This window comes from Paenibacillus foliorum, assembly GCF_013141765.1.
In the GTDB taxonomy this organism is placed as follows: domain Bacteria; phylum Bacillota; class Bacilli; order Paenibacillales; family NBRC-103111; genus Paenibacillus_S; species Paenibacillus_S foliorum.
The window spans coordinates 1-57,671 of sequence record NZ_WHOD01000099.1 but is presented as its reverse complement, the minus strand read 5'-3'; the positions used below and the strand labels follow the sequence as shown (position 1 = coordinate 57,671).

Annotated in this window: 47 protein-coding genes (1 of these 47 running past the window's edge); 45 read left to right on the top strand and 2 right to left on the bottom strand. The window is 45.2% G+C overall.

The annotated features are described in order from the left end of the window. On the bottom strand, positions 1-654 hold the 5' end (the start) of the coding sequence (locus tag GC093_RS25770; protein WP_171654785.1) for a sensor histidine kinase. It extends 864 nt beyond the left edge of the window; only the first 654 of its 1,518 coding nucleotides appear in the window; it begins with the start codon at positions 652-654; the stop codon falls past the left edge of the window. Positions 655-801: 147 nt separating this feature from the next. Between GC093_RS25770 and GC093_RS25765 the strand changes: the two genes are divergently transcribed. After that, positions 802-1,386, top strand: a complete 585-nt coding sequence (locus GC093_RS25765) for a DNA-3-methyladenine glycosylase I (protein ID WP_171654783.1) — start codon at positions 802-804, stop codon at positions 1,384-1,386. Between the two features lie 116 nt (positions 1,387-1,502). Here GC093_RS25765 and GC093_RS36995 read toward each other — a convergent pair whose 3' ends face one another. Beyond that, the gene (locus tag GC093_RS36995; RefSeq protein ID WP_376768681.1) at positions 1,503-1,673 is read right to left on the bottom strand and encodes a YheC/YheD family protein; all 171 of its coding nucleotides are present in this window, start codon (positions 1,671-1,673) and stop codon (positions 1,503-1,505) included. Between the two features lie 150 nt (positions 1,674-1,823). Here GC093_RS36995 and GC093_RS25760 point away from each other — a divergent pair, with 150 nt between their 5' ends. From GC093_RS25760 to GC093_RS25545, 44 genes are all read left to right on the top strand, one after another. Then, positions 1,824-2,987 (top strand): glycosyltransferase family 4 protein, encoded by a 1,164-nt coding sequence (locus GC093_RS25760; protein ID WP_171654782.1) that lies wholly within the window; start codon positions 1,824-1,826, stop codon positions 2,985-2,987. Positions 2,988-3,165: 178 nt separating this feature from the next. Then, complete coding sequence (locus GC093_RS25755) at positions 3,166-3,819, top strand: chromate transporter (protein ID WP_171654781.1); 654 nt, start codon at positions 3,166-3,168, stop codon at positions 3,817-3,819. Beyond that, positions 3,801-4,382 (top strand): chromate transporter, encoded by a 582-nt coding sequence (locus GC093_RS25750; RefSeq protein ID WP_171654780.1) that lies wholly within the window; start codon positions 3,801-3,803, stop codon positions 4,380-4,382. The genes GC093_RS25755 and GC093_RS25750 overlap by 19 nt, the downstream gene beginning before the upstream one ends. Positions 4,383-4,633: 251 nt before the next feature. Then, the gene (locus GC093_RS25745; protein WP_171654779.1) at positions 4,634-9,490 is read left to right on the top strand and encodes a WIAG-tail domain; all 4,857 of its coding nucleotides are present in this window, start codon (positions 4,634-4,636) and stop codon (positions 9,488-9,490) included. 276 nt (positions 9,491-9,766) lie between these two features. Then, complete coding sequence (locus GC093_RS25740; RefSeq protein WP_246315309.1) at positions 9,767-10,204, top strand: MarR family winged helix-turn-helix transcriptional regulator; 438 nt, start codon at positions 9,767-9,769, stop codon at positions 10,202-10,204. Then, positions 10,201-10,857: an HlyD family efflux transporter periplasmic adaptor subunit gene (locus tag GC093_RS25735; RefSeq protein WP_171654778.1), complete on the top strand. Its 657-nt coding sequence runs from the start codon at positions 10,201-10,203 to the stop codon at positions 10,855-10,857. Before GC093_RS25740 ends, GC093_RS25735 begins: the two co-directional genes overlap by 4 nt. A gap of 12 nt (positions 10,858-10,869) precedes the next feature. Further along, a complete protein-coding gene (locus tag GC093_RS25730) occupies positions 10,870-12,189 on the top strand; it encodes an efflux RND transporter periplasmic adaptor subunit (protein ID WP_171654777.1) in 1,320 nt (439 codons plus the stop codon). A gap of 11 nt (positions 12,190-12,200) precedes the next feature. Beyond that, positions 12,201-13,865 (top strand): DHA2 family efflux MFS transporter permease subunit, encoded by a 1,665-nt coding sequence (locus GC093_RS25725; RefSeq protein ID WP_171654775.1) that lies wholly within the window; start codon positions 12,201-12,203, stop codon positions 13,863-13,865. 46 nt (positions 13,866-13,911) lie between these two features. Beyond that, complete coding sequence (locus GC093_RS25720) at positions 13,912-16,290, top strand: S-layer homology domain-containing protein (protein ID WP_171654774.1); 2,379 nt, start codon at positions 13,912-13,914, stop codon at positions 16,288-16,290. 123 nt (positions 16,291-16,413) lie between these two features. Beyond that, positions 16,414-16,887, top strand: a complete 474-nt coding sequence (locus GC093_RS25715; RefSeq protein WP_171654773.1) for a MarR family winged helix-turn-helix transcriptional regulator — start codon at positions 16,414-16,416, stop codon at positions 16,885-16,887. A 144-nt stretch (positions 16,888-17,031) separates the two neighbouring features. Further along, positions 17,032-18,024, top strand: a complete 993-nt coding sequence (locus tag GC093_RS25710) for an ROK family protein (RefSeq protein ID WP_171654772.1) — start codon at positions 17,032-17,034, stop codon at positions 18,022-18,024. A gap of 381 nt (positions 18,025-18,405) precedes the next feature. Beyond that, on the top strand, positions 18,406-19,128 hold the full coding sequence (locus GC093_RS25705; RefSeq protein ID WP_171654771.1) for a response regulator transcription factor: 723 nt from the start codon (positions 18,406-18,408) through the stop codon (positions 19,126-19,128). Positions 19,129-19,179: 51 nt separating this feature from the next. Next, the gene (locus tag GC093_RS25700; RefSeq protein WP_171654770.1) at positions 19,180-22,650 is read left to right on the top strand and encodes a response regulator; all 3,471 of its coding nucleotides are present in this window, start codon (positions 19,180-19,182) and stop codon (positions 22,648-22,650) included. Between the two features lie 358 nt (positions 22,651-23,008). Further along, complete coding sequence (locus tag GC093_RS25695; RefSeq protein WP_171654769.1) at positions 23,009-23,731, top strand: sugar phosphate nucleotidyltransferase; 723 nt, start codon at positions 23,009-23,011, stop codon at positions 23,729-23,731. Next, positions 23,728-24,759, top strand: coding sequence for a dTDP-glucose 4,6-dehydratase (gene rfbB / locus GC093_RS25690; protein ID WP_171654768.1), 1,032 nt, complete (start codon positions 23,728-23,730; stop codon positions 24,757-24,759). Before GC093_RS25695 ends, rfbB begins: the two co-directional genes overlap by 4 nt. Further along, entirely contained in the window at positions 24,756-25,679 is a 924-nt protein-coding gene (gene rfbD, locus GC093_RS25685) for a dTDP-4-dehydrorhamnose reductase (RefSeq protein WP_171654767.1), read from the top strand. The genes rfbB and rfbD overlap by 4 nt, the downstream gene beginning before the upstream one ends. After that, positions 25,666-26,127 (top strand): dTDP-4-dehydrorhamnose 3,5-epimerase family protein, encoded by a 462-nt coding sequence (locus GC093_RS25680; RefSeq protein WP_171654766.1) that lies wholly within the window; start codon positions 25,666-25,668, stop codon positions 26,125-26,127. The genes rfbD and GC093_RS25680 overlap by 14 nt, the downstream gene beginning before the upstream one ends. Before the next feature lie 33 nt (positions 26,128-26,160). Continuing rightward, on the top strand, positions 26,161-27,267 hold the full coding sequence (locus GC093_RS25675) for a CgeB family protein (RefSeq protein ID WP_171654765.1): 1,107 nt from the start codon (positions 26,161-26,163) through the stop codon (positions 27,265-27,267). 49 nt (positions 27,268-27,316) lie between these two features. Further along, a complete protein-coding gene (locus GC093_RS25670) occupies positions 27,317-28,447 on the top strand; it encodes a CgeB family protein (protein ID WP_171654764.1) in 1,131 nt (376 codons plus the stop codon). 148 nt (positions 28,448-28,595) lie between these two features. Then, positions 28,596-28,886, top strand: a complete 291-nt coding sequence (locus GC093_RS25665; RefSeq protein WP_216624809.1) for a hypothetical protein — start codon at positions 28,596-28,598, stop codon at positions 28,884-28,886. Positions 28,887-29,054: 168 nt separating this feature from the next. Further along, positions 29,055-29,657 (top strand): class I SAM-dependent methyltransferase, encoded by a 603-nt coding sequence (locus GC093_RS25660; protein ID WP_171654763.1) that lies wholly within the window; start codon positions 29,055-29,057, stop codon positions 29,655-29,657. Positions 29,658-29,816: 159 nt separating this feature from the next. Continuing rightward, a complete protein-coding gene (locus GC093_RS25655; protein WP_376768680.1) occupies positions 29,817-30,500 on the top strand; it encodes a response regulator transcription factor in 684 nt (227 codons plus the stop codon). Next, a complete protein-coding gene (locus GC093_RS25650) occupies positions 30,493-31,935 on the top strand; it encodes a HAMP domain-containing sensor histidine kinase (RefSeq protein ID WP_216624808.1) in 1,443 nt (480 codons plus the stop codon). Before GC093_RS25655 ends, GC093_RS25650 begins: the two co-directional genes overlap by 8 nt. Positions 31,936-32,199: 264 nt before the next feature. Continuing rightward, the gene (locus GC093_RS25645) at positions 32,200-34,059 is read left to right on the top strand and encodes a glycosyltransferase (RefSeq protein WP_171654762.1); all 1,860 of its coding nucleotides are present in this window, start codon (positions 32,200-32,202) and stop codon (positions 34,057-34,059) included. 357 nt (positions 34,060-34,416) lie between these two features. Then, positions 34,417-36,150, top strand: coding sequence for a proline--tRNA ligase (locus GC093_RS25640; RefSeq protein WP_171654761.1), 1,734 nt, complete (start codon positions 34,417-34,419; stop codon positions 36,148-36,150). A gap of 145 nt (positions 36,151-36,295) precedes the next feature. After that, positions 36,296-37,072 (top strand): glycosyltransferase family 2 protein, encoded by a 777-nt coding sequence (locus GC093_RS25635; RefSeq protein WP_171654760.1) that lies wholly within the window; start codon positions 36,296-36,298, stop codon positions 37,070-37,072. A 6-nt stretch (positions 37,073-37,078) separates the two neighbouring features. Further along, a complete protein-coding gene (locus GC093_RS36140) occupies positions 37,079-38,263 on the top strand; it encodes a glycosyltransferase family 2 protein (RefSeq protein WP_246315307.1) in 1,185 nt (394 codons plus the stop codon). Then, positions 38,263-38,991, top strand: a complete 729-nt coding sequence (locus tag GC093_RS25625; RefSeq protein ID WP_171654759.1) for a glycosyltransferase family 2 protein — start codon at positions 38,263-38,265, stop codon at positions 38,989-38,991. The genes GC093_RS36140 and GC093_RS25625 overlap by 1 nt, the downstream gene beginning before the upstream one ends. Before the next feature lie 276 nt (positions 38,992-39,267). Then, positions 39,268-39,558 carry a nucleoside-diphosphate sugar epimerase gene (locus GC093_RS25620; RefSeq protein WP_171654758.1) on the top strand — a complete coding sequence of 97 codons (291 nt, stop codon included), beginning with the start codon at positions 39,268-39,270 and terminating at the stop codon, positions 39,556-39,558. Positions 39,559-39,591: 33 nt separating this feature from the next. Next, positions 39,592-39,954, top strand: coding sequence for an alpha-helical endospore appendage domain-containing protein (locus tag GC093_RS25615; RefSeq protein ID WP_171654757.1), 363 nt, complete (start codon positions 39,592-39,594; stop codon positions 39,952-39,954). Then, positions 39,951-40,232, top strand: a complete 282-nt coding sequence (locus GC093_RS25610; protein WP_171654756.1) for a hypothetical protein — start codon at positions 39,951-39,953, stop codon at positions 40,230-40,232. Before GC093_RS25615 ends, GC093_RS25610 begins: the two co-directional genes overlap by 4 nt. A gap of 156 nt (positions 40,233-40,388) precedes the next feature. Further along, positions 40,389-40,853, top strand: a complete 465-nt coding sequence (locus tag GC093_RS25605) for a ferritin-like domain-containing protein (RefSeq protein ID WP_171654755.1) — start codon at positions 40,389-40,391, stop codon at positions 40,851-40,853. 251 nt (positions 40,854-41,104) lie between these two features. Next, positions 41,105-42,319: an S-layer homology domain-containing protein gene (locus tag GC093_RS25600; protein WP_171654754.1), complete on the top strand. Its 1,215-nt coding sequence runs from the start codon at positions 41,105-41,107 to the stop codon at positions 42,317-42,319. Positions 42,320-42,370: 51 nt separating this feature from the next. Next, positions 42,371-48,721, top strand: a complete 6,351-nt coding sequence (locus GC093_RS25595) for a CARDB domain-containing protein (RefSeq protein WP_246315312.1) — start codon at positions 42,371-42,373, stop codon at positions 48,719-48,721. Between the two features lie 160 nt (positions 48,722-48,881). After that, entirely contained in the window at positions 48,882-49,982 is a 1,101-nt protein-coding gene (locus tag GC093_RS25590; protein WP_171654752.1) for a hypothetical protein, read from the top strand. Next, complete coding sequence (locus tag GC093_RS36990) at positions 49,907-50,269, top strand: adenylate/guanylate cyclase domain-containing protein (RefSeq protein ID WP_171654793.1); 363 nt, start codon at positions 49,907-49,909, stop codon at positions 50,267-50,269. The genes GC093_RS25590 and GC093_RS36990 overlap by 76 nt, the downstream gene beginning before the upstream one ends. A 16-nt stretch (positions 50,270-50,285) precedes the next feature. Continuing rightward, positions 50,286-51,110: a sensor histidine kinase gene (locus GC093_RS25580; protein WP_171654751.1), complete on the top strand. Its 825-nt coding sequence runs from the start codon at positions 50,286-50,288 to the stop codon at positions 51,108-51,110. Then, positions 51,107-51,772, top strand: a complete 666-nt coding sequence (locus tag GC093_RS25575; RefSeq protein ID WP_171654792.1) for a response regulator — start codon at positions 51,107-51,109, stop codon at positions 51,770-51,772. Before GC093_RS25580 ends, GC093_RS25575 begins: the two co-directional genes overlap by 4 nt. Positions 51,773-51,865: 93 nt before the next feature. Continuing rightward, positions 51,866-52,534 carry a YcnI family copper-binding membrane protein gene (locus tag GC093_RS25570; protein ID WP_171654750.1) on the top strand — a complete coding sequence of 223 codons (669 nt, stop codon included), beginning with the start codon at positions 51,866-51,868 and terminating at the stop codon, positions 52,532-52,534. A 147-nt stretch (positions 52,535-52,681) separates the two neighbouring features. Further along, positions 52,682-53,455, top strand: coding sequence for a CAP domain-containing protein (locus GC093_RS25565; RefSeq protein WP_171654749.1), 774 nt, complete (start codon positions 52,682-52,684; stop codon positions 53,453-53,455). Positions 53,456-53,658: 203 nt separating this feature from the next. Next, positions 53,659-54,129, top strand: a complete 471-nt coding sequence (gene mscL / locus GC093_RS25560; RefSeq protein ID WP_171654791.1) for a large conductance mechanosensitive channel protein MscL — start codon at positions 53,659-53,661, stop codon at positions 54,127-54,129. A 34-nt stretch (positions 54,130-54,163) separates the two neighbouring features. Continuing rightward, complete coding sequence (locus tag GC093_RS25555; RefSeq protein ID WP_171654748.1) at positions 54,164-55,048, top strand: AraC family transcriptional regulator; 885 nt, start codon at positions 54,164-54,166, stop codon at positions 55,046-55,048. 195 nt (positions 55,049-55,243) lie between these two features. Then, positions 55,244-56,272: a zinc-dependent alcohol dehydrogenase gene (locus GC093_RS25550; protein WP_171654747.1), complete on the top strand. Its 1,029-nt coding sequence runs from the start codon at positions 55,244-55,246 to the stop codon at positions 56,270-56,272. Positions 56,273-56,328: 56 nt separating this feature from the next. Continuing rightward, complete coding sequence (locus GC093_RS25545) at positions 56,329-57,453, top strand: alginate lyase family protein (protein WP_246315305.1); 1,125 nt, start codon at positions 56,329-56,331, stop codon at positions 57,451-57,453. The last annotated feature ends 218 nt before the right edge of the window (positions 57,454-57,671 follow it).

Sequence of the window (57,671 nt, the reverse complement as noted above, 5' to 3'; positions counted from 1 at the left end):
AAGAACATAGTATGTACGAACATCAAACACTTGCAGCGGCCCCATAAAGCCTAAATAAAAATAAAACAGTACGAGGGCAAGCACACCAAGCAAGGTATACTTTACTTGGCTTTTGAACCAGTGGATGGTGATCCGCTTATAACGCCAAACCATAAAAAAAAGGGCTGCCAAAGTAGAAATAACCAACCATCCTCTGGTAATCCAGCCGATGATGTAGGTTTGATCCCGGTCCAAAACACTAAGCGCCCATTTGTAAATAACCGGATCATAGAACAAAATATTAAGTAAAGGTAGAATGGAGTTAAATGCATATATTTTCCATATTTTCAGGAAAGGCCGATAATAAAATAAGGTTACAGACAGTCCAATGAGACTGAATATAAATAAAGATCTGCCTATTGTAATCATCCGGCTGATAGCTTCGATTGTAATAGGTGAGTGCAGGAGCAGGTTGCGGATTGAATCGTTAAAAAATAATACAATATTAACCTTGTAATAAAAGCCTCCGTATTTAGCTATAAACAAAACAAGACCGGACATGCTGATGAACCAGCCCAGCAGTACCAGAGCCATCCAATAGGCGGAAGGATTTCTTGCTTTAGTAATAAAAAGAGTGATGGAAGCAGCCATTAATACGAGTAAAAGGATTGTCATTCGATGTGTCTCCTGAAAGAAAGGGATATGAAAAGAAGTGTAAGCGTTAACTTAATTATAGATGAAAAACGCTAGTACTGCGACAAATTATGTCATTGTTCTATGATATACTGCAATTATTAAACTAGAGGTGTGAGGACGGTTATTATGGAACAGAAACGATGCGGTTGGGTCAATAAAGATCCGCTTTATATCAATTATCATGATCATGAATGGGGCGTCCCTGTTCATAGTGAGCATAAGCTATTCGAGCTGTTGGTGTTGGAAGGGGCACAGGCGGGCTTAAGCTGGTATACGGTTTTACAGAAGCGTGAAAATTACAGACAAGCCTTTGACGGATTTGATCCGCAAATAGTAGCGGCTTATGACGAGGCTAAAGTGGCGGAACTGTTGGGGAACCCCGGCATTATCCGCAACCGATTAAAGGTGCGGGCTGCGATTACGAACGCACAGGCCTTTCTGAAGGTTCAGGAGGAGTTCGGCAGTTTTGACGCATACATCTGGAGGTTTATCGGTGGGATGCCGCTCTGCAACAGCTGGCGGTCATTGGGTGAGGTTCCGGCAAGTACCCCGGAATCTGATGCAATGAGTAAGGATTTAAAGAAGCGAGGCTTCAAATTCGTCGGCTCAACGATCTGCTATGCTTATATGCAGGCTACGGGTATGGTCAATGACCATACGATAGAATGCATGCTATACGAAGGAGCCGAAGCGGGGGAGAGGACTCTGTAGTGAGTCCTCGGCTCAAGAGCCCGGAGCTGCTTCATTACTCTCCAGCGCTACATACAGCGATAAATCACAAATACCTCGAAATACCTCTTCTTTCTGCAAATGTGGATATTCCTTATTCAATACATGTTCCAGTCGATGAACAGAGCCCCTTGAGCGATGTTAGTTAATAAGGTTTTCTTAGATGCTATTTTGGCTACAATTCCTGTTAATTGCCATTCCCCGGAGGCGTCCCTCTGCACGGAAATGCGAAGGTCGAAAGGCCTGCCCTCATAAGTGGCCAGTGGCAGCCTTTGTTGATTCCCGTGATGCCTGTCTATGAAATGGAGGCAGGCCTAAGCTAATTGAGGAGGTGGAGCCCATCAAAGGGTTCCAGCCAACAAAAGGAATGAATACATTAGCACAAGCAGTAATTCATTCCAAATGAAGGAGGCAGCAGCATGAAATTACCCTTTGTAGCGATTGTTACACCGGGATCATTCGTTATTCCTTCGGGAACGAGCAGCTCCGTTGAATTGGTTGTAGAGCATGTAGCACCGCATTTAACTAGCGAGGTAAGGCCTGTTGTTTTTGGAAGAACTGGAGGCAGAAACAGACCAGTATTGGAAACGCGTAAAGGAGTACGTTATATCAGGCTTCCCGCACCATCTCCACAAGCCTATATCCGCAATGTAAGTCGTAAACTTATACAATACAAACGTGATCTTAAGCTCATTCAAGTGGAAAATCGGCCACGGTTCGTACGCTATTTAAGACGAACTAACCCCAGAGCAAAAATTTGGCTTGTTCTTCATTCCATTACTTTTATTTCAAAGAGGCATATCAAAAGAGCTGAGCTTAGAGTTTGTCTGGCAGCTGCGGATCGGATCATAGTCAACAGCCATTTCTTAAAAGAGCAGGTAATCCGCATGGTTCCACAGGTTAAAGAGAAGGTTAGGGTCAATCATCTTGGGGTGGATCCAGAGAAGTTTATTTCTCGCTGGTCAGATAAGGGAGCCACGCTTCGTCAAAAATCACTTAAGCTTCGTGGCTATGAGGGCAAAAAAATTGTTCTGTATGTCGGTCGCCTGATTGGAATTAAAGGAGTACATCATCTGCTTAAAGCAATGCCCCATATCATCACCCAAGTACCTGATGCGGTACTTCTAGTTGTGGGAAGTGCATTTTATGGATCGGATCGTGTTACTCCATATGTAAAGCAACTGCACCGATTGGGGAGAAAAATGCGCGAGAATGTTCGTTTTATTCCTTATGTTCCGCATTCTGAAATTCCAGAATGGTTCCGGTTGGCTGATGTGCTCGTAGTACCTTCTCATATAAACGAAGCTTTCGGACTGGTTAATGTAGAAGCGATGGCTACTGGTGTTCCAGTTGTTGCAACGAGAGCTGGGGGAATGAAGGAAATCATTGAGCACGGAAATACAGGCTATTTAATTGATGCGCCATGTTTACAGGAAGAATTGGCACCATGGATTAGTACGTTATTGACTCAGCCTGGACAGGTTGAAAGGATGGGCGCAGAAAGTGAGCTTAGGGTGCAAGAGCATTTTACTTGGGCTAAGACGGCGGAACGATTTTTAAGTTTATACCAAACTGAATCATAATTGTGACGATGAAATAAAGTATTTCATTATTCATAGTATTCCGCTGTATATAGGCTTATATCTCACTTATAATCGATCCTTTTTGGAGAAATCAAAAAGATTTATATCATAGTTTATTCCAAAAAGGAATAAAGTCGGTTATAATGGACATAGAGCAACAAGACAGGGGATGCTGAAAATGAACATTACGGAAAAACAAACAACTTTACTCTGGCATATCTTTTGGTCCTTTTGCAAAATTAGTCCTGTCTCGTTTGGCGGAGGCTATGCAATGATACCTGCAATTGAAAAAGAAATTGTGGAAAACCGCCAATGGATGGATGAGGATGAAATGAGTGATTTATTGTCCATTGCAGGCTCATCACCTGGAGGTATTGGTGTCAATGCGTCCACACTTACAGGGTATAAGCTAGCGGGATTGAGAGGCGCTATAGCAGCTGTTCTAGGAATTTCATTGCCTAATTTTATCATTATGCTCGCATTGACTATAGGATATTCTGCAGTTCAAAACCTGCCTAAGGTGACAGCTGCTTTTGAAGGGATTCATGCGGCAGTAGTAGCATTCATAGCAATTGCTGGTTGGAAGATGTGGAGATCAGCTGTATATGATAAAAGCACATTGTTTATTTTATTAGGGTCATTATCTGCCTTGCTGTTCTCCAATCTGCATCCTGCCTTGCTGCTACTAATCGCTACATCGCTTGGTATTGTGATTTACAAATGGCAGCAGAAGCTGGGGACTATTGTATCCAAAGACATTAAGCATGAAAAGCAAACCTCCGGAAATAACCCGATTCTAGCAGGACAGTACATTTGGGGAGACGGAATTTAGTTTCGCTTATGGAAGGGGAGGGCGCTGTGTTTCTTATGTTGTTTTGGACTTTTTTCAAGGTTGGACTTATTTCATTTGGCGGCGGTTATGCGATATTAAGCATCATTGAGCGAGAGGTTCTATTGCAGCAATGGATGACTTCAGTTGATTATACACAGGCTGTAGCATTGGCTGGTATGTCACCAGGACCTATTGCTACTAATATTGCGATATTAGTTGGCTACAAAACCTCAGGTATCACTGGAGCGGTGGTTGCTGTATCAGGGATGATATTACCGTCTGTGATTGTAGTCATTATTGTCGCTGGTTTCTTATTTAAAGCAGGCAGGGAGCGATGGGTGCAGGTAGCGCTTTACGGGTTAAAGCCTATGGTGACTGCATTAATCTTATACGCTGCAATTCGAATGGCTATGAATGGACAACCATTGCTGGGGATTAACATCCATACATTGGCTAGCCTTGCGATTTTTGTTTTTGCTGTGATTGGAATTATGAAATATCGATTGCACCCGTTAATCATATTGTCTGTTTCAGCATTGATGGGAATTGCTTTTTTTGTATAAGGATGCAATAACTTATTGAAGATTAAAAGGATGAGGGCCTCTGCGGAGGCCCTTTTTTTTGTTGTAATAGGCAATCAAACGAAGTGAATTTGTAAATTAAAAGAGATTGATTTGTTCTTTTAGCGCCTATTTTGACGGTTACTGATAACTTCCTTCTGGGTGAATGCATATGTTACAAATGACTACTTAGGGCTCCTTTAAGCTCTGAAAAATGTTTATGGGTTAAATTCCATTATGGGAGGAATAGCAGGATGAGGAAGCAAAGCAGCCGAAGCTCCACTAAGGGTGGTCCGTTGCGCGGCAAACGGACCGGCGCTTATATTAATGAATTGAAATGGTTGGATGATATTCAAGCTAAAGAGAATGCGCGAAAATCGCAAATTATTAACAGTGATGCGACCATCAGCAAGCTGGAGCAGCCGGAAAAGGAGGATACCTCTTTAAATACCGTGCAGTTGCGTCCTTTGTTATTCCAGCCAGTGATTCAGGAGCGTAAATCTAATTCTGAAGCCATGGCTATTATTTACACGGACGATATTGCAGATGCATCGGTTACAAATGAAAAAATAGCTCATCATACTATAGAAGGCAGCAAATTAAAGCGCGGAAGTATCAGTATGGATGAATTGAGCGATTATGCTGTGACATCCGCCAAGCTAGGAGACCGCAGTGTTACTCAGCAGAAGCTAGGACTGCAATCGGTGACAGAAGAACATATTGCTGCTTTTGCCATCACAGGGGATAAAATTCAGGAGCGGACTATTAGTGGAGGTAAGCTTCAGGATAACAGTATTACTTCAGAGAAGATGGCGGATAAAACCATTGATGCTATGAAAATTGCTGAGAAATCGATTCATACGAAGCATTTAGCAGAGGAAGTAATTACAGGCGAGCTGATTCAAAATCAGTCTATTACATCGGAGAAGATAAAAAGCGGTACGATTCAAACAATACATTTGGCTAACTATTCCGTTAATACAGCTAAGCTGGCTGATTCGTCAGTAACTGCGGAGAAGCTGCGCGACCGATCGGTAACGGCGGATAAAATCGCGGATGGCGAGATCAGCACTCAGAAGCTGGGCAATCACGCAGTTACGGATGAGAAGCTGGCCCCTTGGAGTGTCGGGCCGGTGCATTTAAAGTCGAAGGTGATTTTGCATGAGCATTTAACGGATGGGATCGTACGCAGTGAAAATATTGCAGGTAAGCAAATTACATCCGGGCATTTGGCGGGAGAAGCGGTTTCTGCAGAGCATATAAAGGATGGCTCTGTAACCTTAGAGAAGCTGGCAAAGCATTCAGTGAATGGTACTCATATGCAGGAAGGCATTATAGAAAAGAAGCATATCCAACAGCATAATGTGGAAACACGCCATTTGGCCGAAGGAGCTGTAACTGCAAGTAAGCTTGCGGCGCAAAGTGTGAACACTCAACAGTTAGGAGAAGCATCTGTAACCTCTACTAAGCTCGCTGATCTATCAGTCACTTCAACGAAGATCGTGAAAAAAGCGGTAACCGCAGAGCACTTGTCCGCCGCCTCCATATCCAGCAGTCACATAAGTGAAAAAGCGATCCTCTCAGCTCATCTAAATCCGCTTATTGTAGGAAAAGAGCATCTGCAGGAGCAGTCGGTCGTTACAGCTAAGCTGCAGGACCGTGCGGTAACTTCTGAGAAGCTGGCATTAGGTCTGATTCAGCAACAGCATATTCAAGATGGGGCTGTTTTGTCAGGCAGCCTTGGTAATCAAAGTGTGACCACTTCGAAGCTGGCCAGCGAATCGGTATCTACCGACAAAATGACAAATCTGGCAATCACTTCAGCGAAGCTTGCACAGGCGAGTGTAACAAGTGACAAGCTCGCACGCAGGGCAGTGCTTGCTGAACACCTGACTGAAGGGGCAGTCCACGCTGCACATTTAGCAAAGGCTTCGGTACAGAGCAGTCATTTGGCTTTGGAAGCGGTAAGCAGTGAAACGATTGCAAGTGGTGCAGTGACATCAGAAAAGCTGGCCGATGGAGCTGTAAAAACTGCACAGATAGCTGCAGCTGCAGTTCAGTCTAAGCAGCTCGCTGTAGGTGCGGTTGAAGCGGCACATTTAGCTGCGGGTGCCATAGGCACGGTAAATTTGGTGGAGCGAGCAGTAACGGGCGCAAAGCTGGCGGCGAGAGCGGTAGAGGCTGAGCATATTGCGCAAGGTGCAGTACGTGGTGAGCAGGTGGCTGCACAAGCAATAGGAACAGCGCAGTTGGCTGATCAGTCGGTGACGGGAGCGAAGTTGGCCGAAGGCTCCGTAGAAGCAGGGCATATCGCACCAGGTGCGGTGCGAATCGAGCAGATGGCAGCACAAGCAATAGGAACAGCGCAGCTTGTTGAACAATCCGTAACAGGAGCGAAGCTGGCTCTAGGTGCGGTAGAAGCAGAGCACATCGCACCAGGAGCGGTGCGCAGCGAGCAGGTAGCGGCAGAGGCAATTGGCTCTGCGCAGCTGGCTGAGCAGGCAGTGACTGGAGCGAAGCTTGCCGCTGGTACTGTAGAGTCAGAGCACATTGCTATAGGAGCGGTACGAAGTGAGCAGGTGGCGGCGGAGGCGATAAGCACTTGGCATCTTGCGGAGCAAACGGTGACGGGAGCAAAGCTGGCTGTAGGAACGATTGAGGCATGGCACATCGCACCAGGTGCGGTGCGGAGTAAACAGCTGGCGGCAGAAGCGATAGGAACAACACAGCTTGCGGATCAGTCGGTGACAGGAGCGAAGCTAGCGACAGAAGCGGTGGAGGCCGGGCACATTGCACCTGGCGCTGTGCGAAGTAAGCAGATAGCAGAGGAAGCGATAGGCACGGAGCAGCTAGCACAGCAATCGGTAACCGGAGCGAAGCTTGCAGCAGGAGCGGTGGGTACAATTCACATTGCGGAAGGAGCCGTACAAGGCGAGCAGGTGGCGGCGGAGGCAATAGGAACAGCTCAGTTAGCGGAGCAGGCGGTGACAGGAGCGAAGCTGGCCGCAGGAGCAGTGGAAGCAGAGCATATAGCCGAAGGTGTTGTGCAAGGTGAGCATATCGTGGCGGAAGCAATAGGAACAGTCCAGCTTGCTGAGAAAGCTGTGACGGGAGCAAAGCTCGCAGTAGGAGCGGTGAGGGCTTTCCACATCGCCGAAGGTGCGGTGCGAAGCGATCATATAGCTGCAGAGGCAGTAGACACGGAACAATTGGCGGAGCATTCCGTGACCGGAGCGAAGCTGGCCATAGGAGCGGTGGAGGCGGTGCATATCGCACCAAGCGCGGTGCGAAGCAAGCAGGTGGCTGCGGAAGCGATAGGTACTGCACAATTGGCGAAGCAGGCGGTGACCGGAGCGAAGTTGGCCATAGGCGCCGTAGAAGCGGAGCATATTGCTGAAGGCGCTGTGCGAGGCGAGCAGGTAGCCGCGGAAGCAATTGGCACGGAGCAGTTGGCGGAGCAGGCGGTGACGGGAGCTAAGCTAGCGATAGGCGCCGTGGAAGCGGAGCACATCGCTGAAGGTGCGGTGCGAGGCGAGCAGGTAGCCGCGGAAGCGATAGGCACAGAGCAGCTGGCGGAGCAGGCGGTGACGGGAGCAAAGCTAGCGGTAGGCGCCGTGGAAGCGGAGCACATCGCTGAAGGTGCGGTGCGAAGCGAGCATGTAGCTTCGGAAGCGATAGGTACGGAGCAGTTGGCAGAGCAGGCAGTGACGGGAGAGAAGCTGGCCGAAGGAGCGGTGGAAGCCGAGCACATCGCAGCAGGAGCGGTGCAAAGCAAGCAGGTGGCTGCGGAAGCGATAGGTACGGAGCAGCTGGCGGAGCAGGCGGTGACGGGAGAGAAGCTGGCCGTAGGCGCGGTGGATGCGGAGCACATCGCTGAAGGCGCGGTGCGAAGGGAGCAGGTGGCCGAGGAAGCGATAGGAACCGAGCAGTTGGCAGAGCAGGCGGTAACGGGAGAGAAGCTGGCTGTAGGAGCCGTAGAGACTTCGCACATTGCCGAAGGTGCGGTGGGAAGCGAGCAGGTGGCTGCGGAAGCGATAGGAACCGAGCAGCTGGCAGAGCAGGCAGTAACGGGAGGGAAGCTGGCCGTAGGAGCCGTAGAGGCTTCGCACATTGCTGAAGGTGCGGTGGGAAGCGAGCAGGTGGCTGCGGAAGCGATAGGAACCGAGCAGCTGGCAGAGCAAGCAGTGACCGGAGAGAAGCTGGCCGTAGGAGCCGTAGAGGCTTCGCACATTGCCGAAGGGTCAGTGCGAAGCTTGCATGTCGCAACTGAAGCGATAGGAACCGAGCAGTTGGCGGAGCAAGCGGTGACGGCAGAGAAGCTGGCCAAAGGTGCTATAGAGGCAGTGAACATCGCACCGGGAGCAGTGCGAAGCAAACATGTGGCTGCGGAAGCAATAGCTACAGCGCACCTGGCAGAGCAAGCGGTAACGGGAGAGAAGCTGGCTGCGGGCGCGGTAGAGGCGGAACACATCGCTATAGGTTCGGTGAACGGCGAGCATTTGAGCAGTGATTCCATCGATGGTCTGCATGTGAAGCAGGAATCCATCTCAGGTTATCACCTTCTGCCGGGGAGCATATCGCTGCTGCATCTGGATTCCTGTCTGCAAGCTCAGCTACAAACGGCCTCAGCACCAGCACCAGCTTCAGTGCCTAATCCTGAGCTAAATGAAGATACAGATGAATGTTTTATAGCAGATCGGGTAGCAGCGGAAACCATTACGCCCCTTCATTTGTCTCCAGAATCAGTTGGTAGCACACAACTGCAGCCGGCCGCTGTAGAGACGCTGCATATTGCAGAAGGAGCGGTTACCCCAACGCAATTATCCTTTCAGCCCGTACAAACGCCTAGCGCAGCAGCAACTATTCAGCAATTCGGACTCTCGTCGTTCCAGCTGAGGCTTGAGCAAGAGACCGTTAAGGTAACCATCGTCTTCGACAGTTTGTTTGCAAATACTAACTATGTGCTTGTAGCAACAACCGATCAAGAGGCTTGTTATGCTATTATTGAAGATAAACAGCAAGACAGTGCAAAGCTCACAATCGTTAGAAGTAAATACTCGCCAGAACTTCAGGGAACTGTTAACTGGATTGCAATCGGTTCGCTAGCTTAGTAGAACTAGTAAGGAAGCCATCTGTAACAATAAGATGGCTTTTTATATTTTTTCCAACAAAAAGTAAAAATCACTTTTCAAATGATTTGAAACGTGATATTATTTCGTTTATGAATATTTCTTATACGAAATATAAGGTCGCAAAACGATTATTTACAACATAAGGAAAGGGTGGTTTATGACCGATTTTTCGCATGGTATTGTTCAGCCTATAGTCGTATGATATATTTTTTTGTATGGATATTTCGCTCACGAAATAATGGGAGGTTGAACTAGTTGAGTCGTGCAATGGAAATCGGACATTCAATAAGGAAGCTAACGAAAATTTTTAATGTGACTATGAAGGAAGATTTAAAAGAACTCGGTCTTACCAAGCCGCAGATCATGACATTAGGCACTGTGTATTATGATCGTAAAACGATTGGACAGATTTCAGAGAACACAGGGCTATCTTATAGCACAGTATCGGGAATTATAGATCGGCTGGAGAGAGATGGATGGATAGAAAGAGTCCGTGATGAAGCGGATCGACGAATTGTTTGGATAGGAAAAACGGATAAATTCGATTTATTGAAAGAGAAGCTGCATTTTTTTCAAGAAAGCTTTTATGAAAAATTGCTGTCTGATCTTACCGATCCAGAGCTCGATACTATCATTCATTCGCTGGGACTGCTAACTACTTACTTGGAAAAGAAGGTTGAGGAAAAGCTATGAAAAAGAAACCAGTTTTGTATTTGATCCTTGGGATCGCACTTCTTGCAGCTATAGGCGGAGGATATTCCTTTTGGTACCAAGGGCATTATTTTATTAAATCAGAGGATTCAAGAATAACCGGCGATATTTATCGTGTCATGCCTCGTATTTCGGCTAAAATGACATCGCTGCAGGTCGCTGAAGGAGATACCGTAATTTCGGATCAAATCGTGGGTCAGCAGGACAACACGAACCTGTCCACCAGTCTTCTGGATCAAGCTGCATTACGCTCTCCGATCAGCGGAACAGTTATCAAAACAATGGCAAAGGCTGGGGAGGTTGTATCTCCAGGACAGACCATTGCAATGGTTGTTAATAAGAAGGATCTTTATATTTCCGCTAACATTGAAGAGGGTGACATTCACCGGGTAAGTGTGGGACAGACGGTTGAATTTACGGTAGATACTTTCTCAGGCAGCACATTGGTAGGTAAGGTTAAGGAAATTGGTGAAGCAACGGCTGCTACCTTCTCATTGCTCCCAGCAACGAATACCAGCGGTAACTTTACAAAAGTGACTCAGCGTATTCCGATTAAAATATCGATTGATGACCAACAAGGGCTGCCATTAGCCCCAGGTATGAGCACAACTATAAAAATTCATTTGAAAGGCTAGGGGACAATCACCATGAAAAGAAAACAATTGACATGGATCCCTGTGATCCTTTCATTATGCGCAGTTATGGTTTTACCAGCATGCGGAGCTGCTGTTGCGCCACAAGCTAACGCGGCACAGGCCATTCCAGTTAAGGCCATCAAGCTTGGACAAACAAACGAATCAGGGCTAAGCGGTAAAGTTATTCCTGATCAAGAAGTAAAGGTTGTCTCCAAAGCTTCCGGAAAGGTTCTGGAGGTTAAGGTTAATGAAGGCTCAGTCGTGAAAAAAGGCGATGTGCTTGTACAGCTGGAAACAGATGACTTGTCACAACAGCTAAAGCAGGCTGAATCGGGCGTTATTGCTGCTCAAGCCAAGCTGGCTGACACACAAGCAGGAACAAGAAGTCAAGAAATTCAAGGCTTGGAAAGTGCTGTACAAAGTGCTAAAGCAGCAAGCGAGCAAATTCAAGCTGCAACAGACACAGCCAGATCGGCTTTTGATTTGGCGCAAAAAAATTACAATCGTCTAAGAAATATGTACGAAAGTACCTCTACGGTTACGAAAGATGATATGGATAAAGGCACCTTTGAGTTTGATAAAGCCAAATCTGCTTATGATCAAGCACAAGCACAGCTGCAAGCGTCAGTCGCGCAAGTATCAGCAGCTAAATCAAAACTGGATCTGGCGCGCAGCGGGCCTACCGGTAATACTGTAGAAGCTCTGCAGGCTGAAGTGAACCGTTTGAACGCAGGTTTGGAACTCGCGTCTAGCGCATTTAATAATGCTTCTATTGCTGCTCCAATGGACGGGATCATTGTGAAGCGCAGCATACAGCCTGGTGAGATGGCTCAGCCTGGCGTCACTCTGCTCAATCTTGTAAAGATGGATCAAGTGCAAATAGAGCTAAGCGTTCCGGATTCACTGATTGGTAAGCTAAAAAGCGGTGCAGATGTTGACGTTAAGATTAGTAATTTGCCAGAGAAGTCTTTTGCAGGCAAGCTGAACTTTGTCAGCCCGGTATCCAATGTGAACAGCAGTACATTCCCGGTTAAAGTAACTGTTGATAACAAGGATGGCTTGATTCTGGCCGGTATGATGGCAGAGGTTCATCTTAAGGATGCTGGACAAAGCCGAATGGAAATACCTAAGGCTGCATTAGTAAAAAAAGATAACAAAAATTACATCTACACGATTCAAGATAAAACTGCCAAGGCAGTTGAGGTAACCACTCAAGATAAAAATCAGGACTGGGTTTATTTGCAGGATAACGCGAGCGTGAAAGCGGGACAGCAAATAATAATTAATCCAACGGATGCTCTAACGGATGGCAGCACAGTGAAAGTCGAATAGGGGGCGATGGTGTGTCTGATGATTCTCAAAAAACGGCCGCTCCCGGAACTCCGGTTGAAGAACATAAAGAGCCTAGCTTCTGGCTTCCGCTTGTAGCTATTATTCTTGCTACTTTCGTATCTGTATTAAGCAGCAGCTTGGTGAATGTAGCACTTCCCAAGCTGTCTACCGTATTTGGTGTACCGACGAGTACCATTCAGTGGGTCGTAACCGGGTTTATGTTAGCTTCCGCTGTTGTTATTCCTGCCAGTGGCTTTCTTGCTACGCGATTGGGCAGCAAGAAAGTGCTGATCTGGTCCGTTATAGGGTTTACAATTGGCTCCTTATTATGCGGGTTAGCTTGGAATGATTCGAGCTTGATTGCTTTTCGTATTTTTCAAGGATTAACGGGCGGTTTTATCATGCCGGTCGGTATGGCGGTAATTTATACGATAGTGCCTCGTAAGCAGATCGGGCTAGCGATGGGTATCTGGGGGGTAGCGGCAATGGTTGCTCCCGCATTGGGACCGACCTTAGGCGGATATCTCATCCAATACTACAGCTGGAGAACCTTATTTTTGCTGAATGTGCCAATTGGTGTAATAGCAGCTGTTGCTGGCATCTTTTTACTGAAGGAGTCGCCTGTTAACAAGAATTTAAAGTTCGATACGTGGGGAGCTGTGTTTTCCGTAACTTTTTTCGGAACGCTTCTCCTTGCATTGAGTAAAGGGCAAACTGAAGGCTGGACATCTTTGTATATCGTTAGTTTGTTTTTTATATCGGCAGTAAGTCTGGCTTTATTATTGTGGGTAGAGCTCACCACGGAAACGCCGCTTCTGAATTTAAAAGTATTCAAGGATATCAAATTTTCGGCTAGCGTGCTGACTGCAGGACTTATCATGATGGCGATGATGGGCGGAACCTTCCTTATGCCTATCTATTTGCAAAATGTACAGAATATGACTGCATTGGATGCCGGGATATTGCTGCTCCCTCAATCTGTCGCAATGGCGCTCATGATGCCTATCAGCGGCAAGCTTTTGGAGAAAGTCGGTATCGTGCCTATAGCAGTGATTGGCTTGCTTATTCTTGGGGTAACTACTTATGAGCTGCACTCGTTAACAGCGGATACTTCTCACTTGTGGATTAACGTGGTGCTTACGATTAGAGGATTTGGTATCGGGCTTTGTATGATGCCTATTTCCACTGTTGGTATGGCGGATATTCCGAAAGACAAAATCAATGAGGCTTCCCCACTCTCTAATGTGTTCCGTCAAGTTATGGCTTCCATGGGGATCGCTGTGTTAACGACTATTATGAGCAGCCGACAGTATCTTCATTACTTCCGGATTACAGAAAATGTTCCTTCTACTTCAGAACCTGCTACACAGTATATGAGCGCGATCTCAGGAGCTCTATCCCAAGGTGGAGTAGATGCGGCAACTGCAAGCGGAACAGCTGCTGTTTATCTGGCAGGGCTTATGCAGAAGGAAGCTATGGTTCGCTCCATAGCGGATACTTTCTTTGTCTCAGCAATACCAGCATTTCTATGTATTCCATTAGTATTTTTATTACGCACGAAAAAAAAGAAGAAAGAACAGCCAGCTGAGCAGTCTGCTCCGGTAGTTCCCGAAGAAACGGCAGCACCAGTTGTGTCAGGTCGACCTGTAAAGCTTACCGAAACGGTCGAAGTGTAAAGGATAGGACTCGTTTAATATTTGATTTATTTGGGGGAATACTCTAATGAAGAAAAGTTTATCAATGATACTGAGTGCCGCAATGGCATTTTCTATGTTTTCATCCGTTGCTTTAGGCGCGGGTATTGCAAAGTCTTCAACTGATTTTAACGATTTGAATAACCTGGACGCTGCTTCAAAAATCAAATTCGATGCTATGATTTCTGCCGGCATATTTGATGGAGTTGGAGAGGGTAACTTTGGTTTAAAGGATAAAATGAATCGGGCACAATTCGCTAAGGTTGCAGCCTTGATCTTCGGCTTACCTGTAGATGCTTCCCTGAAATCATCGAGCTTCACAGACGTAAGTGCAGATGATCCGGCTAACGGTTACGCGCTTCCTTATATTGAGTCACTTAAGAATGCTAATCTCACCGATGGTTACGGCGCTAATTCTTACAATCCTGCCGGAGAAGTAACGAAGGAGCAGCTTGCAGCGTTCTTAATCCGTGGTTTAAGTAAGGAAGCTGAGGCGAAAGCCACTCAGGGAGTAAATGATACTACCGTTTCCGCTTGGGCAAGAGGCTATGCTTCTCTAGCCACTCAATTAAAGCTAATGGAAAATGGCGCTGATGGCACATTCGGAGGCAACTCTGCTGCAACCCGCGAGCAATTGGTCACTTCTTCATATGAAGCGAAGCAGCAATTCATTCCGGGATCTATTGTTGTAAAACCAACGGTGCCATCTAACACGGTGCAACTATCAACAGGCGAGATGCCAAGCTATCCATTAACGAACAACGTACAGGCTCAGCCTAAGGGATTGCTGCAGGAGAAAACAGCAGGAGGCTGGAGGTTCGGAGCTGCTATTAAGTTAACTAATACCTCTGGCTCGACTGTCCGTATACCTGATTATGAGCTTCGTGTTAAAGCTTCCGATGGAACAGTCTATACATTGAAGGCAAGCTCGGATAATGTCCGTTCTATTGAGCCTCAAAGTACAGTGGAGCTAAGCTACATGTCAGAGATTGATAAAATAGCTGACTTTAATCTAACCAATCTGCTATGGATTGATGTAGATGATCAAGTATATCCGAAGCAGGAGACATTACTTGCCGATGCTCCGATTGAATCTTTCGTATGGCGTGGATCGGAAGCAACTATCCAAGATCCTGCATTATTAGGAAACTGGGGTGTTACCTTCACCATTCCTGGTGAGAATTCACCGTTGAAGTATTCCGCAACTAATATGACTAAGCAATTTACTGGGCAAGCACCAACTTATATCGTACAGGTAAAAGTGGTAAACCCAGCTAGTTATGCTGCAACTGTTCCTAACTTTACTTTAAGCGGGCAAGCTGAAGGACGTTCATTTGTCGGCAATAGAGTTGAGCAGTCCTCGGTTATCCTAAATCCTGGGGAGCAGAAGTATATTAATTTTGCAATTACAACAGAGCCTGATACGCAACTTAACGCGTTCTATGTCCTGTCGGGTCATAACTTCCTGAAACAAGGAGCTACTGCGCCGATCCAATACTTTACTGGCAGAATCGGGTTTAAATTACCGGCTGCATCTGAAACCCAAACAGCCTTACCATCGTATGTAATAGGCAAGCCGATTACGGTCGATTCATTAAGTAAAGCAGTCAATCCACAAATGGAAGTAGCACTGCAAAATATCGAATGGTTTGAAAATGACGGAAGAGATTACAAAACAGCTGTAGCCAAGATCAAGTACACTAATAGAAGCGGCAGCGTAATTCCTGTTCCGAAACTAGGGGCAGACATTGTTTCCAGCAATGGGGTTACCTATAACGGTATTCAAAGCACCAGCTCTGTAAACGATGTGCTCCCAGGTATGGGTGCTGTGCAAATGTACGCTTTTACGGTTCCTGGATCGGAAAATGCTAATCAATTCACATTACGTTTGCTGGAACAGCAAGGTCAACAAGCTCAGGCAAGCTCACAAGCAGCGCAAGCTCAACCAACGCAGCAAGCACAGCCAAGCTACAAAACACCAATTGCACAGGTTAATGTAACCATGAATTCATTGACATCGGTAGGTAATGAGTTCTCGTTCTATCCTTACCAGGTGAGAATGGATAGCTTTAATATCACCAACTATGCTGCGAAAAATGCAGTTACTAACAGCTACGGATATACGTACAAGCTGGAAATGGGTCTGGATATAAAAACAACAGATGCTGTCATAGCTGATCCGGCTAATCCGAAATTGTTATTCCAGTTGGAAGGACCAGATGGCAAACGCCTGGGTTCCAAAACGTATGCACTCTCGGGTGATAATCGTTTGATGAGTGGCAACCAGTCGATCATGTTTGATAGTGCTTCCGATACATTGGAATCTCCGATTTCAATTAAGGTGTATGAAGTGGTTACCACACCATATGGCGACGCTAGACGTTTGCTAACAACACTGAAGGATTAAGATTATATAGAGGCATTATAAAAGTGCCTTAGGGATCCGTATTCCTAAGGCACTTTTTTAATTGAAAGAGATTAGTAAAACGTTCCATTGGTCACACAAAAGTTTAGCTCAGGAGGCTCAATAATGAAAGAAACTGGAATTGATCTAGAATTACAGCAAGTATTTCGGCGGATAATGCGAAAATTGGTGGTCTATGGTAAGTTTATAGATCCGCGATTCTCCGGCTCCCAAGTTGCAGCGTTGGATATTATTCAAACAAAAGGACCTATCAAAGTTACCCATTTAGCAGAGAAACTCACCTTATCATTGAGTGCGGTCACATTACTATGCGATAAGCTTATCCAAAATGGATATTTAATACGTGAACGCGATGATGAGGACAGAAGGGTTGTTTACTTAAGCATAACAGATCATGGCCGTGAGGTACTTGAGGACATTTATGCATTAGAGAAGGAATTAGCTAGTCAATGGTTAAGCGGGATATCGGAACCTGAGTTGGAGCAATTTAATAAGACATTTCAACACATAGCTGGAAATCATCTACGGTTAATGAGTTCAAAGAAAATGGAAGACGAAAACTGCTGTCATTTAAAATGATGGAAGAATTGTAAATTTGATTGAATATGTTAGTTGAAACCCCTATAATATCGATGATAGAGGACGGTTTAGCAGGAACTGAATGAATATTGGTTATGCCAGGCTGGTAGGTCCGATTGGTTAATAGGGAGGGAAACTTTAACGATGAACTATTCGATTGGTATGGATATTGGCGGTACAAATGTTGTTTGCGGCTTAGTGAATGCTGATGGAAAGCTGCTTCATAAAATTAAGCAACCAACAGAATCTTCTAAGGGCAGTAGTTATGTATTTGATAAAATTGGACGAATGATCGAGGAATTATTAGTAAAGTCAGGAATCGAGAAGTCGCAAGTATCGGTTATTGGAGCAGGAACACCAGGGTTCATCGATCCAATAAAAGGGATTACCCTTTTTGCCGGGAACCTGCGTTGGACGCAGGTACATACAGCTGAAGAAATTTCAAGGAGGACTGGCCTCCCTGTATATATAGATAATGATGTTAGAATGTACGTCTACGGAGAAGCACTTTGTGGTGCTGCTCGTGGATATGAGCATGTATTGGGCATAACGATAGGTACAGGCTTAGCAGCATCGATGATTAATAACGGGCAGCTTTATTATGGGAGCGGCTACATGGCGGGAGAGCTAGGGCATATCCTTATGCCTGAGATCACCTATCGCTGCGGCTGCGGCATGACAGGCTGCTTGGAAACCGCAGTATCGGGAACAGGAATTGCAAGGCAAGCAAGAGAGCAGATGGAGAACGGCCGAGCGAGCATCATGCATGATTGGCTGAACGGTAGATCACTTGAAGCGCTTACGGCAGCGGATGTGTCCAAAGCGTTCGATGCAGGTGACCCTCTAGCTGTGGAAGTGCTCAATCATACAGGAATGCTGCTTGGAAAAGGATTGGCTTCAGCGGTAACGCTATACAGTCCAGATATTATTGTTATTGGCGGCGGTGGGGCTTTGGCTGGTGAACGGTTGTTAGCTCCCATGCGAGAGCAATTGAAACAGTCGGTGTATAGCGGGTATTGGGACAGGCTGACTATTAGAACTGCAGAGATGCTAGATGATGCTGGAATTGTGGGCAGTGCGATGGCGGCAGGCGAGCGGTTGTCAAGCACAGGAACACAAATTCATCAGCAGCCGTAATCCTATATCCGATTCTCCTCCCAACTCACAGCATATTGATTACAATTTGAATCACGTTGGTTTGCAGTAGACCTAAGAAGGGTATGTGCGGATAGATAAGGGGAAGCCATGTGAGTGGTTTCCCTACTTTATTATGGAACGAGCATTGCATCGTCAGGCTTCTAGCGGACAGTGATTCAGCTCTATTTTGCGAATCGATCTATGTAATTTTTAATCGAAATATGGACGATCATTTCCTTTATATAGTATATTAGAAGAGAAGATTTGAGGCAATTTATTAGTATATCTGTAAATTATGAGTAAATTCCTATAAAAATTGTTAAAAAAGTTTGAGTATTCTTAATAATCATCTAACATTCGAGCGGAAACAGGTGGTAAAGGATGCATAGAGTATTAGTCATAGAAGACGATAGTATGGTCGGCGAGATGTCAATGATGCATTTATCAGAAGAAGGCTATAACGTACGTAGAGCAGTAAATGGCAAGGAAGGTCTCCAGCTATTGACTGAGTTCGCTCCAGATCTGGTGATTATGGATATTGTGCTCCCGGATATTAATGGAAAAGATCTATGTAAAGATTTTCGTAGAACTTCGCTTGTTCCGATCCTTGCCGTATCGATGAAAACAGAGGTTCTCGATAGAATCGATGCTTTAACTGCCGGTGCGGACGACTACTTATGCAAGCCATTCAGTATGCGTGAGCTTACGGCTAGGGTAGCTGCGATGATTCGCAGGACGGAAATGAACAGCGCCGAGACAATGATCAAGTCTGATCCTGTTTCGGTACCAGCTCCGCTGCAGGGAGAGGGCAAGGATCCAGTTACTCTGGATTATGATCGCAGATCTATTTTTGTAAATCATACTTTTGTGGAAACGACTTACTCCGAATTTGAGCTAATGAAGCTTTTGGTTAACAACAAGGAAAAGGTATTTAGCCGAGATCAATTGATTAATACGCTGCGTGGAATTGATTCCTTTGTAAATGACCGATCTATCGATGTACATATTGCTAACCTACGAAAAAAAATCGAGAAAGACCCAAAGGAACCCCAGTTTATCAAAACGGTTTGGGGCATAGGGTACAAGTACGTTACTAACTCTTAGGGAATGCTCCTTAAGAGTTTTTTATATGTATACGTGATTGGGGGACGATAGATGAGGAAGTTATCGCTGCGTTTTAAAATGATGGTTTTGGTTGTGTTGATTTCAGGCGGGTCTCTGTTTGTTGTGGGGATAAGCAATTACAGCTCCGCCAAACAGCGGATTGTAGATTCTCTGAAGGAAACCGCAAACGAGAAGGTACGTTTATCTTCCTGCAATTTGTCAGCGTGGATTGGGAACCGAATATCGGAAGTGGAGATCATGAGCCGAACTGAGCAAGTGCGATCCGGAACCGACGCGCAGCGGATTGATTATTTTCGTAAGGAAGTGGAACGCTCCAAAGGGATATATCGAACCATGGAGTTCGTCGATTTAAAAGGGGATATTGCATTAAGCTCTGAAGGAAAAAGTAACATTCGTTCAAAATTAAATGGAGCGATGATAGGAGAGAGCATTGTCTTTGAACCGTTTATCGATAAAGCAACGAATCAAAGGCTGATCACGCTGCAAGTGCCTGTATTTGATGAAAGAAATAACTCCATCGGGTTTGTTCATTCAGAAATTTTATTGGATACGGCTTTCAAGAAGCTAATCAACTATCAATCAAGTAATTTGGGCCAGATCATGGTGACTGCTGCTGATGGGACGGCATTTTATTGGAATGATGTTTCGGAAGCGAAATCTATTAGTAAGGAAGCAATAGGTCCGATTTTAACAGAGATTGCAAAAGATCCATCGGAGATGAAGCTCGGTTACCGTGAATTATCGAATAAGATGGATCCGCAAATCCTGTTTTTTTCAGCTGTGGAAGGTACCGCTTGGTATGTGGTGCTTCAGGTTCCAATCGATGAATTGGAGAAACCGCTAAACTCATTATTTTGGAAAACTATGCTCTCCATTGCTGCTACTGAGCTGATAATGATATGGCTTCTGACGATGGCTTATAACCGACAACTGGTAAGGGTAAGGAAAATTTTGTCGGTTACAGAAACGGTTGCTGAAGGTAATTTCAATCTCCCCCCTATTCCAATCAGCAATCATGATGAAATTGGAGCTTTGACGCAATCGGTGAATGGAATGATGGCTCATTTGAAGACGTTGTTTGAGCGATTGGATACAATTATTAACCAAAATGATTTTTTGATGATCGCATTTGATTCTAATTACAAGATTACTTATTTTAGTAAAACTGCCGAGATCATGCTTGGTTATACAGCGGAAGAAGTGCTGAATAAAGCGACACCTCTGTTATACATAGCTCCAGACGAAATAGTTGAGGAAGCCGAAAGGCTATCCAAGCTGCTGGGGCGCACCGTGACTCCCGACCTGGCTGTATTACGCGAGCTGAGATCCTTGGATTTTTCTTACGATCGCGATTGGACGTTTGTTCGCAAAGACGGCAAGCGATTTCCCGTAGCGCATAATTCTAATGGCTTGCGTGATCGTAATGGCAGCTTCATAGGAGTGGTGGCAATAGCTAGGGATATTACCGAGCAAAGGAGAGTGCGTCAGGAGCTTGTTCAAGCCAAGATGGAGGCTGACGAAGCGAATCTGGCTAAAAGTCGGTTTCTTGCAGGCATGAGCCATGAGATTCGCACTCCCTTAAATGGGATTATCGGACTAACCCAGCTGATGCAGAAAACAGATATGACAGAGGTTCAGAAGGATTACTCGTCCAAAGTATTGTATTCATCCCAAGCTTTGCTGAGAATCATTAATGATATATTGGATTTCTCTAAGGTGGAAGCTGGCAAGCTGGAAATAGAGAGGATTACGTTTCATCCGGAGGAGCTGCTGGATAAGCTGTCAGGTATACTGGGCGTCTTTCTCGGTGGCAAGGAGCAGTTTGAGCTAATGATCGAAACAGACGAGACTTTGCCGGTTGAGCTTATCGGGGATCCGCTTCGGCTGGAGCAGGTGCTGCTAAACCTATGCAATAATGCGGTGAAGTTTACGGAGAAGGGCTTCGTGAAGATAAAAGTTGATATGGTTAAGGAAATGGAGACATCTGTTCATGTGCGTTTTAGTGTGGAAGATACAGGAATCGGCATTTCCAAGGAGCAGCTGGATAGTTTGTTTAAGCCGTTTACGCAAGCGGACGGTTCGACTAGCCGCAAATATGGAGGGACAGGCTTAGGCTTGGTTATAGCAAGCAGTTTTATTAAGTTAATGGATAGTAATCTTGAGGTTCTCAGTGAGCTGGGACAGGGTAGTGTATTTAGTTTTACGGTTCCAATGCTGCTGCCCCTTGGGTCTAGGCATAACGATTGGAAGTCGAAGCTGCAAAATGCCGATTTGCGAGTGTTGGTTGTAGAAGACCATCCTGTCATGCAGGAGCATGTTAGTGCATTGCTGCGTTCTTTTTCCTTGGAGCCCATTGTTCACTCAACATGGAAGGAAGCCGTTGCTGAGCTGAGGCGGCTTGCACCTGGTAAGCCGTACGATATGGCATTGATGGATATGGATATGCCGGATATGTACGGCATGGAAACATGGGCAGCTTTTAAACAAGAAGCAGACGCAGCCGGTATCATCACCCTTGCGCTGACAACAGCCTACGGGCGGGATGAAATGTTAAATATGCCTACAGAGTATAGACCGGAGGGGATTGTTGTTAAGCCCTTCAGCCGATTGGGGTTGTTTCAATCCATTGAAGCTGTATGGGGCCGTCACGGCAGCGTATCTGTCCAACCATTCGTTGAGAAAAATGGGTCGCTGAAGAAACGGGGTAACAGCAAGGCGAAACGTATTCTGTTGGCTGAGGATAATGAGATTAATCAGCAGGTTGCCATGGAGCTGCTTGCGCAGTGCGGCTATTCCATTGAGGTTGCGCGAACCGGATATGAGGTGCTGGATAAGTTTCATGCTGAGGACTGGGATCTTCTCCTCATGGATATATTTATGCCTGAGTTAGATGGCGTTGAGACAACTCGTAGGATACGCAGCGGCGACCATCTGTCGCATATCCCAATTATTGCGTTAACTGCCAACGTTATTTCAGATGATCATGAGCAATACCGCTTAGCAGGGATGAATGATATCATCACCAAACCAATTGATTTGCAAATGATGGAATCGGTTATTCGAAAATGGCTGGGTGAAGCGGCTGTCTCCACCGAGGAAGGTTGGAACCAAGCTCCGTCAACAGGCAATGGCTTAAAGGAGCAGTTATACGGAAATGTGGATATCAATGTATCCAAAGCCTTACATCAGCTTCTCGGAAAGGAACCGATTTTACTCAAAATGTTCGCGATCTTTCTACGTGATTACGAAGGCTACACGGAACGGATAAAAGCAGCTTTAAGGGAGGGACACTTAGAAGAAGCACAGCGCTTCGCGCATACGCTTAAAGGTGCAGCCGGCAGCCTTTCAGCTGATCCTCTCTTTGAGGCAGCGGCACAGCTGGAAGAAAATCTTAAGGGAGCAATCATCACCGGAGAAAACAGCGCCGGGTTGGTGGAGGCTATTGAGGAGCTGGACATCCGATTAGAACGACTAATCCTAACATTGAGGACTATATCGTAGCTTGATTCTACTATTTGAACATCTTAGATGATGAGTTACTAAATAAAGCCTGAAGAGTCGACTCACGACTCTTCAGGCTTTTGCTTTATGCAATTTTTCGGGAATAGCACCTCATGGGCTCCGCCACTCGATATTCATAGTAAGGCTTTCTATTCAGGATTTTTCTATACATATACAGGGTGAAGAGTCCAACCTAAGTGGCTGTGTAGAGCCTTATATGAGCCTATTGGAACACTGGTCATAAGCCAATTTTCCGCTAATCGTGGTATTCGTCCACTTGAGGGTAAGGGTGAGCGCATATTATAGAAGCATGGCATTTGTACAGTAAGGCGAATTCCTTAGGGAAAGGGGAAATACAATGAAAGGCGTTATATTGGCTGGCGGAACAGGAACAAGATTGCGTCCTCTAACTAATATTATTAATAAGCATTTACTGCCAGTAGGAAAATACCCGATGATCCATTATGCAATAGAAAAGATGGCTGATGCCGGCATTAAAGAGGTGCTGCTCGTTACAGGTAAGCATTCTGCAGGTTTATATACGGATTATGTGGGAAGTGGCAGGGAGTGGGGAGTTGAGGTTAGTTATAAAATTCAGGAGGAAGCGGGAGGTATTGCTCAAGCCTTAGCTTTGGCGGAGGAGTTTGTTCGTCCGGATGAGAAGCTGTTAGTTATTCTTGGAGATAATCTGTTCGAGGATTCTCTGAGTGAAGCGGTAATTGAATTTAACGACTCAGACGGTAATGCGCATGTCTTCTTGAAGCAGGTGGGAGATCCTCATCGTTATGGGGTTCCTGTGCTGAATGGCAGTCGGATAGAACGAATAATAGAGAAGCCTAAGATACCTCCATCTGATTATGCAGTGACAGGTATCTATTTATATGATAGTCGAGTATTTGATATGATCCGGACTCTTCGTCCATCGGAACGAGGCGAATTGGAAATTACGGACGTGAACAATGTTTATGCGGAGCAGGGGCTGTTGACCTTTAGTATGTTTACAGGCTGGTGGATGGATGCGGGAACGCATCAGGCGTTAGCGGAAGCCGGCGCCAGGCTGCTGGAGAGTGAGAAGCTATGAACGGGAAAACATTGCTGATCACAGGCGGTATGGGGTTTATTGGAAGCAATTTTATTCATTATTGGCTGGCTCATCATCCGGAGGATCGTATTGTGAATCTGGATGCTCTGACCTATGCGGGAAATCCTGATAATACGGCGAATGCAACGCAGCTCCCCAATTATCGTTTTGTCCAAGGGGATATTGCTGATATGCAAGGTGTACAGCTTATTTTTCAGGAAGAGTCTATTGATGTTGTCGTTCATTTCGCTGCTGAATCTCATGTTGATCGAAGCATCACAGATCCTCAGCTATTTGTTCGCACTAATGTACTCGGAACGCAATGCCTGCTTGAGGAAGCTCGAAGGCAAGGTGTTTCAAAGTTCGTTCATGTATCCACCGATGAAGTTTATGGGACGTTGGGCAAGGAGGGGCTGTTCACTGAGGCGACTCCTATTGCACCTAACAGTCCTTATTCGGCTAGCAAAGCAGGATCTGACTTGTTGGCACGCGCCTATTACGAGACCTACACACTGCCGGTTGTTATTACCCGCTGCTCCAATAACTATGGCCCTTATCAATTTCCTGAAAAGTTAATTCCTACCATTATTACGCGAGCCCTACAGAACCAGCCCATTCCTGTTTATGGAAATGGTTTAAATATACGTGATTGGCTCTATGTCGAGGATCATTGTTCTGCGATTGAATGTGTAATTCAATCGGGTACGCCTGGGCATGTATACAATATTGGCGGAGGCAACGAGCGAACCAATCTGGAGATTGTTCGGACCATACTTGCAGAGCTCGGGAAGCCTGAAACACTCATTCAGTTTGTGGCCGATCGGTTAGGGCATGATCTTCGTTATGCGATAGATGCGGGTAAGCTGCAGAATGAGCTTGGGTGGAGGCCACGCTATAAGCTTGAGCAAGGGCTTAAGCTTACAGTTGGCTGGTACCTTGAGCATGAGGACTGGTGGCGTAAGCTCATGCCGCAAACAGCTTCTAATGAAACCTCAGATGCAGCTGCGGATGAAGGAGATGCCTTATGAACATCCTCATCACAGGTGCGGGAGGTCAATTAGGACGTGACCTAATCAGGGTACTCGGCAGAAAGCATAAGCTGACAGCGAAAACCCGGAACGAGCTTGACGTTACGAGCGAACACTCTGTGAGGGAGGCCGTCCTAGAGTGTCGTCCTGACGCCATTGTTCATGCAGCTGCTTATACCCAAGTGGATTTGGCCGAAAGCCGGATGGAACAGGCCTATATGGTAAATTCCTTCGGTTCACGAAACATTGCGTTAATAGCCAGTGAAATAGGTGCGAAGCTTGTTTATGTAAGCACTGACTATGTGTTTGATGGAACTAAGGGATCGCCTTACAACGAGCTCGATCGTACGAACCCCATCAGTGTTTATGGACATTCCAAGCTTCATGGGGAGAAGTTTGTCCAGTTAATATGCGATAAGTATTTTATCGTTCGGACCTCTTGGCTGTACGGCAAATACGGCAGCAACTTTGTTACCAAGGTGCTTGCCAAGGCTGAGCAGAACAGCGAACTGTCCATGGTGGCCGATCAGTTCGGCTCGCCGACGTATACGTATGATCTTGCACGATTCATTGGGCAAGCTTTAGAGAGTGAAAGATACGGCATTTATCATGCCTCCAACCGAGGTGTTTGCTCCCGATATGAGTTTGCTGAAGAGATACTTCGAATTGCTGGGCACAGTGCAATAAAGCTTAATCCGGTAACCGGGGACAGCTTTCCGCTGCCTGCTGCCAGACCGGCGAGATCAGATTTCGATGATAAGGCTATTCGTTATAACGGCTTCTCAAGGCTTAGGACGTGGCAGGATGCTTTGCAAAGCTTTATTTTGGAGGAGTTGAATATTAGTTCCGAAGGCGGTCAAACAGGTGAAGTGATAGAGGAGGAAATGGAAAAGGAGGAGCTCGGTAATGGGGAGTATTGATGGTGTAGTAAAAAAACCTCTCGTTAAGCATTCGGATGATAGAGGGTATTTTATGGAGCTTTTGCGTAAGGATGATGCCATATATGGCAGTTTTGGGCAGGCATCGCTGTCGATGTCGTTTCCAGGTGTAATCAAGGCATTCCATTATCATCAGCTGCAGGATGACATTTGGTTTTTTCCAAGTGGTCACGCGCAAGTTGTACTCCATGACATGCGCAAGGATTCCCCAACCTACCGGAAAACAGAAGCTCATTATATGGGTGAGGATAATTCGTATTTACTGTTTATTCCTCGAGGAGTTGCTCATGGCTACCGAGTGCTTGGCTTAAAGCCAGTGACAATCGTCTACTTTACCAATATGGCATACGACGCTAATCAGCCTGATGAATATCGGTTAGCCTACGATGATCCACAGATCGCCTTTGATTGGTCAACGAAGTCCCGATAATATATAGCTGTGAACGATAAGGGGGGGATTCAAATGCGGCCTGTCAAAAATCGAGGGGCGGCGACTGGCAGAGCCGCCGGCCTAATAGACGGCAAGAGTCAGGGACTAGAGCATGGCTACCATCTGGGACGCTGTGAAGCGATTCGTGCGATAGTTCCGCCTGCACCTGTAACATTAAGACAACTGAGGGTACTCTATATTCCGCAAGGATTTCCGGCGATAGATCAAGGAGTGATTAAGGCTCTTGGGTCTTTGGTTAGTGTACTTGTTGTTGGTACGCCACCCGAGATGCTGACAGCAGCAAGCCAGATGCGTCCCGACCTTGTACTGGTGCTAAACGGCCTTCATGTATTTCCGGAAAATCATCTGCAGCAGATCGACACCATTCGAGCGATGGGCATACGTACAGCGATTTGGTTTGCAGATGATCCTTATTTTACGGATGACACCATTCGTATAGCGCAGCATTATGATGTTGTTTTTACGCATGAGCAAAGCTGTGTGCAGCTCTATAAGGAGCATGGCTGCGCACAGGTTGCGTATTTACCTTTGGCGGCGGATACTGATTTGTTCAGGCCTCAGCAGGTTGGTCATAGCTACAGGTCGGATGTGTGTTTTATTGGTATGGCCTTCTGGAATCGCGTAGCTGTGTTTGATCGTATAGCTCCGTATTTATCTGGTAAAAAGGTAATTATCGCAGGCGGATTGTGGAATCGTCTGCGGGATTACAAGCTGCTGCGCCATTCCATCCGAGAAGGTTGGACCCCTGTTGAGGAAACGGCTAAATATTACAGCGGGGCCAAAATTGTGATCAATCTGCATCGCGGTCATTTACATGAAATAGACAATAGAAACAGCCGTGCGGTTCCAGGTCAATCTATCAATCCCAGAACCTATGAAATGGCTGGTTGCGGTTCGATGCAGCTTACAGATATAAGAGATGATTTAGCGAGACTCTACACACCAGGACAAGAAATCGCCGTGTATAGATCACCTGAAGAGCTAATGGGCCAAATCGAATATTATTTACGGCATGAGCAAGAACGAAGAACTATTGCGTACAACGGATTGAGGCGAACTCTGCAGCAGCACACTTATTTAAGACGGGTTGAACATTTGCTGCAGCTCTTGGGCTACTAAACAAACGGATGTTGTTTGTAATCAATGAACAGGAATAGGGAGGAGCAGCATGATAAAGAAAACTGTGCGCAGACGCGCGCGTGTTAGGCAACAGCCTCGCATATCGAGCAAAGGCTGGACGGACGGATATAAGTTGGGCAGCGGTTACGGCTACCATTTGGGAAGATGCGAGGCCGTAATGCGAGATACTGCACCTTCCCCCTTGGGATGGTGGAACGTGCGGGTGCTGTATATTACTTCGGGTAAGGGGTTCCCTTACTCTCCGCTCGATCAAGCCATCATTGAAGCCTTCCAAGGCTTGGTTCGGGAGCTCGTTATCCTAACACCGGTCCAGGACTTCGTAAGTGCTGCTAAGCAGCTAAGGCCCGACTATGTGCTTATTCTGGAAGGTTTGAATCTGCCCGTTGAACAGATTGATCTCATTCGAGCTGAAGGCATTCGCACTGCAATTTGGTTTACGGATGATCCTTATTATACGGATATGACGGTCAATCTGGCTTCGCACTACGACTACGTGTTTACGCTGGAATTGGAATGTGTACCTTTATACCAAAAAAATGGCTGCTCTCAGGTGCATTACTTACCCTTTGGAGCTAACTTTGCCTTATTTCGTCCGAAGCGAATTCCGATTCATTACCGCAAAGATGTCAGCTTTATCGGGTCGGCTTATTGGAATCGGGTTTCGGTGTTCAATCAGGTGGCACCTTATTTAGCGACGAAAAACACTTACATCTCAGGCATATGGTGGGATAGACTAAGTCATTACAATGTGCTCGCTCCCAAAATAGATTTGAACAAGTGGATGGGGGCAGAGGAAACAGCCAACTATTATAATGGTACGAAAATCGTCATTAATCTCCATCGTGCAACCGATGATGCAACCTTTAATTACAACGGCCGCTTAATCGGCGCCGTATCGCCCAATCCGCGTACGTTTGAAATCGCAGGATGCGGTACTCTGCAGCTGACGGATATACGCAGTGACCTAGCTCGCTTTTACACGCCAGGTGTGGATATAGTTACTTATAGCTCTGCCGAAGAACTCAAGCATAAGATTGAGCATTACTTGAACCATGAAGATGAACGCAGAGAGATTGCTCTTAATGCTCTAAAGAGAACGATGGAGGAGCATACTTATTCGCATCGTGTTGCTCAAATGTTAAGAATCGTGTTTGGATAAATGGGTATATGCCCTGTGCACCTGCCCTCTTTGCCGCATAGTCTATAGGAATGCTAACGGATAAACGATGTTTGGCCTTGAAATAAGGCTGACTTCGTTTATTTATATAAGCAGCTTTCCTTTGGAGAGCAGTGAGGAGGCTTAGGATATGGCCCGACTTAAAAAGATCCGGAAGAAACGGCCTGTCACAAAGGCAGGTAGGCGCAAAAAAATACGGAGATCGCGTATACGTCCGCTTTCCCGGCGCAAACGCGTAGGCAAGGCTGCGAGAAAAGGTTTACAATTGCTGAGGCGGAGAAAAAGACGCGCAGGTCGTTTGCCACGGAGAAAAGGCGTACGAGGGCAAGGCTTTATGCTCGCCTATAATAAGGCGTTTGATCAAGCGTACAACGAAGGCTTTAGTGCAGGATTTGCCAAAGGACTTCAGGAAGGTCCATAGCAGAAGGTACTGTAGATCCGCTTAGCTCTAAGCTAATGCGGTTTTTTTGTTCATTACCATAATTAATCACTTCTTAAGAAAGTCTTAAGAACTTCCCCCCTTAAATCCTTATCTATTTCGGATAACATAGATACTATCTAAGGAATGAGATAAGGGAGTGACAAATGCGTGCTGCTCAATAGGAAAGTGAAATCAATCGGTGTAGATAAATGGCTTTTTCTAAAGAAGTTTTTTCGGAATCCGCGTGATATTGGGAGTATTGTACCTAGTTCTTCAAGTCTTACCCAAAAAATGCTGGAGCCTGTCATGTGGGACGAAATTAGTACCATAGTGGAATTGGGTGCAGGTACCGGTGTTTTTACAGAAGCAATCCATGCAAGCAAGCATTCCGATTGTAAGGTGGCTGTATTTGAGAAGGACGATGAAATGCGCAATCGGCTACAGGGTTTATACAGTGAATTTGATTTTTGCAAAAATGCAGTGGAGCTTAAGAAGAGCCTGTCGGATTTAGGAATAAACAAGGCAGACGTTATTATTTCTGGCTTGCCTTTTGCTAACTTTTCACAATCGGATCGAAGCCAAATCATTAGCCAAATCAAAGAAATCTTGCATGAAGATGGTGTTTTCGTAACCTTTCAATATTCTCTCCAAATGAAAAAGATGCTTCAAGAGGAGTTTGCGCACATGAGGATTCACTTAGTTCCCTGGAATATGCCTTCGGCTTTTGTTTATGTGTGCAGATTAAAAACGACGCTCGTTAAGAACAACTGAAGCAATGCAAATCCGAGCAGATACTTACAATAATTGAAAACGAAAAAAAGGGAAAACATGGATAACTATAGAAGTTAGTTCTAATTATTTATGGAACCGCCATGGATCGTTTACTGGGACGGGTTGACTAAAAATATGCAAAAAAGAGGTGTATCCAGCTTGAGTAAGGTCGTACTGGTCATAGATGATGAACCGGAGATAAGGGATATCATTCATATTTTTCTGAAAAATGACGGGATCCATGTATTGGAGGCGGAGCATGGAATTCGTGGGCTCGAGATGCTGCAAAAAGAGCATGTTGATCTGGTTATACTTGACGTTATGATGCCCGATCTGGACGGTATCCAGACCTGTCGTAAAATTAGAGAAAGTCTGGACATCCCGATTATTATGCTTTCTGCAAAGAGCGAGGATATGGATAAAATATTAGGGCTAACGACGGGAGCTGACGATTATCTGTCCAAACCGTTTAATCCGCTGGAACTGGTTGCACGTGTGAAATCTCAATTTCGCAGAAGCAAAATGACCGCAATTTCAGATAAAGAAAAAGAGATTGTCATCGAAGATTTAGTCATCCATATTTCTCGTCATCAAGTTACGCATTGTGGTAAAGAGATAAGCCTAACACCCATAGAGTTTGGGATTCTAGAGCTGCTTGCGACCTATCGGGGGCAGGTTTTTAGCGTTGAAAAAATATATGAATCGATCTGGAAGGACCCCATCATGCAGTCCGATAACACGGTGATGGTTCATGTCCGTAATCTTCGCGAAAAGCTAAAGGATAATCCTCGTGAGCCTAAATATATTAAAACGGTCTGGGGGGTAGGTTATAAGATTGAGTAAGTTCAGATTACATCATTCCCTCCGCCTTAAAATATTAGTTACTTTTGTAGCCTGTTTATTTATTACTAGTTTACTTCAAATTAGTATAGATTTTGTGACACAGGGTTTCAGAAAAATTCCCTATACTAGCTATGAATCAAGCAAAAATCGGATAAACGGAAAGCTGGCACTTATAGAATCGGAGCTCGAAAAAGCTCATGTTACGAATGAAATAACTGCGCTGTTAAATAAGCATAGCGAACAGGATCGATTAATCCTGTATTTGACTGACCTAGAGGGCAAGGTTATTTTTCATTCAGATGGGGTGAAGGAAAGTAAAATTGATTTGTTCCAAATTTTCTATGAACAAAAGAAGATCATTACAAATCCTGATCCAGGAAGCATGTATACTACAGTCATGCCTGTGAAATACACCGAACAGAAGCTGTTTCTTGTCATTTCAGGACCACTTGAAGCTGAGGTCGGATATACGTATGATGACTCGAAAATAGTCAATTTGCTCTTATTCTTTGGATTGTTTACTCTAACCTTTTACTTGTTTACCGCAAGAAAAATGAAGCAATTTCAGCTTCTAAATAATGGTGTAGAGAAGATTGCCCAAGGTAAGCTTTCGGTCCGTTTGCCGGTGAAGAGCGAGGATGAGCTGGGGACCTTAACCCGAAATATCAATGATATGGCAGGGCAGCTTGAAGAGAAGATGGAGAAGGAGCGGCTGGCAGAGAAAACCAAGATTGAGCTGATTACTAATATTTCTCATGATCTTAGAACTCCTTTGACAAGTATTATTGGTTATCTGATGCTGCTCCAGGAAAATATTCATAAGGATGATTCTTCGAGTCCTTATGTACAAAGTGCCCTTAACAAATCCAATCAGTTAAAAAAATTAATTGATGATTTATTTGAATATACCCGTCTTACAAGCAAGCAAGTGTTTCTGGAAAAGCAGAACATCGATATGGTAAGTATGTTGAAACAAATGATTATCGAATTTAGTCCACTTGCCGAGACCTATGATATTAGAATAGTAAGCGAGCTTCCTGAGCAAAAAATCATGCTGCATGTGGATGCGGGGACAATCGTCAGAGCTGTCGATAATTTGCTGATGAATGCTCTCAAATTCAGTGTAAAGCCTGGCGCTATTCGTATTGATCTTCGTAAGGAGGTATCCGGGATTGTTCTATGTGTAGCCAACGAAGGTACGGGTATGACTAAAGAACAGGAGGAGCGTTTATTTGAGCGTTTCTATAAGGGCGATGAATCCAGGAACGGCCATATAATGCCATCCGGCTCTGGGCTAGGATTATCTATTGCCCAAAGTATCGTCCAATTGCATGGTGGAGATATATGGCTGCATAGGACTGGCCATTACTATCAATTTTTTATTAGTATACCTTATGATTCTAGTAATGGTGAGGATCATGTGGGCGGTAATTGAAATGAAAGTGGAGATTGATAAGATAGAGCAGGTGGAACAGGGATGGCCGGGATATGGGCGTATCTCTGTTTGCTTTTTGTCCCTAAATTGTACGAATGGCCAGGGGGTAAATGTCGTGTCGGTATAGTTGTCTACCTACATATATTATTAGTGCTTAAGCTTTGAAGGCAAAGCTTAGAATAGGCTTACGATGCAAGTTTTGCTAAAGCAAAACTCTTAGGAGGTGAACCCGCCAATCTACCTTTAGAGGCAGGCGGTAAAGGGATGAGCAAACCTACCATGATGCTGTTTTCTCACACTTACGGCAGCAGCTTTATTACAGGAGCTGAGAGATATGTATTAATGCTGGCCATTGAGGCGAGCGAGCATTTTGATTGCACACTCGTTGTGCCAGAAAGCGGAATTCTGCTGACTGAAGCAGCGCAAAGAGGCATTCACTCCATAATCCACGACATACCGATTGTAAGGTCTATGAATGATCCTGAGGCTGATTTATCGCCTATGATGGAGCGGAAAATAAAGAATCACGAGCATGGAGGAATAATGAATCTACTTCATGCGCATCAGCCGGACATTGTCCTTGTCAATACTTGTATAAATCCTATTCCGGCCATTGCAGCCAAAACCTTAGGGATACCGGTTGTATGGTGCATCGCTGAAAAAATAGCCCAACACATTCATACACGTCATTCGCTTGAATTGATTAACCGTTATTCGGATTGGATTATCGGGATGTCTGATGCAGCGCTTCGTCCTTTTCGTAAGGCAGGCTTTGATAAGAAGCTCAGTCTGGTCCCGCCGACCTGGCACATGGAGCATCTCCAACCCGAAGACTGGCCCACCTATCGGTTTGATAAGCGCAGTGAATTGCAAGTGGAGGAGGGCAGCCGGGTAATTGGCTATATTTCATCCACCCTGCGTCCGGAAAAAGGCATCGATCATTTCGTTCAGATGGCATTATCCCTATGTGAAACCGTAGTGGATGCTCATTTCTTAATCGTAGGTAATTCTACGGACTCCTACTACTCAACGCACTGCCAACGTCTAATCGATCAATCAGGTCATGCTTCCAGGTTTCATCGCATTCCTTTTGAATCGCGAATCGAGCGGTTCTACCCGGCAATGGACTTGGTTGTCATTCCAAGTTTGGTCGATGAAGGGTTTGGAATGCCAGCGCTTGAAGGGCTCGTGTTCGGGAAAGGTGTGATAGCCTACCGCTCGGGAGGACTTGAGGAGATATTACGCTCTACTGGCAATGCTGATTGGCTAGTAGAAAAAGGCGATACAGCTCAATTAATCGTTAAAGCTAAGGAATGGCTGCAAAACGATACCCATAGGTTAAGAGCTGACAATAGCCATTTGCAAGCGGCTGAGGCTGTCTTTGGCTTGGAAACTCACCGCTCTCGCTTGCAGCGATTGCTTAAGGAGCTTAAAGAGAAAATTTCGGCTGCCGCTGAAGACAAACAGAGTCATAAGCTGCCGCCTTTGCTAATGAATGCCGTTTATAAAGGTAAAGCAACCTCTACCGTATTTTTGCTTGAAAATGGAATGAAAAGACCGTTTGCCTCTAAAAGGGCTTTCAACTTTTACAAATATCGCTGGTCGGATGTCAATTTGGTAACGGATGCGGTACTGCATCGCTTTCCAACAGGCGCTCCGATATCAACAGAGCTGCCATTTCACGAGCATCGGCCGTCCGTAATGATGGTCAAAGGAAGAGGACCTACCGTGTATTTGCTTGTTGGCGAACAACGGTGCCCATTTTCCTCAATGGCTGCGATGAGACAGCGTGGTCTTGATCCTGACAGAATCGTCCGTGTACCTGATGCTGAGCTAAGGATGATTAACGTTGGAGAACCGCTTAGACAGCTGCACAAAGAAAAACAAACACTGCGGCGATGTAAGAAGAAAAGGAGGCTGTCACGGGGAAAACTGGGCTGTAGAACGGTTGCTGCACGGAAGCGCAAGAAGTGTCGATGTGCTCCTAAACGAAAGAGATGTGGATCGACCTTACGTTCAAAGCAAGCAGTCAGCTGCAAGGGCAGGCTCAGGAAAACGCGCCGAAAGCGTAAACGGACTGGTGGCACACGGGGCAAGCGGGTTTCGAGGCGTAGAGCAGCCTAATGGGCTATCTCCCCATACTTTCCATCGGTTGTACTTGAACCTTGGCAGCTTTTGGTGTAAAGTGATCTAAAACATTTGAATAACATTAGCTTTGACCAAGGATATAAGTGCATTCACGTCGCTCCAGAGAGGAGACCCGCAGGCTGAGAGGTTTCTCGAACCGTGATGATAGCTTCCCCCCCTTGCAGCTGCAGTGGTGAACATTTGAGTATCCACTTCCGGTATATTCCGTTATCAAAATGAAGAGCTGCCGTATTTTGCTGTGACGGTCAGTTGAATTTGGGTGGTACCACGAGCGCATTCGTCCCTTACGAATGGGCTTTTTTGCGTTTTAAAATTATTAGGAGGTTATCAATTATGCGACAACAAACATTACTACTCCCGACTTTAAGAGAGGCTCCGGCTGAAGCGGAAGCGATTAGCCATCAGCTGATGATAAGAGGAGGCTACATCCGGCAAGTAGCTGCGGGGATATATACCTATTTGCCATTAGGCTTGCGGGTGCTTAAGAAATTGGAACGTATAATTCGAGATGAGATGGACCGAGCCGGGGCACAAGAACTGCTCATGCCAGCTATGCAGCCTGCTGAGCTGTGGCAGCTATCAGGAAGGTATTCGGAATATGGTCCGGAGTTAATTCGATTTAAAGATCGACATGACAGGGAATTTACGCTTGGACCTACCCATGAAGAAGTCGTCACCATGCTGGTTGCAAATGAAATTAATTCCTACAGGAAGCTGCCTGTTACTTTATACCAGATTCAAACCAAATTCCGGGATGAGCGGCGTCCGCGATTTGGTCTTCTGCGTGGCAGGGAATTTTTGATGAAGGATGCTTATTCATTTGATACAGATTGGGAAGGCTTGGACCGTACTTACTGGAGGATGCACGAGGCATATATCCGAATATTCACAGTATGTGGATTACATTTCAGGGCAGTTGTTGCGGATGCGGGATCAATCGGGGGTGAAGGAGGTACTCATGAGTTTATGGCGCTTGCGGAAATCGGAGAGGATACCATCGTTAGCTGCACTCTATGCGATTACGCGGCTAATCTTGAAAAAGCAGAAGCAAGAACAATTGAAGCTCAAGAGAAGGAGTCGGGAGGCGATTCGCAAGCATACCCACACGCATCCAGAGTTGAAAAATTCCATACACCGAACATTAAGACAATCGAACAGCTGGTGCAGGCTCTAGGAGCAGCTGCTTCGCAATTCATAAAAACCCTCTTATTTATGACTGCTGATGGGAGTCCGATTGCCGTTCTGGTTAGGGGTGATCATGAGGTTAATGAGATCAAGGTGCAAAATTATTTGGGCTCCGGGGAGCTGCAGCTGGCGGATGCCGAGACTACATTAAGGGTGACAGGGGCTCCTGTGGGATTTGTAGGACCTGTCAGACTTCCTGCCGATTTACCTATTCTAGTAGATCAGCAGGTTAGTGCTCTATCGGGAGCTATAGTAGGGGCAAATGAACGAGATTATCATCTTCGGAATGTTCAACCCGGTATTGATTTTCCTCTTGAGCGGACTGGCGATTTTCGCAATGTGACGGAAGGCGAGCCCTGCCCTTGCTGTGAAGGCACTTTGGTGTTCCACCGGGGAATTGAGGTTGGGCATATTTTTAAACTCGGCACGAAGTACAGTGAGAGGCTCGGAGCGCGGTTTCTGGATTCCAATGGACGTAACCAAACCATGATTATGGGGTGTTACGGGATCGGCGTATCTAGATTGTTGTCCGCAGTCGTTGAGCAGCATCATAATGAAACAGGGCTGTTGTGGCCGCAATCTATCGCACCTTATCAGGTACACATTATTCCTGTTTCCAGTAAGGACGAAGAGCAGATGCAGCTAGCTGAGGCGATATATGAGCAGCTGCTTCAACAACGTATTGAGGTTCTATTTGATGATCGTAATGAGAGGATTGGGGTTAAGTTAAAAGACTCTGATTTCATTGGATGCCCTGTGCGAATTGTAATTGGTAAAGAAGCGGTTAACGAATTGGTTGAATACAAGGAGCGTCAAGCTACAGAATCGCGGCTGATGACCGTTGAAGAAGCAATGAAGCTTATTAACTCGGTTAACCAATAAGGAGGCGCGGGAGCACCGTTTGTACCCAAGCTGGAGCCTTTTTCTCTACCCTTATGCTATAGCCCTTGCCCTTGTGACAGATGCACATAAAATAATACGGGAATGCTTCATACCCCAATGCAAGCGATGGGAGTTGAGTCTACGGATGCGTCCAACACGCAAGAACCATTCTGCGGGCATACGGGCACTCCGATCCAAAGTGTCCGTCATCATACCGATCATGAATGAAAGCCGAACACTTAGAGCTGTAATCCGTGAGGTGAAAAAGCTGCAGCCGAACATTGAAATCATCCTTGTTGTCAACGGTTCTACAGACGGTTCAGCGGCTATTGCTCAAACGTCCGGTGCACGTGTCCTCTACTTTGATCAACCGTTAGGCCATGATGTGGGCCGAAGCGTTGGTGCTCGTTATGCAAGTGGGGACATCTTATTGTTTCTCGACGGTGATATGGTTTTGTCTGCCGCACAGCTGCGCCCTTTTCTTAGAGCGGTGGAGCGAGGTGTAGATATCGCATTAAATCGATATAACGGTCCGGTGAACAAGCATAACGTGCATCCAGTGGTGCTCGCCAAGCATGCGCTGAATGTTGCATTAAGGCGCGCTGATTTGAGAGGGGCTTCGATGACTACAATTCCTCACGCGATGAGTCGCAGGGCGCTCGCAGTTATTGGACCAGAAAACTTGGCTGTTCCGCCAAAGGCACATACCATGGCTATTCAGCAGCGTTTAAGAGTAGAGGCTGTGCATCTAGTCCAGGTAGGCTTGAAGAACCCGATTCGGCGTACGGGGAGAAAAGGCGGGGATCCGCTATGCAGGTTAATTGTGGGTGACCATTTAGAGGCGATATGCTGGTATACACAGGCGACGAATGAGCGCGGTTGGCACTCAGACCTTATGAGAAATCGCAGTATGGTGAGGTGATTAAACTTGCAGCGTAAAAATTTGTTAGTATCACAAAAGCGTTCCGCCGGTTCGCGAGCCGGCGCTAGCTCAAGACTGAAGCCAAGGCGGTTCGTAAAGCTGAACACAGCGGGAACGAAGGCACGGGCGCGTACTAGGACAATGGGGGTCAGGAAGCGCCGCGTTCGCGGCTTGGTAAGAAGAACCTTCGTTTCTGCCCCCGTTCGTACCTCATCTGCAGCTTTTCGTGCGGGCTTTCGTACAGGGCTCGCGGATGCTGCCCATGTATCAATCGAGCATGAAGGTTATCAGAAGAAAGCGTTGAACCGCCATTGGATCCAGCGCGCCCGTTCCATGCGTTGGATCGGACCGCCCTGGAGACGATACACAGATACGTCTAAAGGCTATGTAAGAGGCTTCTTTCATGGCAAAAAGCAGCATGCGCATGACTGGCTTATGCTGCCGACAACACAATCCGTTGCCGCAATTGTAACAGTAATGAACGAGGAGCGTACGATAGGAAGAATTATGGATCAGTTGAATCGGCTGCCTTTTGATGAAGTATTCGTCATTGTTAATGGTTCAGTGGATCACAGCTTTCAAAGAGCGAGAGGGCGGTCTCATGCGGTCATATTGTCTTTTCCTGAACCGTTAGGCCATGATGTAGGCCGTGCAATGGGAGCTAAACTGGCGCAATCGGACATTTTATTGTTTTTGGATGGAGATATTTTGCTGTCGGCAGAGGATATGATTCCTTTTATTGGGGGCGTGGAATGCGGATTGGACGTGGCACTTAACAACATCACTCCTTATATGAGAGTGTTCGCCAAGCGTGATTCGGTGACGTATATCAAACAATTTTTGAACGCTTCGTTAGGGCGGCCTGATCTCGAAGCGAATTCGATGACAGCGGTACCGCATGCACTTTCTCGAAAAGCGATAACAGTGCTTGGCATCGCCAGTCTGATGGTACCGCCTAAGGCGCAGGCTCTGGCTGTGCATCACGGTCTGCGTATCGGCATCTCAGGAAGCGTTAATGTTATTAGCAGCAACAAGCGTCGTACCAATAATACTGGAAAAAGCAATCGAGTAGCCGATCTGATCATTGGTGATCATTTGGAGGCACTTAAGCTGGCAGGAGAGCTCGCGGGTAATCGGCTAGCCTTCGTTGATTCATTAAGAAATCGTGCCAAAGCCGGAGGTGAGGCCTGATGCAGATGACAAGTATCATTATTCCTAACTACAACGGCCTTCATTGGCTGAAACGATGCATTGAATCTATTCGCCAGCATACGCATGTCCCCCATGAAGTTATTGTTGTAGACAACGGCTCCAAGGACGGATCAGTTGAATTTTGTCTTTCTCGTAGGGTTAAGCTGGTTTCGCTGCCAGTCAATCGTGGTTTTCCGATGGCCTGTAACATTGGGCTTCGTGCGGCGAGTGGAGAAGCGCTGCTGCTGTTGAACAACGATACACTCATGACTCCGAGTGGCTTGGAAAATATGCTGCGTTGTTTATACAGCAGTGAAAATGTTGGGATCGTCGGCCCGATGAGCAACTTTGCAAGCGGCAAGCAGCAAATATCGGAGCCGTTCACGAATGTGGATGACATGGCGGCGAGGATGAATCAGCCGGACAGTGCCAAATGGCAGGAGGTTGAACGTATCGTCGGTCTGTGCTTCTTGATTCGTAGAGAGCTGGTAAATCGAATTGGGCTGCTGGATGAACGCTTTTCACCGGGGCATTACGAGGATGATGATTACTGTTATCGAGCCAAGCAGGCTGGATACAGGATGATAATTGCTGGTGACTCGTTCATATACCATCATGGCAGCGTAAGCTTCCAAAAGGAAAATGAGCAATCGGTGATGCAGTTAATTCGGCACAACCGTCAGCAATTCATTGATAAGTGGGGCGTCGAACCGCAGCAATCCATTTAAACGTTGTGCACAAAGATGATGGGGCGGCTTCTGTGAAAGAAACTTTTTGGGTGAAGTTCCCTTGTCTCTGGGCGCTTGCCTTGGTCCGCCCCGGGCGCCGCCGCATATGTTATGGGAGTAGCGAGAAGCGGATGTGAGCACCTCGTACTTATGAAGTAAGCTATAGCAAAAACGCTGTAGAAGCTTACGAAGTTAGTTTTTGCTTGAGCAAAAAACACAGAAGATGCTTTAAGAAGTTAGTTTTTGCTTATGCAAAACTTTTAAGGAGGTTAAATCATGCAGAGACAAGTGACCAATATCATCAAGCATATGGCGGATTCGCAAGAACAAATGGCCAAAATATTAGAAGCCAAAAGACATATCGCCGTCCGCATGGCACAAATCGTACACGACATTCCCGAACTTAATCCCTCCTTCGATGATATTGATATGCTGACGGAAAACTCAATGAATGTGTCGAAAAACATTGCCGCCTATCTAAGCAGCCTGGCTGATTTGGAGGACGCGTTGGCAGATAATTTGGCTTTTGTCATGAAGGAAGTTGATATTCCGGACGGGGAAGAATAGCAGCGCATTTTTGGATGGAAAAGAGGGTTAGTCGTGAGCAGAACCGATTCGTACCATAAAATGCTGCAAGCAGCAGCGAATTTTCAATCTAATATAGCTTTGATCCTTGAAGCGAAATCTGCCGAAGCAGCCCGTTCGTCTCAATGGATTTGCCAGCATCTGGCCTCGGACCATTTTGAAAGCCATAGTGATCAGATTAAAAAAACAATCGAAATTCACGAGCAGCTTCTCGAAGTCATTGACGGCATGACGAAGATGGAAGTGGCGCTGGCCAAAAACCTGCAGGTGCTGTTGGGACAAAGTGAAGCAGAATCTGATAGCAGCGGCGGTGGCGGTACCGAGGGCGGTTCGGGTGACTTTGGCGATATGTTCCCATTTGGGGGAGGCAGTAAATGAACTGGCACGAGGAGGAAAACCGGACCAAGCTGCATATTCTAAATTCATTAGCTCGGAGTCAGAGGGCGCTGGCCCGGATTATCGAAAGTATGGCGGATATGACTGAAAGCTCCGCCTCCTCCGGGACAGCAGCGGATAAGCTGGTTGAGCAGCTGGAAGCGATCAGTCGTTATCAACGCCAATTAACTGAGAAAATATCGGGCATTCGCATCCGTAAGTTCCGACGAGGCACACCTGGTAAGCCATGGCTTAGCCGCAGATTGCGGCGGCCAACTTGAAAAAAAAGTTTTTGTGAGAAAATCAAGGAAGCGTTGGCATAGGACGTTTCTTTTTTGCTGTGGATGTATGTTTTGTAGTGGCATAGGCATGCAGTGGTGAATACACTATAGTATAGTGTTTTTTGTCTACCCTAGCGTGGAAATGGAGGATGCAGCATGAGTATACAATCGCTCTCCGAACAAGTGGGTTACCCTCTCGCCGCTAAGCTGCAATACCGTGATGTAAGGAAGTTTTTGGAGCAAGTTGAGTGGAGTGTCAATCATACAGCTACACTTATCCGCTCCTATGCTTTGTTGGTCAAATTAGCCCCTACCGAGGATCAGGCCGATGAAGTGAAAGCAATGATGCAGCAGGAGAAACAGCAATTCACTTTATTGGAAACGTTATATCGGGAGCTACTGGGTGGGGAACCTTCGGTTCAGCCCTCGCCCCAAACTTTTACAACATATAAGGATGGCCTGCGGCAAACCGTATGCTTGGAGCGTGCAGCAATTCGGCAGTACCGTGATACTTATCTTTTGACCCCGAGTTTGCGGGTTCGAGATTTATTCTTTTATGCGCTTAGCGATGGGACGGATCATATGGTAGGTCTTATGATGCTGCAGCAGTGTGGGGAGTAGCGTTGACTGGACTTAATCAGTCTGTTCCAAGTAAAGCTAGATGCTTGGATCCTATTAATATTCGTTATTGCATAAACAGACAGCCTTCGGGTATAATCGACTAACAAAGTAAATTTTTGGAATAAGTGTGTGATAATTTCATAATCATAGGACGGAAGCACCGCCATTCAGAGGGTTTTACACCTATGTTTGGGGTGCTTTTTTTATTATGTGTTGCGGTGTTATCAGTTATATAAAGGAGTGAATTTTCTATGAAAAAAATCATTTTGTTCATTACAGTGTTGGCCTTATCGGTCTTGCTTGCAGGTCAAGTATACGGCGCACAAAGCTTTAGCGATATTAATAGCCATTGGGCAAAGGACAGCATTACAACGGCCGTTTCAAAAGGCTATGTAGACGGTTATCCAGACGGAACCTTCAAGCCTGATGCAAATGTAACCCGTGCTGAGTTTATTAAATTAGCGGTAGATGCTATGGGTTATAAAAAATCGATTTCGACATCGAGCGGTTCGGCATGGTATGGCACATATCTTGATGCAGCTATTGCTAATGGACTGAGTGAGAAGGGGGAGTTTACGGATTTTGATGGGGCTATTACTAGAGATGAAATGTCTAGGATTGCCGTTCGAGGCACCGGACAAGCCAACTATGATCCGCTGAAATGGATGTACTTGGCCACTAGCAAAGGGATTATAAACGGCATGGACGATCAAGGTACGCTTGGGGAGGATCAACCGACTACGAGGGCACAAGCGATAACCGTTATTGAGCGGATACTGAAGCTGAAGGCAGGGGAGAAGCTGCCTACGGATAAGTACGCAACTTCCGCAGCGGAAATTGTTTGGCATAAGACGAACATTTTGACAATGGCTCCTCAGTATTTTGGGGCAGGGGCGGCACAGGGGAATGAATTTAATACTAAGAACTTGCGTTATGATGGGGCAAATGGTTACTCAGAAATAGAGAAGTATGTCGTGGTAGATATGGGCGATCCAAATGATCCAAATAAAAAACTTATTCCAGATGGAATGCGGTGGATGGGGAGTAAAGGAAAAGATAGTGTTATTTTACAAGATGTTCCTACGAATGCTTTTGCTTTCTTAAACTTTAATCATATCAAATTTGAGACAAGTGTAGATTTGAGACATTTTCATTTTGCATGGTTAACCACTCCAGCTGTTGACTCTTTCGCTGATTCTATTGGTGATGATGGAGAATTAACTAATACTGTAAATTTCGCACCTTATTCAGAAAAGAATCATGCCCTTTTGAATTCCGACCTACTTTCCGTAACTGCTGGTAGTCATGATATTAGATACATTACTGGACAACTGGTTCCAAAAAATAATATTGCAAAGCAAGGGATGGTATTCCCTATAAGAAGGGAGCCAGCACAGGAGTTAGGAGAAAAGTCGGTCTCAACAGTTTACACTTCCTACGTTGACTACAATTTAGGAGGTAACTAAATCGTGAAGCGGATTATTCCACTTGTTTTAATGTTGTGCTTAGTGAGCTCTATGTTTCCGCCATTAGTCAATAATGCTATAGCGGCAAATTCAGAAACTCCTATAAATGGCTTATCATTTGATAATGGTGTTGTACTTCTTGACTTAACGCCAACAACGAATGAATTTGTTTCCAGTAATGCTCAAATATCTCCACAGGATATAGCAGTCAACGTTACTGACCCCATTGTCCGTGTTGAGTTGAGGGATATGAACAATAATGTTCTAAAGCAAATGGTTAACGTGGGTGGAAATATGTTTAGGGCGGAATCAGCGGTACAAGGGACCGAAATTTTAGTTACAAGCGAAACAAGAGCTAAGTTACCAGAAGGTCCCACGGAATTTTTCCGTGACCCTAACCGATTGGTTTGGATGTATGATTATATTGATTTTGGACAAACAACAGCAAATCGTCACTATATCAGTACGCGTCCAGGCATCTACGATATGCTCCCAGATAATACCAAAGCTACATGCAAAGAAACCATTAGTCCCTACGATTATGATAAAGAAGGGCCAATTATCGATTGTAATACATTACAGGATTACAGGGATGGTACATTAGATCCGTCAGAGTTTGATAAATTTGTCATTCCTGGTACAGGTAAAAAAGTAAATGTATCTGATGTTCAAAAGTTATCGTTTAGTGATACTCAGTTTAGTTTATTAAACATTGGTGGTAGGCTAAAAACATCAAATATAGTTACTGATTCCATAGATACAAAAATTTTAGATACAACAACATGGAATTATCGATTTGAATTTAAAATGAGATATGACGTAGATCCAGATTATGATAATGGTGATCCTAGTAACCTAGTAATTGGCTATAGAAGCGCATGGGACATAGGCATCGAAGGTTACATCTACAAATACCCTAAAATGAAAGTCGTAGCCATTACCATGCCGCCAACAGCAAAGCCCGATTTAGTCGTAGATTCCTTCACACCTCCAGCAGTGTGTATAGAAGTGGGCAAGACCGAAACCTATACCTATAAAATTAACAACGAAGGCGCATCAACCACTAAATCCTTTAAAGTAAAAGTTTCTGCTGACGATACAGAGGTTATAACTCATAGCTATTCATCAGGAATAAATACGAACGATCCGAAAATAGGAACCTTTAACTATTCCTTCTCCGCAGCAGGCACGAAATCATTTACCATCTTTGTCGATAGCAACGATGATATTGACGAAGACCCAAATGAAAGTAATAACAGCAGGAGTTTCACTGTCGCGGCTAAAAGCTCATGCGGTGGCGGCAATACTAACGTAACCGTTACAGGGGATTTTTCTTTTAGTAAGACAACCGTTATTTGGAAGACTAATAATCTTGTGATTCCAGAAAATATTCAAGTAACAGGAGGCAGCTGCTCCTATTCATCCCATTCATTCATTTTTACGCAAACTAATGGAAATCGATTTTTTGCACCGAATGCATTGTCACCGCAAGATGAAGTTTATTTATTTCAATTTGACACCGGAATGAAACAGTATGGAGGAAATATTGGACTTGGTGTTGTCAATGTCCAAATGACAGTGAATACAACATGCGGTAAAACGTTAATCGTTGGCCCGAAAACATTTACGATCATTCCTGATCCAGATAAAAAACCTCCGACAATTAAAATTGATTGGTTTCGCAGCGGAAATAATACACCTGTTCGCACAGTGACACAAGATGAATTTGTTGATATTAAAGTCACTGAAGAATCCGTAGGCGTTAAAACCCGATTATGGGACTTTTCAAAGGACTCTTGGACAAGCGGTTTACCGGCAGTCAATCACTGGACCTCACCGTATAATAAAACCAAATATACGAGTTTCCAAGCAACCGTTCAGGGGTTCCATGAAGTTTGTGCAACCGCCTATGATGACGATGAAACGGCATCTACTCCTTCATGTTCAACCCTATACGTAGAAGGGAAAACCCCGATCCCGATCATAAAAGGAGATACATCAGTTAGAGAGAAACGTAAGTTAACTAAACCATTGAACGCTGATGATAGTTTCACTAACGTTCCAGGCCGCTACATCGACCATAGTCGTGATGAATGGACGAACTGGTCAGGTCCAGAAACAAGATACATGACACCAGGAACGGAAATCGTAGAGCTGCATGTATATGACAATATGGGTCTGAAATCGGACTATCCAGCTAGGCACACCATTACGGTTTATCCGGATCTCCCACCAGTTATAGAATTTGAATACACAGCAACAATGACACGGGTTGAAAAACAATTTAAAAATAATTCAAGCAGTCCAGACGGTGACATTATCGCGCAATACTATGTGACCTATGGTTATGATCGATACAATAACGGTGCATGTAATCCAACTGAAACGATATTATCCGATCACAATAATTATGCTCCGTTCAAACCTAATCGGGTTGGTAATTATTGTTTTAGAGTGTATGCGAGGGAAGCTGTTGATGCAGATGGTGTAGGCGGCAAAGATGCTTATAAAGACTACATGGTTAGTGTCATCAATGATAATCCTGAAACTGCATTTACCGTTACTGGTGTTGCAACAGAACCTATGCCCGTAAATATTACTCCATATGAATCAAGTGTCTTAACGGGATGGACTGCGAATACGCTGGACAACAATACGATGCTTAATGCGTGGAGTACAACAAGTGATGGAATGTTGATTAGTCCAAGAAGGAATCAAAAAGGATCTAACAATAACTTTAGCAGAATATCATTACCGCTAGGAGCCGCTAATTATGGGTTATCTAAAAAAGTGGTAACTCCTTCTGGAAACAGCTTTGTCATTGGCAATTTTCTAGTTTACGACTTAGGTAATGGTAGATATATAAACGCAGCTCGCGGTCACGCGAATAGTTTTAATAGTTTTTATTTGACTGGTGTATCTATAGCATCTACAGAGTTATCTTGTGGTGGAGGGTCTTATTGCAATTCTCAATTCAGGCCCGACTTGGATGAGGTTATTTTGTACGAAGAATACTCATATAAGGGCCAAGTTACTAAATTTGAACTTAAGTGGAGTCGTTACAAACTTAGTAGTTTAGCCATGGGTGTAACTAACTCTACTGCCAGTGGATTTTTTAGCGCAGAATTAGCAGGAAACGGTTATACATCTAGTGGTTCGGTAGCAACGTTCAGCAATGGAGATATATTGAGCAGTTACTCAAGACTGAAATTTAACACTGACTATAAGGAGATAAATAAATCAAAAAGGACAATAAAATCCTTTAAATATGGGGAAGCAGCACCCTATAAGACGGACACTTATGATACTATTCCGGCAACACCCACTCAAGTTCCAGGAACTGGCGGAACAGGTGCAATATGGCCTTATAATGCTAAGGGTCAATTAGATGGTATTATGGGGCCAATGTCTGGAACGCTTAGTGATAGCCAACCTACTAATATCCCTTCTGATGCTAGGGGAAATTACTATAGTTTTGAGTATTACTTAAAAGGTGGATCTTATCTACCAACGCTTGTCAAATGGGATAGCAATTCAGGTATGCCAAGTGTGATTAGAGATATGCCATATAATTCTGTTATAAAATTTGTATCTGCCGATGGAAAGTATGTGGAATTTACGGTCGATGGTACGGATAATGACGGGAACGGTTACACAGAAACCCGATATACGAATCTAATAAATGGTGATAATACCAATTCGAAGCCGTGGGATTATGCTACATTCCTGAATCATTTACAGTCATCTCAAGCTTATCAAAATGGATATGCAATACCTTATAACGGTGGGTATTATAGCTTAATTGATGCTAAAACAGGTGCAAATATTAATGAGGATACTCTAGTACTTAAGGATGGGTTTGGTGGAAAGGCTTTAAATTCCGTAAATTTCATCAATGACACGACATACAGTATGGGGTTAGAAGTGTATAACAACGTACCATATACAGATCAACCAACGACAAGCAATGAACCCGTGACTTTTGGACAGTTGTATAATAGTCAATCGGCTAGAGTGGTTAACGGTACAGTAGCTTGGAATCTTATGCAGCAGGAAGTGAAAAATTCCAACATACATGCAGGTGTGAGCTTTAGAATGCAAAATGCTCAAAACATGTATCGGGTAGAGTCTCACTATAAATCTGTGCAGCTTGTTAAAATCGTAAATGGCAGAAAAACAATACTTAAGAAAGTGTACAGAACGCTGATATCCAACAAGTTTATTAGATACAAGGTTACACTGGTTGGGGATCACATTAAAGTCTACGAAGAAGGAGGTCTTGCTATCGATGTCTACGATGGCACCTTTGCTAATGGAACGATGGGACCTTACTCAGTGTCAGACAATGCAGTCTTTAAGGGGATAATGTATCTCTGGACAGAAGCGGATTTAGTTGCTCAGACACCTGGAGTTGCAATTGTGGATACGGACGTAACCTATGATGCTACGTATACAGATCCCGAACACGATCCTGCTCTCAATCCATCTACTCAATGGCAATATGCCCATGTCGATACAACGAAGTTTTTGGATGCAGGGGATGGTAAATCTGGACTTTCCGTTCATCATGGACAAGTGGTAACAAGTCCGATATTGAATTTCGACAAAGTAGGTGTATACAAAGTCGATTACCGCGTTCCTGATGATCCACATCCCGATCACTTGTTAGCTTGGGGCGATCCGACATTTGCGGAACACTCTAAGTATTCAGACTGGTATACACAATATCTGATCGTTCACCGCAGACCGATTGCCAATTTTAAGCTAGGTCTAGATGGAAACAACTTTGTGACATGGACCGATTACAGTTATGATCCAGACCGCTGCTCTAACGTGAGTAACTGCATGGACGGCTATCAGACAGCTCAAGGTATTTTACACGGCATATTAAAGAAGAAATTTTATTACATTACGCCAATAAGTAAAGTCCGTATTGACGGAAAGCTTACCAAGCCACTGGAATCAGGAGAATACACAGTAGCAATGGCAGTAGCAGATGAATATAACGCATGGAGCGATTGGCATGAGGAAACCATCATGATTGATATACCCGTAGCGCCAAATAATCCGCCTATCGTACAGCTTACGTTTCCAAACGGCAATTACGATGCACCAAATCCAGTTAGCTTGCTGCCTACAATTTACTGGAACCAGGGTGATCCTGATCCGGGTACAATTTACTCCACTTTTGATCTTAAGACGAAAGATGAATGGGGCAATTGTATTGAATGTGTAACCAATATGGTGATGGATACACCTCTAGGAAGCTGGGCTTGGACGATGGATATCCCTTTAATGATGGGACAGAAATATCAATCTCAAGTTCGGGTTAGCGATGGTGAAGCATGGTCGGCGTGGAGTAACATTGGATGGATGGCGACAAACAGTCCGCCTGCAGCTTACATGAGTTTTCCTTACGGCACACAAATTGCGCCGACTATCGTCAACACGGAAAGGCCAACGTTAAGATGGAATCAGACGGATCCGGATGTTGGAGCAATATTTAACTACTTTCAAATTCAGATTTCTAATGAAGATAATAATGTTATGGTTTTTGATACTTGTTGGGAAGTTGCGGGATGTAAGGTTTGGCAGGGTACAGCTGCGATCACAGGTAATTATGCAGTTCCAATTGATCTTCCCGCTGGTCAGAAGCTCCGCGTACGTGTAAAAGTTTGGGATCAATATGGAGCTGAATCGAATTGGTCACAGCAAACCTGGATGATGATCAATCGTGGACCGAAAGCAGATTTTATTTGGACGCCTCAGCCTGCTTTTGAAGGAGACGAAGTGACACTACTCAACCGTTCTACTGACCCTGATGGAGATGCTTTAACTTTCAGTTGGAATATCAGTGGGCCTGCTTACGATTCAACTCAGACTTCAGTGAATGCACTTATTCCGGCAGCTGCTACGGATTTTCATCCGGGTGATTATATGGTCACTTTAACAGTGTCGGATCCGTATGGAGCGGTGGATACAGTGACAAAAACAATACGAGTAGGGGATTTGCAGCTGCTAGGCTTTGTTAAGCACACAGCCGTATGGGAGGAGAAGCGGAAGTCTTATAACCTTCGAAGTACCGGCGATACGGAACGGCCGCGTCCTTCAGATATGTTTTGGTCTGGAGAGGCATTCGCGCTGGAAGCAGACACTAATGAGGCAGCAGTGAAAGTAAAGGTGAGTATGTCCTATATGGAGCTGCGAACGGAACTCAGTTCTACCAATCACATAGAATGGACGGGGAAGCTGCAAAGGGATGACTTCGAGAGCTTGCCTGACCATACTTATACTTTTCAATTCACAGGAGTTTGGTCAAATGGACATACGGAAACAGTCAATAGAACGGTTACGGTGAAAAATGCGTGGACTGATTTTGCAAGCAGTGTAAGAAAAGAATAAGTCCGACATCTCTTATAAAAAATCCGGGTTATCATCATTAGCAAGAGAAAACGACGAGTAATTTGGATCGGTTGTTATTGCTTGATGTATTTAACTCGAAGCCTGTCGCTTTTTCAGTGTATAATGGGAGTAACATAGGAGCGAATCGGAGGACCGGATTATGCTATTGCCTGTACAAAAACACGTATTTGAACAGGAGTTTGCACTTTCTCGTCAAAAGGTTTGGGAGCTGTTGAGTAATACGGATCATTTGAACCGCGTCATAGGACTGTTCCCAATTCGTACCCAATCGTTTCGTTTTCAAACTACTGATTTTATTCAAGAGCTTACGGCTAAAGTTGCAGGCGTGGTTCCAATGCGGTGGCAGGAGCATCCCTTTCAATGGGTAAGGAATGAAAGATATGATGTAGTTCGGGAATATCGGGGAGGGCCTCTAAAGCGATTTTTTGGCGGTATAGAGCTTAGAGATGCGGAAACAGTGCTGCCTGATGGATCGCGAGCAACAATTGTGATGCTTTTTGCTGAGTTCACACCTGCAAACGCAGCAGGAATTTTAGCGATTCCTATCGTCGGAATCAGCTCGATGCGCAATACGATGAAGTATTTACATAGCAGTGTAAAGCTGGCCAAGCAGGAGAAAGAATATTTGCTGCCGCAGCCGAAAGCCAATTATATTGTAAATCAGGTGGAACTGGAGCGGCTTTTTTATGATTTGGGACAAGGATTTGAGAATACGCGTATGCTCTCATGCTTCAAGGAGCATTTGTATACTAGCGGCGACGATGAAGTAGTCGATATGCGCCCATATGAACTTGCTGTTCGCTGGGGAGAGATACCGGCTGGTTCATCCAAGAAAATTTCATTTCCTGATGTACCCGAGGAGCTAAGGCTCCGTGTTTTGCGCGCTAATCATACGCTTTATTTTCAACAAGAAAACAAGGAAGGACTTGAAGAAGTTCTAACGCCACTACTGGAGCAGATAAGTGATGCTACAGATTTAGTTGATGAAAATGAAAAAGAGCTTCATTATGATGGCAGTCAATGGTCACTGCTTGCCGTACAAGCACCGAAGCCAGGAAGCGTCCTGAAGCTTGTTAACAACAGTTCTGCTGCGATTATTGCTATGCTTGAGAAGTGTGATTGGAAGGATGCAGTGACTGCTTCCAAAGTAACGGCGATGCATGAATTTCGCAGTATGTTTTCATCCGAGGTGCTCGCACCTGGGCAACAGGTAGGGTCGTCAATTCTAATCATATTCTAGATTATTTCGGACGTACGGTTAACTTAGCCTCACGAACACAAGGCTTAAGTGTTGGACATGATATTATTGTTAGCAAGGAATGCTCCGAACGCTTCGGAGTGAAAGCACTATTGGAAAAATACCCTTGCAAAGTGGAGCTGTTTGAGCAAACGCTCAAGGGAATCGAAGGTGTGATTCAGCTCGCACGAATCGGTGTCATTGAATCAGCTGAGAATCCTGTTAAAGTGGGGGTACGGCACAGAAAGAGATTACACTTACAACCACACACTAACCTAAATAATATTTGAAAAGAGTTGAACGAGAATGTCTCTTGGTAAGCTAAAGCTGTTAACTATCCTTCTTCCACCTCTTATTATAGGCGGCTTCGAATATATACGACATGATTTCTTGCTTGAGCATTTGTCGATGGAGGCTGGAAATTACTATATCACGCTTATAACCCTGCTTCTTTCTTATTTGTTTGCCTCATGGATGTTTCGCAGTATCGTGCGTAGCAATGAGAAATTGGCAGCCGAACAAGCACGTCGTGCCGTTTATGTGGAGCGGGAACGGTTAGCACAAGAGCTTCATGATAACATTGCACAAATCTTATTTTTTCTAAATGTCCAGCTGAAAAAGGGCGAGCTTCAAGAGGCGCGTTCGGCTGTTTCAGAGATTGATGAGCAGCTGCGGCAGGCGATATTCAATCTCCGTACATCGCCTGAGGAGGGGACAGACCTTCCAATTCGATTGGCCTCCTGGCTCGATGAATGGTGTAAAATTACCGGTATCGCTGTTGAACGGAAGATTGAGTTTCCAGCCAATCTAGTTCCATTGTCGGCAGAAGTTCAGATTTTTGCTATGATTCGTGAAGCATTCACCAATATTCGTAAACATTCCCAGGCGGACCATGCTTATATAGAGCTTAGGATGGAGAATGAAAGAAGTGGCTGGACGCTCGAAATTCGTGATAACGGAGTGGGTCTTGGTAGAGGAGAGCAGGCGGATGCGAATCGCCATGGTCTTTCTCTCATGCGTAAGCATGCTTCACAACTGAATGCAGCTATGACGGTTGAAACGTTGGCCCAAGGGGGTACCGCAATCCGAATCTCGGGGCCGAAAATTGGAGGTGCAATGAATTGGAAATGAATTATAGGGTACTGATAAGTGATGACCATCCATTAGCACGTAGAGCTGTTAGAGCTTTACTTGATGGGGAAGCAGGTTTTGAAATTGTGGGGGAAGCGGAGAATGGAGAACAATCCGTTCAATTATGCCGTGAGCTGCTGCCTGATCTTGTTCTGATGGATATTCAAATGCCTGGGATGAATGGTCTTGAAGCTACTCGCCGAATAAAGCAGATAAGCCCCAGAACCAAAATTGTAATATTGACGGTTTCTGATGATGTAGGCGATTTGTTTACAGCTATACAGAATGGTGCTCAGGGTTATCTGCTTAAGAATATGGACCCCGATGAGTGGATCGTATATTTGAAAGGGCTGCTGGACGATAATAGTGAAATATCCAGAGGCATGGCAGATCGGTTATTCCATCTATTCCGTTCTGGAAAAGGTCAGGGCCATGACGCTATAGAGTCCAAGCCGAGCGTACTTTCTCATCGTGAAGAAGAAATCCTCATGTGTGTGGCGAGCGGACAGAGCAATAGACAAATTGCCGAACAATTGACGATAACCGAAAATACGGTCAAAAACCACATTAAAAATATTTTAGCTAAGCTGTCTCTTGAGAACCGGGTTCAATTGACTGCGTACGCATTCCGTCACGGCTTGACACCTTTTGGCCATAAATAAAAGCACAAATAGCCCGAAGGAGTCATATTCATTGAATCCCCCATGCAGTAGAGTAAGACTAGGAAATCACGATACTTAAGGGGATGTTTTACTATGAAAAAAACGAGTCGGATCATTATGTTCTGCTTGCTGTTCTCTATGATTGGAGCGGGAGCGGCCAGTGCACATGTCACTGTATTGCCTAAAGAAGCTGTACAAGGATCATTTGAAAAGTTTGCTGTTCGAGTACCTTCGGAAAAGGAAATTCCAACAGTTAAAGTGGAAGTGAAATTTCCAATGGACGCCGTAACTGTATCTCGGTTTGAGCCAAAGCCAGGTTGGAAATACGAGCTGACGAAAGACGCTTCTGGCAAAATTACCGGCGTTATTTGGACCGCTACAGGTGAAGGATTGTCGGCAACAGAATTTGGAGAGTTCTATATGCAGGGTAAAGTCGCAGATACGGCAACAGCTATTAGCTGGAAGGCCTACCAAACCTACAAAGACGGCAGCGTTGTGGAATGGGTTGGGGCAGATGGCTCCGATAAACCGGCATCTGTCACCAAAGTAACTCCAAAGCCTGCTGGTGCGGCTGCTGACAGCCATGGCAATACCAATGCTAATCCAGCTGTGGCGGCTGGGGATGCTGCTAAGGCGGGGGCTCCTGTGGCTCCAGCCATGCAGGCCCAATCACAAACACCGTTGTACTTGTCCATAGCTGCGCTGTTATTGGGTCTTGTGTCACTTTTAATCGCATTATCAAAACGTAAAGCAGCTCGCTAACTGATAGTAGTGAAGCAGCAAACCAAAAACCGGGTCAGAGTTTTTAATAAACTTCTGATCCGGTTTTTGGTTTTTTTTTGCATAAGAAGGCAGGACTTTTGGGGATGCTTGGAATGAGCGTTAATTCAATCATGGAGGTATTGAACCATGTTCAGCAAGCTGAAAAAGAGTAAAATTTGCTTCACCTTAGTGCTTTGTCTGCTCTTGTTTCTGTCTGTTAACACTACGGCTTTTGCTTTTGGCAAGGGAGCTAAGGGGCCAGATGTATATGCCATTCAAGGAATGCTGAAATCACTCGGTTATTTTCCGGGAAACATTACTGGCTATTATGGTGCGGTTACGGAATCAAGCGTCAAGCTTTTTCAAAAGGCATATGGATTGCCAATTACCGGGGCCGTAGATGATCAAACGCTTCAGTCGATTCTATGGGCTTACGGCAATGCCAAAATCCCTAGAAAGTCAGCACCAGCCCCAACCCCTGCACCAGAAGCTGAACCAAAGCCCGGGCCGGCACCTGCACCGGAACCATCAAATGAGTTGAGCGCTGAAGAACAGCAGATGATTGATCTGGTGAATCAGGCACGTCAACAGGCTGGGCTAGCTCCGCTTACTATTAACAGTGACCTATCCCAAACAGCGCGGCTGAAAAGCAAAGATATGGTGGACAATAATTATTTCTCTCATGAATCGCCAACCTATGGCTCGCCTTTCGATATGATGAAGCAGTTTGGGATCAGCTACTCCTCAGCAGGTGAGAACATAGCTTGCAACCAAACCGTAACGGCAGCACATCAAGCATTGATGAACTCCCCTGGTCATAAGGCTAACATCTTGAGCTCCGATTTTACGGAGATCGGCATTGGTATTGTGGATGGCGGCTCATGCGGCAAAATGTTGACCCAACAATTTATACGTAAGTAGCTTGTAACGATTAGGCTTATAAGCAGTGTTTATTGGCATTTAATACATTCCGACACCGCCAAACGGCTCGGGATGTTTTTTTATTTATTTGTTAAAAAATCATGAAGCGAGAGCTGCATCGACCAGAGATGAAAAATCGGTTATCATAGATAAATATAAATACATACTTTTTTAATGAAAGGAAGTTCAGCATGCCATCCAAAATAATAAAAGAATTCAAGGAATTCGCAATGAAGGGCAACATGATTGAATTAGCTATTGGTGTGATCATTGGAGGAGCCTTTGGCAAGGTAGTGACATCCATTGTTAATGATATCGTTATGCCACCGATCGGATTGCTGCTTGGCCGCGTAAATTTTACAGATCTATTTATCAGTTTGAATGGGGTTAGCTATCCCAACTTAGCTGAAGCTAAGAAGGCAGGAGCGCCGACGCTCAATTACGGCCTTTTTATTAATACGATACTTGATTTTTTAATTGTGGCCTTTGTAATTTTCATTGCCGTAAAGCAGTTAAATAGGCTGCGCAAAAAGCAACAGGATAAACCTGAGCCGAAAATGAAAATGGTAGAATGCCCCGAATGCCTCTCAGAAATTCCCGAGCATGCTGTTCGCTGTAAATATTGCACAGCCAAGCTCGAGCCGTCTTTAGAAAAAAAGCAGCTTACGAATTAAGAGGAAATCGTGAATCCGAAAGGGCAATTAGGACATGAAAGCTTTAAGAGACTCACAATTGCACTTGCTCTGGACTGCGCGGATTGATTATTCAGAAGGCAGCCGTGTAGAAGCGCATCAGCATGATGACTACGACCAGCTGCTTGTCATATTGTCAGGCAACAGCGGTGAAGTTTCCATCGGAGAGAAGCGATATCCGGTTAAAGAAAGCTCGGTTTATTTGTTTCTTAGAGGGGTAACCCATAGCTTTCAGTTCGATAAGCAGGCCATAACCCTCGATTTTAAATTCAAGCTGTGTGATCGGCATTTGGTGGAAGCGTTCGCTGAGGAGCCTTCATATTGCCCGTGCAGAGGAACAGCCTTGCCGGAGATTAAGCAGTGGTACAAAATGTCCTTGCTGCAGATGCGCAATCCGGATTCCATTCCTCCGATGCGAATTGAAGCAGGGTTTAAAAGCACTTTAGTCTCACTTATGCATGAAGCCAAAGCTGTCTTGGATCCATCATTCGGCGGTCCTTATACTTCGATCTATCCTACAAGCAATGGAAACGAACCGATTGTCAATTTTGTTAAGGAAAACTTTGCTCAAAAAATTACACTCCAGCTTTTAGCAGATCAATTTGGCTTTAATCCGAACTATCTGGTCAAAATATTCAATGATATAACGGGCATGCCGCCAATCCAGTTTTTGCAGGAAATCCGCCTGGAGAAAGCAATGGAATATTTGGAATTTACTGCATTGCCGATTACGGAGGTAGCTGAGAAAGTAGGCTGGACGCTCCCGTACTTCAGTAAGATGGTAAAAAAACGGCTTGGAATGACGGCATCCCAGTATCGGGAATCTTTGGTGAATGCGGTCGGTATAGATATTAATTTGGAGCTTGATTTTGCCAACGAGTGGAGAATCGAGCAACAATAAGGATAGAAATGTATATAGCGGGAGCACTCTGTCAATCGTCATCAGACAGGCTGCTCCTGTTTTTGCGGAACCGGGTGTATGCAAGAAATGAAGATAGTCAAAAAACAACTGAGGATAATCTATATTCCACGGGCAGCCCTTGCTTTATAATTTTAGTGAAGCTTAAACAACCTATTGGGATGGGAGCCAAATGAAATGGTCAGAAAAATGTCCGTTCCACCTATGCAGCTAGTCGATTATGATGGTGAAGGTACTCAGCTGTGCGCTGTAGTTGAAGAAATCGGCAATATTACGCTTAAAAGAGCACTGATTCCAGAGCCTGCTGAAGGTGAAGTCAGGGTAAAGGTGAAATGGGTAGGCATTTGCGGAAGCGATGTGGAGGTATTCCGCGGGGCACGAGAGCCGGAATTCATCTCTTATCCTACTCGGCTAGGGCATGAGGTGGCTGGAGTTATAGATAAAGTAGGGCCTAATGTTATCGGACTCAAAGTGGGTGACCATGTGGCTCTTCGCTACATTTGGGGCGCATTTGCGGAGTATGTCTGCTGTACGCCATTTTCTGTGAAGGTGCTGCCTAAGGAGCTGCCTCTGATCGAAGGTTCGCTTATCGAGGTACTGCCAGGCATTATTCATGCTGCTGAGCTTGGGGATATCTCTCCCCATAAGAATGTGCTCATTACAGGTCAGGGAGTCAGTGGACTCGTGATGACACAGATCATTAGCTTATATAGCCCACGCAATCTAGTTGTGACGGATCTATTCGATGAGAAACTGGAGCTTGCACGTAAATACGGCGCAACGCATACTTATAAAGTTCCTTCGGCAGAATCAAACACGATGGACATCGTAGGTAAAGACTTTCCAGACGGTTTTGATGTTGTTATACCATGCCTGCTGGAGGGAGACGGTATGGTAGATGCAATCAACGCAACTGCACAGAATGGGCGTATCGTGATGTACGGATGTATTGGAACTTGCCATAAGCCTGTGGACTTTTTCAAAATACATAAGAAACGTCTTGATATTTTTTCCACGGAACCGAAGCGAGATATAGATAACAGGGCTTACTTTGACAAAGGACTGCAGTTGGTATTGGATGGGCTAGTGAATACAGAAGAAATGATCACACATGTAGTTAAGCTTAGCAATGTTGCTGAAGCGTTCAAGCTGCGCAATGAGCACAAAGGCGATACTATTCATGTGATGATTGATTGTGAAACCTAGAGGTTTGAGCAACCAAGACGCAATTAAATATGAGTTGTAAGGGAAGGGAACTATTCATGAAAATACTAATTAAGGGTATGCTGCAAAAGCGCCCCACTCTATTTGACGCCGAATGGATTCGTAAGCATGGTAATGCATCGCTGGCGGCGAGCCCTATCCATATTACTTCGGCCATTGCTCCCCAAAGTGAGGGAGGTCCCCATGACTATTACTCCAATGGAGACTATTGGTGGCCAAATCCCGCAACAGCGGATGGTCTTCCTTATATCCAACGGGATGGGGAAAGCAACCCTGGCAATTTTAACAGCCACCGTATGTTTTTGCGGAGCGTGAGAACCCATATCGCTAACTTGGCCGCAGCCTATGTTATAAGTGGAGATGAGGCTTACGCGGAGAAGGCAATCCAGTTGCTGAGTGAGTTTTTCTTGGATGAAGAAACTAAGATGAATCCACACCTGCTGTATGCACAAGCAATCCCTGGGATTTGTTCGGGCAGAGGCATTGGAGTCATCGATACTTTGCATCTGATTGATGTGCCTGTTGCTATTGAAGCTCTGCAAGTATCGCCTGCGATGACGAAAGAGATTTATTTGGGTTTGAAACAGTGGTTCAGCGATTACTTGGTCTGGATGAGCACTCATAAGAATGGTATAGAAGAAATGAATGCTAGTAACAACCACGGAGTATGCTGGTTTGTTCAAGCCGCGGCTTTCGCCCGATTTACTGGCAATGAAGAAATGCTTACGTTCTGCAGACAGCGTTATAAGGAATCGCTTCTCCCTGATCAGATGGTACAGGATGGAAGCTTCCCACGAGAGCTGGCACGCACGAAGCCTTACGGTTACTCTATCTTTGTGTTGGATAACATGGTGACATTGTGCCAACTTCTATCTACACCAGAGGACAACTTATGGCATTATGAGCTGCCGGACGGGCGTGGGATAGCCAAGGGTCTCTCCTACCTGATTCCATACATGAAGGAAAAAGATTCTTGGCCTTATCCACCAGATGTGGAGCATTTCGACGGGTGGCCAGCTAAAGTCTCCTTGCTATTATTTGCTGGGATTGCGCTGGAGCGGGAGGATCTCATCGAGCTGTGGACCAGCCTTGATCCTGATCCTACGGATATGGAGGTCCGCCGAAATATTGCGATTCGTCAACCACTGCTGTGGCTGAGGTAGTTATTTGTAAAATCACCTTAGCTGATTGATATGGCAACTACTTTGGGCCGATCACATTTCAACGCTGCAACGCGCGTCCGGGTATCGTACGTTGGCTTTACCATTGAACTGCCCATTTTTCCGCATCACTGCACCATTAGTTACTGCCCTTCATAAACTAACTTGACTGTATCCCTACACCTTGTAATGATACAAAAACCCGGGCAAGGAGGGGTGAC

Coding starts and splice junctions, on each gene's coding strand:
- GC093_RS25635 (WP_171654760.1), top strand. CDS start 36,296: ATGCGTCCAACACGCAAGAACCATTCTGCGGGCATACGGGCACTCCGA.
- GC093_RS25755 (WP_171654781.1), top strand. CDS start 3,166: ATGAACATTACGGAAAAACAAACAACTTTACTCTGGCATATCTTTTGG.
- GC093_RS25555 (WP_171654748.1), top strand. CDS start 54,164: ATGAAAGCTTTAAGAGACTCACAATTGCACTTGCTCTGGACTGCGCGG.
- GC093_RS25670 (WP_171654764.1), top strand. CDS start 27,317: ATGATAAAGAAAACTGTGCGCAGACGCGCGCGTGTTAGGCAACAGCCT.
- GC093_RS25695 (WP_171654769.1), top strand. CDS start 23,009: ATGAAAGGCGTTATATTGGCTGGCGGAACAGGAACAAGATTGCGTCCT.
- GC093_RS25545 (WP_246315305.1), top strand. CDS start 56,329: ATGAAAATACTAATTAAGGGTATGCTGCAAAAGCGCCCCACTCTATTT.
- GC093_RS25620 (WP_171654758.1), top strand. CDS start 39,268: ATGCAGAGACAAGTGACCAATATCATCAAGCATATGGCGGATTCGCAA.
- GC093_RS25610 (WP_171654756.1), top strand. CDS start 39,951: ATGAACTGGCACGAGGAGGAAAACCGGACCAAGCTGCATATTCTAAAT.
- GC093_RS25595 (WP_246315312.1), top strand. CDS start 42,371: ATGTTTCCGCCATTAGTCAATAATGCTATAGCGGCAAATTCAGAAACT.
- GC093_RS25645 (WP_171654762.1), top strand. CDS start 32,200: ATGAGCAAACCTACCATGATGCTGTTTTCTCACACTTACGGCAGCAGC.
- GC093_RS25640 (WP_171654761.1), top strand. CDS start 34,417: ATGCGACAACAAACATTACTACTCCCGACTTTAAGAGAGGCTCCGGCT.
- GC093_RS25760 (WP_171654782.1), top strand. CDS start 1,824: ATGAAATTACCCTTTGTAGCGATTGTTACACCGGGATCATTCGTTATT.
- GC093_RS25580 (WP_171654751.1), top strand. CDS start 50,286: ATGTCTCTTGGTAAGCTAAAGCTGTTAACTATCCTTCTTCCACCTCTT.
- GC093_RS25625 (WP_171654759.1), top strand. CDS start 38,263: ATGCAGATGACAAGTATCATTATTCCTAACTACAACGGCCTTCATTGG.
- GC093_RS25680 (WP_171654766.1), top strand. CDS start 25,666: ATGGGGAGTATTGATGGTGTAGTAAAAAAACCTCTCGTTAAGCATTCG.
- GC093_RS25700 (WP_171654770.1), top strand. CDS start 19,180: ATGAGGAAGTTATCGCTGCGTTTTAAAATGATGGTTTTGGTTGTGTTG.
- GC093_RS25605 (WP_171654755.1), top strand. CDS start 40,389: ATGAGTATACAATCGCTCTCCGAACAAGTGGGTTACCCTCTCGCCGCT.
- GC093_RS25565 (WP_171654749.1), top strand. CDS start 52,682: ATGTTCAGCAAGCTGAAAAAGAGTAAAATTTGCTTCACCTTAGTGCTT.
- GC093_RS25575 (WP_171654792.1), top strand. CDS start 51,107: ATGAATTATAGGGTACTGATAAGTGATGACCATCCATTAGCACGTAGA.
- GC093_RS25710 (WP_171654772.1), top strand. CDS start 17,032: ATGAACTATTCGATTGGTATGGATATTGGCGGTACAAATGTTGTTTGC.
- GC093_RS25720 (WP_171654774.1), top strand. CDS start 13,912: ATGAAGAAAAGTTTATCAATGATACTGAGTGCCGCAATGGCATTTTCT.
- GC093_RS25675 (WP_171654765.1), top strand. CDS start 26,161: ATGCGGCCTGTCAAAAATCGAGGGGCGGCGACTGGCAGAGCCGCCGGC.
- rfbD (WP_171654767.1), top strand. CDS start 24,756: ATGAACATCCTCATCACAGGTGCGGGAGGTCAATTAGGACGTGACCTA.
- GC093_RS25730 (WP_171654777.1), top strand. CDS start 10,870: ATGAAAAGAAAACAATTGACATGGATCCCTGTGATCCTTTCATTATGC.
- rfbB (WP_171654768.1), top strand. CDS start 23,728: ATGAACGGGAAAACATTGCTGATCACAGGCGGTATGGGGTTTATTGGA.
- GC093_RS25745 (WP_171654779.1), top strand. CDS start 4,634: ATGAGGAAGCAAAGCAGCCGAAGCTCCACTAAGGGTGGTCCGTTGCGC.
- GC093_RS25715 (WP_171654773.1), top strand. CDS start 16,414: ATGAAAGAAACTGGAATTGATCTAGAATTACAGCAAGTATTTCGGCGG.
- GC093_RS25735 (WP_171654778.1), top strand. CDS start 10,201: ATGAAAAAGAAACCAGTTTTGTATTTGATCCTTGGGATCGCACTTCTT.
- GC093_RS25665 (WP_216624809.1), top strand. CDS start 28,596: ATGGCCCGACTTAAAAAGATCCGGAAGAAACGGCCTGTCACAAAGGCA.
- GC093_RS25765 (WP_171654783.1), top strand. CDS start 802: ATGGAACAGAAACGATGCGGTTGGGTCAATAAAGATCCGCTTTATATC.
- GC093_RS25590 (WP_171654752.1), top strand. CDS start 48,882: ATGCTATTGCCTGTACAAAAACACGTATTTGAACAGGAGTTTGCACTT.
- GC093_RS25570 (WP_171654750.1), top strand. CDS start 51,866: ATGAAAAAAACGAGTCGGATCATTATGTTCTGCTTGCTGTTCTCTATG.
- GC093_RS25705 (WP_171654771.1), top strand. CDS start 18,406: ATGCATAGAGTATTAGTCATAGAAGACGATAGTATGGTCGGCGAGATG.
- GC093_RS25600 (WP_171654754.1), top strand. CDS start 41,105: ATGAAAAAAATCATTTTGTTCATTACAGTGTTGGCCTTATCGGTCTTG.
- GC093_RS25550 (WP_171654747.1), top strand. CDS start 55,244: ATGGTCAGAAAAATGTCCGTTCCACCTATGCAGCTAGTCGATTATGAT.